The organism is Lysinibacillus antri, from assembly GCF_003977595.1.
In the GTDB taxonomy this organism is placed as follows: domain Bacteria; phylum Bacillota; class Bacilli; order Bacillales_A; family Planococcaceae; genus Ureibacillus; species Ureibacillus antri.
In genome coordinates this window covers 115344-173014 of record NZ_RYYR01000005.1, presented here as the reverse complement: position 1 = coordinate 173014, position 57671 = coordinate 115344, and the positions used below count along the sequence as shown (strand labels likewise).

The window sequence follows — 57671 nt, the reverse complement described above, 5'->3', positions numbered from 1 at the left end:
TACCAGGTTTATTAAAAGCAAGATTGCAAGTGCACGAGGTAATCGTAACAATCATGATGAACTATATTGCCTTACATGTTGCAAACGCTTTAATTGAAGTCATTTCTGGAGGCGCAGAGAGAACGCCAAAAATTCATGAATCTGCGTCCTTACGATCAGAATTCTTTGAGAGCATTACGGATTATTCTCGTATGCACTGGGGCTTCCTTATTGCTTTACTCGTAGTAATCCTTATGTGGTTTATTTTGGAAAAAACAACGCGTGGATATGAGTTAAAGGCAGTTGGATTCAACCAACATGCATCACAATATGCTGGGATGAATGTTAAGAAAAATATCGTTCTATCCATGATTATTTCTGGTGCATTTGCTGGTTTAGGTGGTGCAATGGAAGCACTTGGTACATTCGAAAATATGTCGAAGTTACATGGATTTACAGGTATTGGGTTTGACGGTATTGCGGTTGCCTTACTTGGTGCCAACCAACCATTTGGTGTACTATTAGGGGCAATTTTGTTTGGTTCTCTAAAAAATGGAGGACTGAATATGCCAAGTGAAGCGGGTGTTCCAGTAGAAGTTGTTTCGATTGTTATTGCATTAGTGATCTTCTTTGTAGCATCAGGCTATATCATACGAGTGGCGCTAGAACGGTTTAGTAAAAAGAAAAAGGAGGTAAAATAACATGAGCTTTTTAGAAGTGTTATACTTTATCATTCCTTCTGCTATTTTCTATGCAGCGCCATTAATTATGACAGCTATTGGTGGTGTATTTACTGAGAGATCAGGTGTAGTAAACATTGGACTAGAAGGAATCATGATTATTGGTGCAGCGAGTAGTATTATTTTTAACTTAACTTTTGCTGATCAGTTTGGAAATTTAACTCCTTGGTTAGGGTTACTTGTGGGGATGGTATTGGGGATTCTTTTATCGTCTATTTTGGCTGTTGCCGCGGTTTCTTTACGTGCCGATCAAACCGTTTCAGGTGTCGCACTAAATATGTTAGGATTAGCGGTTGCAGTATTTACGGTGAAAATGCTTTATGATAAAGGACAAACAGATTCAATCACTGAACGTTTTTCTCGATTTGATATTCCAATCTTAAGTGATATCCCAATTATAGGGAAGATGTTATTTGTTGATGTATATGCAACGTCTATATTAGCCATTGTGATTGCGTTTATTGCTTGGTTTATTATATATAAAACACCATTTGGGTTAAGAATTCGTGCAGTTGGGGAACACCCGATGGCAGCGGATACAATGGGTGTAAATGTAACGAAAATGCGTTATATTGCTGTAATGATTTCGGGTGCATTAGGTGGTATTGGTGGGGCTATTTATGCTCAAGCAATTTCCGGTAACTATAGTGCAACGACAATTAGTGGACAAGGCTTCATGGCGATTGCAGCAATGATTTTTGGTAAATGGCATCCCCTTGGTGCATTAGGTGCAGCACTGTTCTTTGGTTTTGCACAAGCACTAAGTGTAATCGGTTCTTCGATTCCATTTATTAAAGATATTCCATCTGTTTATTTATTCATCTTGCCATATGTATTAACGATTCTTGCGCTTGCAGGATTTATCGGTAAAGCAAATGCACCAAAAGCAAGTGGTGTACCTTATATTAAAGGAAAAAGATAAATATATAATGAAGGCGTCTTTCTTATGGAAAGGCGTCTTTTTTCTTGGTTTGGATGAATTAAACCGTCTATGAAGGGCAAAATGTATATCAAATCTTGATTTTCTGTGGATTAAAACAAAAAATTGGATTATTTTTGCATAATCACCAATTCTACATGTATAGTAGTGTTATCACTGTTTAAAGTTTTAAGTCAGGAGGAATTTTTTTGTTTTTAACGACAAAGCTTGCTGAAGGTGTAAATCTTCATATGCGACAAACAACACAATTCAAGACTGTGAATTTTTCAATAAAGTGGAGAAGTCCATTAACAACAGAAACCGCAGCCGAACGTGCCGTATTATCAAATGTGCTACAACATAGTAATGGTAAATATAAAAAATCTGCACAATTTCGAAGTTATCTAGATGACTTATTTGGCACTGTGTTATACTTTGATGCCTCAAAACGTGGCAATGAACATACAGTGTTATTAAATGTAGAAACTGTGAATGACCAATATTTAGCACAGAACAAAGTGTCAAGCGAAGTATTAGAATTATTAAACACAGTCATTTTTGAACCAAATTTTGAAAATGGACAATTTGTTCCCTCTATTGTAGAGCGTGAAAAAGAAATGGTGATCCAACGAATTCAATCGATTTTTGATGACAAAACTCGCTATGCACAAACGCGATTAACACAAATCATTCGTCCAAACCATCCGGCATCCATTTCAGCAAATGGAACAATTGATACAGTAAAACAAATTACACCGGAAAGCCTAACGAAAACCTACCATTCCATGATCAATGAGGATAAAATAGACATTTATGTTGTTGGTGACATTGACGTTGAAGCGGTGCAGAAGAAGTTAATTGAATATTTACCATTTACTGATCGTACACCAAAACCACTTGAAGTCAATAACGCAGATGTAAAACCAGAGAAAGAATATACAAAGGAACAACAAGATATGAAACAAGGGAAACTTCATATCGGTTTAAGTACGCCTGTCATGTTTGGAGATGAAGATTTCCCGAAAATGCAAATCTTTAATGGGATTTTTGGTGGATATGCTCATTCCAAGCTATTTATGAACGTTCGTGAAAAAGAAAGTTTAGCATACTATGCATCAAGTTCATATTCATCACATTATGGCTTAGTGTATGTCGTATCTGGGATTGAGCCAACCAAAGAGAAAAAAGCAACAGATGTTATTTTTGAACAACTAGAAGCAATGAAAAAAGGTGAGATTACGGACCTTGAACTTTCCCAAACAAAAGCGATGTTAATTAACCAGCTGAAAGAAGCGTTGGATTTAGCTCGTGGACAAATTGATATTTACGATCAATACAAAGATTTAGAGGAACAATTCTCCATCGATCTTTGGAAGGAACGTTGGGAAAATGTAACAAAAGAAGATGTGCAAAAAATGGCTTCACAGGTTGAATTGGAAGCGATTTATTTCTTATGTGGGAAGGAGGCGTAATCGACATGCAAACAATTGAATTTAAACAGCTAGACGAAACGTTATTTTATAAACAATTATCAAATGGGTTAGATGTCTACATTTTACCAAAAAAAGGGTTTTCAAAAACATTTGTTACCTTTACTACAAAATATGGGTCGATTGATCGTACGTTTGTTCCTATAGAGGGAAATGAAGAAATTACGGTTCCAGATGGCATTGCTCATTTCTTAGAGCACAAAATGTTCGAAAAAGAAGATGGGGACGTATTCCAACAATTTAGTCAATCTGGAGCTTCTGCCAATGCATTTACATCCTTTACGAGAACAGCCTATTTGTTTTCTGCAACGGATCATATTTATAAAAGTACTGAAACGCTATTAAATTTTGTACAAGAGCCGTATTTTACAGAAGAAACCGTAAACAAAGAAAAAGGTATTATTGGGCAAGAAATTACAATGTATGACGACCAACCCGATTGGCGTTTATACTTTGGTGCGATTGAAAATATGTATCATAAGCATCCAGTCAAAATCGATATTGCTGGTACAATTGAATCGATTGACAAAATTACTGCAGATCATTTATATACGTGCTATAACACATTTTATCATCCGTCGAATATGCTATTATTTGTTGTCGGGGCTATTGATCCAACCGAAATGATGGCCTTTATTGAAGAAAATCAAAATAAAAAACAGTTTGCTGATCCAGCACCAATTGATCGTATTTTTGAAGAGGAACCAACTGAGGTTGCTGTTAAAGAACGTGAATTAAAAATGGATGTTCAAAAACCAAAAGTATATGTTGGTTTAAAAGCAAAAGAAACGGATTTAAGTGGAGAAGAGATGTTGAAGCATGAACTTTCCGTACAAATTGGTTTAGAATGCTTATTTGGCCGTGCCTCTCAGTTTTATACAGAAGTTTATGAAAACGGCTTAATCGATGAATCTTTTGCTTATGATTTCTCGTTAGAAAAAGGGTATGGCTTTGCTTTAATTGGGGCAGATTCATCAAATCCAGGTGGGCTTGCAGACCGTATTAAAGAAGAGATTAATAACGCCGATTCACTTATCACGGAGAAAGCTGTTGAACGGATTAAACGTAAAAAAATTGGTTTCTTCTTACGAGCGTTAAATTCAATGGAGTTTATTGCAAATCAGTTTACACGTTATAAATTCAATGACATGAATTTATTTGATGCAGTTCCGGTTATTGAGAAGCTAACAGTGGATGATATACGTAAAGCCTTTACGACAATTCAAGGTGAATCGCAACAAACGGTATTTAAAATTTTGCCGACAAGTGAGAAAGCACAATAAATGAAAAAATATGCACTAGTAGTTGGAGCTTCCGGTGCGATTGGTAGTGCGATAGCTAAGCGACTGGCTAATGATGGTTGGTCGCTCTATTTGCATTTTCATCACAACCAAACGAAGGTCGAAAATCTGATAGAAGAGCTTACAGAAAAGTATTCATTACAAGAATTTTTGTCTGTTCGGGCTGATTTTTCCTCTAGTGAAGGAGCTGATTTGTTAAGTAAGCAAATTTACTCGATACAAGCGATTGTTTTTGCAGGTGGTCATGCATTCTATGGATTACTTGAAGATACCCCAGTAGAAGAAATGGATAAACTGTGGAGAGTACATGTTCAAAACCCGATGCGATTATTAGCTCTTTTGTCCAGTAAGCTACGAGCAAATGACATAAGTTACGTCCTATTCATAGGCTCAATTTGGGGCGAAACAGGTGCAGCCTTTGAAACGGTCTATAGTGCGGTAAAAGGTGCCCAGCATGCTTTCGTTAAATCCTATGCAAAAGAAGTCGCATATAATCATATATTAGTTAATGCCATTGCACCGGGTTTTATAGATACCAATATGAATCAACATTTAACGGATGAAGAACAACAACAGTTATATGAAGATATTCCATTAGGGAGACCAGGGAAAATAGAAGATGTAGCCAATTTAGTCTCTTTCTACTTTAGCGGCCAAGCCAATTATATTACGGGACAAATTATTCGAATTAATGGTGGATGGTACATATAATCTCGAAACCTGTACATAATAAATGTAAAGGAGGAGATTAAATATGTTATTAGAAAACTGGGAAAAATGGACATCATTCTTAGGTCAACAAGTGCAAGAAGCTAAGGAACACGGAATGAGCAAAAAAGTGATTGAAAAAACAGCTGTTCAAATCGGTGACTACTTAGCGAAAAATGTGGACCCAAAAAATGAGCAAGAACGTGTATTATCTGACCTTTGGGGTGTAGCAGACAGCGAAGAAAAACATGCACTTGCGAATTGTATTATTAAGCTTGTACAAAACAACCGAGTACAATAAGTAGATAGTTTATAGTGCAGTTTTATACGCATAAAGGCTCGTATAGCGTCTGCAGATATTTCGTTAACGAAAATGTCTAAGGACGCTTGTACGATAACCTGTAGCCGCATCTTCATTTAGCATGGGCTGATTGAAGAAAATATATCATAGAACACATCTCATTTTCGATCATTCATCAAACACTCTAATGAGGAGGCTTGTCCTCCTTTTTCTTCGATTATCTAAATTTTGTGGATGTTCTCCAAAATTCGACACGTTCCTTTTCCTTTTTCTCTTTTTTTTACCGATTTTCAAGGAAATATAATAAAATTTTATAAAATGGAAGAAAATCGCATGTTTCTAACTTTTCAATACATATAAAATCCGCTATGATGAAACTTATAATAGAAAATAATCGTTTCGTTATTGGGGGGACGGTTTCATGGGTGAATGGTATTTTGAATATGAAATTCAGGTAAATCGTCCAGGTTTATTAGGTGATATTGCCTCATTGCTTGGAATGTTACGCGTAAATATTGTATCAATTAATGGGGTAGATGAAAGTCGTAGGGGCATGCTATTAAAAGCAGAAAAGAGCGAATCAATTGAACGATTCATGAATATTGTTTCTACAATGGAAAATATCCACGTAACAAAATTTCGAGAACCAAAAGTACGTGATCGACTTGCAGTAAGACATGGTCATTATATTGAACGAGAAGCCGATGAAAAAAATACATTCCGTTTTTTACGTGATGAACTCGGTATTTTAGTTGATTTCATGGCAGAATTATTTAAAAAAGAAGGTCATAAATTAATTGGAATTCGTGGAATGCCTCGTGTTGGAAAGACAGAATCAGTTGTAGCAGCGAGTGTTTGTGCAAATAAGAAATGGATTTTCCTTTCTTCTACGATGATCAAGCAAACAGTACGAAATCAGTTAATAGGTGATGAATTTAATCATAATAACTTATTTATATTGGATGGTGCAGTAACTCGAAGAACAACAGACGAACGTCATCAACAGCTAGTTCGAGAAATAATGGGAATGCCTGCAACAAAAGTGATCGAACATCCGGATTTATTTGTACAACAAGGACAATATAAAATAGAAGATTTCGATTACATTATTGAGCTTCGGCATCATCCAGATGAAGTAATAACTTACGATATCATTGAAAAAAATGAGATGACACAAAATGACCATTTCGGTGGTTTTGGAGATTTCAATTTTTAGCGGATAGTATGAAATGCTCATCATATCCGCGTGAGGAATGACAGCGATTTTTGCTAAAGGGCAAATTTCATGTTTTCTTTGAACAGTGTCGAGCTACAGGGGCTAGCTCCTTTGGCTTTTCTTATGAATTATTTAGAAAAAAAGTAGGTGTTATTGTTGACAGAACTCGGTACTCGCCTTAAAGAAGCGAGGTTAACAAAAGGATATAGCCTGGATGACTTACAAGAAATAACGAAAATACAAAAACGTTATCTTGTAGGGATTGAAGAAGGGAATTACTCCATTATGCCTGGATCATTTTATGTGCGGGCATTTATTAAACAATACGCAGAGGCTGTTGGGCTTGATGCTGATGAAATTTTAGAGGAATTTAAGAAGGAATTACCAAATCAACCGACAGAAGAAGTGGCTCAATCCATTTCTCAAAGCCCAACACGTAGAAAACTAAATACAAGGTCTACAAATCGTCTTTTGGAAACAATGCCAAAAATTATTGTTGCTTTGTTTATTGTTGTAATTATTGCAGCAATTTGGTTTTTATTTCAACAGAAGGTCTCCGATGAACCAGATCAAGTGGAAGATGATGTCTCACAAGTTGAATATGAACAAACACCAGTGAAACCTGTAGAAAATGACGAAACAAAACCAGAAGATACAGATGCAGCTAATGAGGATGCAGCGGAAGAAACGCCAGAAGAAGACGTTGTGGAAGATGAGGAACCAGAAGTGACGCAAACCCTTTCAGCTGGTCAAGTACAAGGGGAAACAACAACGTACGAACTTTCTGGAGCCGAACAGCTTTCCATTCGTGTAGAAGTGACTGGACAAACATGGGTTGGGGTTCGTAATGCTACTGGTGATGAACAAGTACAAGATCGAGTATACAACGCAGGAGAAGTTGTAGAACATGATTCAACAGCAAATGGTTATGCGCGTATACGACTTGGAAATTCTAATAATGCAAAAGTGTTTGTCAATGGCGAACAAATTCAATATGCACAAACAATTACAACACAAAATATTATTATTACATTACAACAAGAACAATAGTCATCTAAAAAGATGGCTATTTTCTTTCAAATGAAAGGTGTTTAAACAATGAATATACCGAATAAGATTACAGTCTCAAGAATATGCTTAATACCATTATTTGTGATTGTAATACTATTTGACTTTGGTTGGGGAACTATGGAGTTATTTGGTGCCGATATGCCAGTCCAGCACTTTGTTGGGGCGTTGATTTTTATCATTGCCTCAACGACGGATTGGGTAGATGGCTACTATGCACGAAAATATAATCTAGTAACGACATTAGGGAAATTTCTCGATCCACTTGCAGACAAGCTATTAGTTAGTGCAGCTTTTATTATCTTAGTTGAACTAGGTTTGGCTCCATCATGGATCATTATTATCATTTTAAGCCGAGAATTTGCAGTTACAGGTCTTCGTGCGATTTTAGCCGGCGAAGGGGAAGTTGTTGCTGCTAGTCAATTAGGTAAAATTAAAACATGGGCTCAAATAGTAGCAATTGCTGCGTTACTGTTACACAATACGATCTTTACTTTAATAGGCATTCCTTTTGATATGATTGCACTTTATGTTGCATTAATCTTTACGATTTGGTCTGGTTGGGAGTATTTCTACTTAAACCGCCGTGTGTTTGTCAACTCAAAATAAGTGGGGGATCTTTATGAATGCAGAGATTATTGCGGTTGGCTCGGAATTATTACTTGGACAAATTACTAATACTAATGCGAAATTTATTTCCAACCAATTATCTGAGTTAGGAATTAATGTTTTTTATCATTCCGTTGTTGGTGATAATGCAGATCGGTTAAAAAAGGTTATTGAAATTGCTGAATCACGAGCAGATTTAATCATTTTCTCGGGGGGACTTGGCCCTACGAAGGACGATTTAACAAAAGAAACAATTGCTAAGCATTTAGGGATTTCTTTGACAATGGATTCGACAGCCATGCAATTTATAGAAGATTTTTTTGCAAAATATAATCGACCAATGACCGAGAATAACCGAAAGCAAGCACTTATTTTGGCTGGCAGTGATGTCCTAGCAAACCATCATGGAATGGCTCCAGGTATGCTTCTTGAGAAAAATAATCGTACATACATACTTTTACCTGGTCCTCCAAAAGAACTTGAACCAATGTTTCAGTTCGAAGCAAAACCAAAGCTTGCAACTCGCCTTAATCAAGGTGGTGTCATTCTCTCTCACGTATTACGCTTTTATGGTATTGGAGAGGCAGAACTCGAACATAAAATTCAAGATATACTAGATCAACAATCCAATCCAACTGTCGCACCTTTAGCATCTGATGGTGAAGTAACTTTAAGAATTACAGCGAAAGCCACTACGGAACAAGAAGCTCGAGCACTGATTCATGCAAAAGAACAGGAAATCCAATCGGTTGTTGGTGAATTTCATTATGGCAATAACGATGATTCATTAGCATCCAAAATTGTTGAAATGTTACTCCATCATAAATTAACCATTTCTGCTGCGGAAAGCTTAACGGCAGGTCTTTTCCAATCAGAACTTGCCGAAATTTCAGGGGTTAGTGGTACTTTAGTTGGTGGGGTTGTCACGTATACCGAAAATGCGAAGATTCAACAATTAGGTATTGAAAAGTCTTTACTTGATCAATATGGAATTGTCAGTAGTGAATGCGCGGCTGCAATGGCATTAAAAGTTCGTGAAAAGTTTGGGACGGATATTGGTGTTGGTTTAACCGGTGCAGCGGGTCCAGAACCTCATGACGGGCAACCAGCAGGAACGATTTGGATTGGTTTTAGCATAAAAGGGTATGAACCCATTACACGTAAGCTGCAATTATCTGGAATGCGCAATACGAACCGCATCAGAGCTGTTAAATTAGCATGTAGTTATTTAATGCGCTTATTGGTGGAAAAGGGTTATGAAAAAATAAACTAGTGAAAATAAAAATTTGGGCTTTCCGTAATGGCTCAAATTTTTATTTTGCCTTAAAAACGAAAATATGTTCGCTTTTTTCTTGAAACTTGTCTCAAAAAGAAGTATAGTAGAGACATAAAGAACATGACAAACTAACAGATACATTCTTTTAAATATAAGGAGGAAATATTTTGAGTGATCGTAAAGCGGCCTTAGATATGGCATTGAAACAGATTGAAAAACAATTCGGTAAAGGTTCTATTATGAAACTTGGTGAACAATCAGATCGCCAAATTTCAACGACATCAAGTGGTTCATTAGCATTGGATGCGGCATTAGGAGTGGGTGGGTACCCACGTGGACGTATCGTGGAAATTTATGGACCAGAGTCTTCAGGTAAAACAACAGTTGCTCTTCATGCAATTGCAGAAGTACAAGCAAAAGGCGGACAAGCTGCATTTATCGATGCAGAACATGCGCTAGATCCTGTATATGCTCAAAAATTAGGTGTTAATATTGACGAGCTATTACTATCTCAACCAGACACGGGTGAACAGGCATTAGAAATTGCTGAAGCATTAGTTCGTAGTGGTGCCATTGACATTATTGTTATTGACTCAGTTGCTGCTCTAGTACCAAAAGCAGAGATTGAAGGGGAGATGGGTGACTCTCACATGGGTCTACAAGCTCGCTTAATGTCTCAAGCTTTACGTAAATTATCAGGTATCATTAATAAATCCAACACATTAGCAATTTTCATTAACCAAGTGCGTGAGAAAATTGGTGTGATGTTCGGTAATCCTGAAACAACAACAGGTGGTCGTGCACTGAAATTCTACGCTTCCATTCGCTTAGAAGTTCGTCGTGCTGAAACAATTAAACAAGGTACTGAAATGGTAGGGAATAAAACGAAAATTAAAGTCGTTAAAAATAAAGTGGCACCTCCTTTCCGTACTGCGGAAATCGATATTATGTTCGGTGAAGGGATTTCTAAAGAAGGAGAAATTGTGGATCTAGGAGCAGAACTGGATATTATTCAAAAAAGTGGTTCTTGGTATGCTTATGGAGACGAACGTATTGGCCAAGGTCGTGAAAACGCAAAACAATTCTTAAAAGCAAATCCAGAAATTCGTGACACAATCGCACAAAAAATCCGTGAATCATACGGTATAGCAGCAGCATCTTATACAATTGGTGGTCACGATGAGGACGAAGAAATCGACGACGAATTATCATTATTATTAGAGGATGAAAAATAATTTTTCTAAGTTTGTTCTTAAGGTAACTTAAGAGCAAACTTTTTTATTTAGGGATTTTTAAAATAAAGTTAAAATGCAAGATGAAGAATACCATGGTGCACTCGATTTCGGTGGATAAAACACGTCAACTGGCAGAAAAATTGATACTAAAAATAGGACCTATATATGGTAAATTCAACTTTATTTGTAAAATTGTATACAACAAAGAGAATTTGTCTAACATAGTAATATGTTATGTTATCTTACAACATGGATAAAAAATTCAGCTAAAAATTTAATGAGAAATAGTATATTAATTCACTATACAGCTAGTGGGAATCCTTGACATACCTAGTATTGAAATATACAATTAAAATTGTATAATTTCTAAATTATGAAATGAAATAGGCAGTATGTTGAACAATGAGAAAATCAATATATGAGCCGACTGAAAATGAAACGAATATAGCAAGAGGAGGTGTTCGAATGATAGAAATCATTATCTCCGCTTTGCTTGGACTCATCGTCGGTGCCGCTGTTATCTATTTCTATATGAAAAAAGTGAACGAATCAAAAGTAAATGGTGCGAAACACGCTAGCGAACTTATTATAGATGAAGCTAAGCGAGAAGCGGAAGCGCTTAAGAAGGAAGCACTACTTGAAGCAAAAGATGAAACTCACAAAATTCGAACTGAAGCAGAAAAAGACATCCGTGAACGCCGGGCAGAGCTTCAGAAACAAGAAAACCGGTTATTGCAAAGAGAAGAAAATCTTGATCGCAAGGATGATGCTCTGAACAAGAGAGAATCAGGCTTAGAGCGAAAAGAAGAAGCTCTAACTGAAAGACAACAGCATATTGAACAGATGGAAAGTAAAGTGGAAGAGCTAGTACGCGAACAAACGTCAGAACTTGAACGTATCGCAGCCTTAACGCGTGAAGCAGCGAAAGATATCATTTTAAAGCAAGTTGAAAATGAACTTTCAACAGATATCGCAGTGATGACGAAAGAATCTGAAACACGTGCAAAAGAAGAGTCTGACAAAAAAGCTCGTGAAATATTATCACTTGCACTACAACGATTTGCAGCAGATCACGTTGCAGAAACGACGGTATCCGTTGTAAATTTACCGAATGACGAAATGAAGGGCCGTATTATCGGTCGTGAAGGTCGTAATATTCGAACACTGGAAACACTTACAGGTATTGACTTAATCATTGACGATACTCCAGAAGCTGTTATTTTATCAGGATTTGATCCAATCCGTCGCGAAACGGCACGTCTAGCACTTGAAAAACTAGTACAAGATGGTCGTATCCACCCAGCACGCATTGAAGAGATGGTTGAAAAATCTCGTCGCGAAATGGACGAGCAAATTCGTGAAACAGGTGAACAAACAACATTTGAAGTAGGCATTCATAACTTACACCCAGACTTAATGAAAATTTTAGGTCGTATGAAATACCGTACAAGTTATGGTCAAAATGTATTAAAGCATTCAATTGAAGTAGCTCATTTATCTGGCTTACTAGCAGCAGAGCTTGGGGAAGATGTAACATTAGCAAAACGTGCTGGATTGTTACATGATATCGGTAAGGCAATTGACCATGAAGTGGAAGGAAGTCACGTAGAAATTGGTGTAGAACTAGCGACGAAGTATAAAGAACACCCAGTCGTAATTAATAGTATTGCCTCTCACCATGGTGACACGGAACCAACTTCTGTGATCGCAGTAATTGTTGCAGCAGCCGATGCATTATCTGCAGCAAGACCAGGTGCTCGTAGTGAAACACTTGAAAACTACATCCGTCGCTTAGAAAAACTAGAAGAAATTTCAGAAAGTTATGATGGTGTAGAAAAATCATTCGCGATTCAAGCGGGTCGTGAAATTCGTATCATCGTACAACCAGAAAAAATAGATGATTTAGCTTCTCATCGTTTAGCTAGAGATATTCGTAAGCGAATTGAAGAAGAGCTTGATTATCCTGGACATATAAAAGTAACTGTCATTCGAGAAACTCGAGCAGTGGAATACGCAAAATAATCAAAAGTGTTCTCATTACTAATGATGAGGACACTTTTTTTAGATAACAGAATGTTCATTATATTTCTAACAATTTTAGTACTATTTATTCGCTTAAATGACTATGTATAAACAAACCGAGGTACGAGGAGTTGGCAAATGGTTGATATTCATAGTCACATACTATGGAATGTAGACGATGGACCTACCACCTTAAATGAAACGCTAGGTATGTTAGAACAAGCTGTAAAAGAGGGAGTTAAAGGAATTGTGGCGACTCCCCATTTTCAACATCCATTGTACTCTGTTCATAAGAGCGATGTTCAAGCGAGAATGGAGCTTCTACAAATCGAGTTGGATCAAAATCATATCCCATTAACCATCTTTCCAGGCCATGAAGTAAGATTATCCCACCAAATTGTCTCCCTTTATAAAGAACAACAAATTCATTCGCTTGCAAATTCAAAATATATATTAATCGAGTTACCTTCAAATACCGTGCCACTTTATACAACAATGGTCATCCATCAAATATGTGGGGAAGGACTTGTTCCCATCATTGCGCATCCAGAGAAAAATAAAGCGATTTTCGAAAAACCAGCATTATTAGAAAACCTGATCCGTCATGGGGCACTGGCACAAATAACGGCTGGAAGTATCGCAGGTCATTATGGAAGGAGTATACAAAAGTTTTCACTCGAATTAATCGAAGCAAATTTCATTCATGTATATGGCTCCGATGCGCACAATTTAAAAAATCGGCCCTTCTTATTTGAGAAAGGATTACACATTTTAGAGAAGAAAAAATTATTTGAACATGCAGCACAATTCCTCGCAAATAATGAATCCATTATTTCAAATCACCCAATTACAGCTCTTGAGCCTCAAAGCATTAAAAAAAGAAAATGGTGGTAGCCTCATGGAAAAATTATAAAATTGTTAATTTGAAACAAAATAAAGAAATAATGAAGCGATAGGTGATAAACGTGAGTCAGAAAAAAGGGTTAATCATGCGAGAAATACGAATGGACGAAATGGGGCAATCCATTGATTTACTAAATTATGTATTTCAAATGTCCATGTCCATTAAAAAAGATCGCCGTTTTGTTAGTGAAAAAAGTAGGCAATTTAATGTCGGCCATGCGTTAGGTTGGTTTGATGGCGATCATTTAGTATCACAAATTTTAAGTTTGCCATTTCAAGTAAATGTATTTGGTCAGGTTTATGAAATGGGCGGAATAACAGCCATTGGTACCTATCCAGAGTATTCCAAACAAGGTTTAATGGACCAATTAATAAAGGAAACCTTAACGACGATGCATAAAGAAGGGCGTTACATTTCATATTTATTCCCATTTTCTATTCCGTATTATCGTAAAAAGGGATGGGAAATTATGTGCGATATTGTGGAGTTTCAAGTAAAGGATACACAATTCCCTCATTACAAAGATTTACCTGGTAAAATTCGTCGAGTCGACACAAGGAGTAAAGATTTAATTAGTGTATACGAGCAGTACGCGTCAAGAACACATGGAGCCATGATTCGGAATATTATTGCTTGGAATGAAAAGTTTCATGAAGATTATTGGGAAGAAAAGTTTGTCGACACGGATGTACAGTTGCAAGCGGCTGTGTATTACGATGAAGACGATACACCTCAAGGATATATGTTTTACAGAATTATGGAAGAAAACTTTTATATAGATGAGATTGTTTATTTGCAAGAAGTAGCGCGGAAAGGGTTATGGAATTTCGTCTCCGCTCATAAGTCGATGGTGTACAATGCCTATGGGAAAACGGCAGGGAATGAACCAGTAGCCTTTTTATTGGAAGACAGTGAAATTATTCAAAAAGTTTCCCCTTATTTTATGGCACGCATAGTGGATGTTGAGCCGTTTCTCGCTCGGTTCCCTTTTGATGAACCGAACTTCCATATTCGTTTTAAAGTGACGGATCGCTTAGTTGAATGGAATAATGGCTTATTTGATATCACCTCAACCGATTGGAAAGTTAAGGTGAAAAAAGTTACAGAAGAAAATCTTAAACCTGATATTACGGTTGAAATGTCCATTCAAACTTTAACGACGATGATACTTGGCTACAAACGTCCGAAGTATTTAGAGAAAATTGAGCGTCTTAGAGGGAAAAGTGAAACCATTGCCATTTTAGAAGATTTAATTCCGCTCGGGATTCCTACCTTTATTGATTATTTTTAAACAGCGTATGAAGGTAATTAAAAAGGGAGACGTGAACACGTACTTTCTTTTTAATTACCTTCTTTTTTACTATGTAGACCGTGTTAAATATAACTTTATAATTAAATTTTATCTAATTGGAAGTAATATTTTTTAAAAGCAAAGCAATATACTGATATTGATTTTCTAAAAGGTTAGCTAAATTCACCTAAGGGAAACTGGTTTTAAGTATTAAAAAACTGTAATTTACTGTAATTGGACTTAGTTCTTTATTATACGAAGAATAATTATTTTTGTAATATAAATAAATAATTTCATACGTAATAAATTGTGTCTTTAGTTCTAATGCAGTCAAAGAATAATATATTAATTTTAAGTAAATATCAAACGAGATTGAATAAAATTCTCCCATTTCAATAAATTAACTTCCCAAAATACCAAACGTTTTTAATCTTCAATTTCTCTCCATCTCATTTTGCTTATCATTTTCAATAGATCACATTTAAATAAGCAATGCTTTGCAGTTTCTCTGAGTACATGTTTATAAGATAAGAGTCTGTGACTGGCGCAATACAATGGCATTCCCAGGTTAAGAAACATCCCAATTAAAGAGGTGATGGTTTGAGTCATAGGTTAAGATATTCCATTTTTTTTATTCTTGATTCAATCATTGTACTTAGCGCAATTTTTATAAGTCATGGTTTATTGAATCCGTTACATTTTAATGACTCATTAATCGTAATCAGTTCAGGTATTTTGTTAATTACCCATCATATCATGGCTCATTTTTGTCATTTATACAATCGAATTTGGAGTGTTGCATCGGTAAAGGAATTGCTTGTGATTGGCTATTCTATTACCATTTGTATTATTTTTACAAGTGCAATGCAATGGTTTATAAAAGGGGATATTTATTTTCGTGTAATGGTGATCACTTGGCTCCTACATATAGTCCTAATTGGAGGGTCTAGGTTTACATTACGGTTAATTCATGACTACCAATTTAGGATTAAACCACAACATGAGCTCAAAAAATTATTAATCGTTGGTGCGGGTGAGGCAGGAGCAATGCTTATTCGGAACATTAAAAGGTACCAAAGTAATGAATATTTAGTTGTAGGCGTAGTGGATGATAATCCGAAAAAGAAAAACTTGACGTTGATGGATGTTAAGGTTTGTGGAACGACGAAGGATATCCCGAGAATTGTTGAAGAGATGAAAGTAGATGAAATTATTTTAGCTATCCCCTCCCTTTCGAAATTGGACCTTCGTAAAATTTATGAACGGTGCTTAAATACAAATACCGTTATTAAAACGATGCCTAGAATTGAAGATATGATTATGGGGAAAGTTTCTGTAAATGATGTTCAAGAAGTAAAAATAGAGCAATTACTCGGTCGTGAAGAAGTCAAACTGGATATGGAAGCCATTTCAAATAAATTAGTAGACAAAGTCATACTCGTAACAGGTGCAGGGGGATCAATTGGTTCTGAAATTTGTAGACAATTAGTAAATTTCAAGCCAAAACAATTGATTCTATTAGGTCATGGCGAAAACTCAATCTATACAATTCATATGGAGTTATTGGAGAAACATAGTAATAAAAGGATTCATTTTGTCCCAATTATTGCAGACATTCAGGATAGGGATCGGATTTTTGAGATTATCGACCAATATAAACCTAATGTAATCTATCATGCAGCAGCACATAAACATGTCCCATTAATGGAGGTTAATCCAAGAGAAGCTGTGAAAAATAACATCTTTGGAACTAAAAATGTTGCAGAAGCCGCCCATCATTATGGTGTTTCCAACTTTGTCATGGTCTCAAGTGATAAGGCGGTCAATCCAACCAATGTAATGGGTTCAACAAAAAGGATTGCCGAAATGATTATACAAAACTTGGCTCTTCATAGTAATACTAACTTCGCCGCAGTTCGATTTGGCAATGTACTCGGATCGCGTGGAAGCGTCGTACCTCGATTTAAAGCGCAGATTGAGGCGGGGGGACCAGTCACCGTAACTCATCCTGAAATGACGCGATACTTTATGACGATTCCAGAAGCATCAAGACTTGTCATACAAGCAGGAGCACTTGCCAAGGGGGGAGAAGTATTTGTGCTCGATATGGGAGAGCCGATTAAGATTGTTGATTTAGCTAAGAACCTCATTTCACTTTCCGGATTTACAGAAGAGGAAATTGGCATTGAATTTTCTGGTATCCGTCCGGGCGAGAAAATGTACGAAGAATTACTAAACGAAGAAGAATTACAGGAACAACATATTTATCCAAAAATTCATGTCGGTAAAGCGAATGCAATGGACAAAAACCAATTATTTACTTTCCTTAAGGAACTAGAAGAATTTGAAGTGAATGAATTGAAGGCAAAAGTTATTGATGTTGCGAATGGAAATTGGGAAAGTAAAATTTGCAAATCTAGGACAATAGTATAAATTCACAAAGAAAGAGGAATGGAATTGTCATTCTCAAAAAAAAACTTGTTAAAAGCTGAATTAAATTCCCAGCCTACTAATAAAATCTATCTTTCATCACCACATATGAGTGAAGAAGGGTACGAATTGAATTATGTAAAAGAGGCTTTTCATACAAATTGGCTATCTCCATTGGGCCCAAATGTGGATGAATTTGAAAAAGCAGTAGCCTTAAAAATTGGCACAAAATCTGCTACAGCACTTTCTTCTGGCACTGCTAGTATTCATATGGCATTGAAAGCAGCAGGAGTTGAGAAGGGGGATATCGTTTTTTGCCCATCACTTACTTTCTCAGCAACAGCTAATCCAATCATCTACCAAAATGCGATTCCCGTTTTTATAGATAGTGATATGGAAACTTGGAATATGTGCCCACTTGCGCTAGAAGAAGCATTTAGAAAATACCCTAACGTAAAGGCCGTTTTAGTTGTACATCTTTACGGTTTATCAGCAAATCTAGATCGAATAATGGAAATCTGCGACAAATATAAAGTTTCACTGATAGAGGACGCTGCAGAAAGTCTGGGCACATTATACAAAGGAAAACATACAGGGACTTTTGGTGATTTTGGCATTTTCTCTTTTAATGGCAATAAAATTATTACTACTTCTGGTGGTGGTATGCTCGTTTCAAACAATGAAGAACGTATTACGAAAGTTAAATTTTGGTCAACACAATCCAAAGATCCAGCAAGGTTCTATCAGCATAGCGAGTTAGGGTTTAATTACCGAATGAGTAATGTCGTTGCTGGGATAGGTAGAGGGCAATTGAAAGTGTTAGATCAACGGGTACAACAAAAGAAATATATTTTTGGGTACTATACACGCGAACTAGCAGGACTTGATGGGATTGAATTTATGCCCATCAATGAATGGAATGAGCCGAATTATTGGTTAAGTTGTATCACTTTGAATGGCAAGGTAAAACCACTTGATTTAATCGAAGCTTTAGAAAAAGAAAATATTGAAGCAAGGCATGTGTGGAAGCCAATGCATCTGCAGCCATTCTATAAAAACTACGACTATGTAGGAAACAATGTATCTGAACGGTTGTTTAAGAAGGGGATATGCTTGCCTTCCGATACAAAAATGACAGATAAGGATCTAGGGAGAGTTGTAGATACGATTAAAAGGCTGTGGCGAAAGTGAATCAAACTAAAGGTAGAATTTATAGAAGATATATTAAGAGACCATTCGATTTTTTCTTAGCTTTAGTAGCCTTAATAATGTTTATTCCTCTCCTTTTAATCGTTTCGCTATTAGTAAGAATCAAATTGGGAAGTCCAGTAATATTTAAACAAAAAAGACCTGGGTTAAATGAAAAAATATTTACTTTGTATAAGTTTCGGACGATGACGGATGAGCGAGATGAGAATGGAAACTTGCTTTCAGAGGACTTAAGAATAACAAAGTTTGGTAGTTTCTTAAGATCTACCAGTCTAGATGAATTACCTGAGTTAATAAATATAGTTAAGGGAGATATGTCAATAATTGGACCAAGACCGTTATTAGTAAGGTATCTACCTCTCTATAATGATCAACAAAAACGACGTCATGAAGTGAGGCCAGGATTATCTGGCTTAGCTCAAATAAATGGGAGAAACTCTATTAGTTGGGAGGAAAAATTCGAACTTGATGTGAGGTATGTTGATAATATTTCTTTTATTAATGATTTAAAAATCCTGTTATTAACCATTAGAAAGGTTATTCTACGTGAGGGTATTAATCAATTAGATGATGTTCCTATGGAGGACTTCAAGGGAACAAATTTAGAAGGAAGAAAAGATTAATCTTACACCAATAAAATAAGAAAGGAATGGAATGGAAAATTAATGAAGAAAGTGTGTTTCTGGATTGTAAAAAGACACCTTATTTCTTAATTGAAGAGGAAGAACTATCAACGAATCTATCACAATTAAAAAGTGCGCTTGAAAAACATTGGGATAATTATATAATCGGTTATTCTTTTAAGACGAATTCATTACCTTGGCTATTAAAATATTTTAAGAAAAATGGTTTATATGCTGAAGTTGTTTCAGATGATGAGTATCAATTAGCTTTATTATTAGGTTATGAAAAAAGTAGGTTGATATATAATGGTCCACCAAAGTCGAAAGAAACGTTTTATGAGGCGATTCACAACCGCTGCATTGTTAATATTGAATCGCAACGAGAGTTAAATTGGTTAAAAGAATTGGATCAATTAGGTTACATTGATTCCGACGAATATGAAGTAGGAATTAGAGTGAATTTTGATCTAGAAAGATACTGTCCAAATGAATCATCCATGGGTGATGAAGGCGGAAGATTTGGATTCTGTTATGAAAATGGGGAATTAAAAAAAGCAATTGATTGCTTAAATTCCTTAAAAAAAGTTAAATTAACCGGCCTCCATTTACATTGTAGTTCAAAGACTAGAAGTTTAAATGTTTATCGTACTATTTCTAAAATTGCATGTGAAATTAAAAGAAAATATTCATTACAATTAAAATATATAGACGTTGGAGGCGGTTTTTATGGTGGATTAAAAAATAAACTGCAATTTAAAGATTATATGAAAATTATATCAGAAGAGTTAAATAAAGAATTTTGTATGAATGAAACTATATTAATAGTTGAACCTGGAACACCATTAGTCTCTTCCGCTATTAGTTTTGTTACAAAGGTAATTGATGTAAAAAAGACGCTCGAGAACTATTTTGTTACAACTGATGGAAGTAGAATTTATCTTGATCCGTTTAAAAGAAAGTCAAACTATCTTTTCCATATAAAATATCGAAATACGTTAAATGTAAAAGAAGTAAGCAAGCAAGTAATTTCAGGGTTTACGTGTATGGAGGATGATCGCTTATTTGTACTTCGTGATTCACCACAGTTAAAAGTAGGTGATTTAGTAATTTATCAAAAAGTGGGTGCTTATACGATGTGTTTATCTCCCTTGTTTATTAAATATTTTCCTACTGTTTATGTTAAGAAAAAGAATGAGATATTAGAGGTCCGAGAACGATGGACCGCATCCAATTTCATTGAATTAAATACGAAGTGAAAATGAGGTGTCCCAGATGAACATATTAATTCTTAGCTGTGGAACAAGGAACAAAATTGTTCAATATTTTAAAAAAGAATTAAATGGAGTCGGTTTAGTTTTAGCAACAGATTGTAGTAACCTTGCTCCAGCGCTTTATGAGGCAGATCATCACTTTATTGTTCCGAGAATAGATGATGCTAATTATTTAGACAATATTATTGCTATTTGCAAGGAATACAATGTAAAAGCTTTATTTTCCCTTATAGATACGGAACTAAGTTTAATAGCTGAGCATAAGGAACACTTTTTAAGTATTGGGACATTTCCAATCGTATCAGATTCAGATGTTACTGAAATGTGTTTTAATAAATTCAAAATGTATAGATTTCTTGTGGATAATGGCTTTCAAACAATAAAAAGTTATGTGGAAAAAGAATTATTTTATCAAGATATTGTAAACGGAAAAATAACATATCCCGTGTTTATAAAACCAGTCACAGGTAGTGCGAGTATCAATATTCACAGAGTTAATTCAAAAGAAGAAGTGGAATTACTATTTAATTACCATCAAAATTTAATGATTCAAGAATATATGGATGGCATCGAATTTGGAGCAGATGTCTATATAGATTTAATAAATGGAGAGCCAATTTCAATTTTTACAAAGGAAAAGATCGCTATGAGAGCTGGCGAAACAGACAAATCGGTATCGGTAAAGGACGAAAAATTATTTCAACTGATTACTGATTTTGTAAAAGTAGCCGGATTTAAAGGCATGATTGATATTGATATTTTTAAAATTGATGGGGAGTATTATATTTCCGAAGTCAATCCCCGTTTTGGAGGCGGCTATCCTCATGCTTATGAATCCGGAGTGAATTTTCCGAAGTTAATCATAGATAATTTAAAGGGAAAAGTAAATTCGAATAAAATTGGTCAATATGATGAAGGGATTTATATGATGAAATACAATGAAGTTTTAGTATCGAGAATATAAATAGTAGTAAGGTAATTTAGAGTTTATGGAGAAGAAGGGTTAAAAACTTGCTTTTAGAAATGGAGCAATGTAAAAAATGAAAATTTTATTTGTGACTACTATTTCTAATACAATTAATTCATTCCTAATTCCACATATTCAGTTACTATTAGAGCAAGGTCATCAAGTGGATTTAGCTTGTAATATAGTAAGTGAAATTAATCCATTATTAATAAAACTTGGTTGTAAAGTTAATCCTATAGCTTTTCAACGTTCGCCACTTTCAAAAGAAAATTATCGTGCATATAAGAATTTAAAAAAACTTATTAAACGTGAAGGATATCAAATTATACATACACACACTCCAGTTGCTTCAGTATGTGTAAGACTAGCATGTAGAAATTTAGAAAATATTAGGATTATTTATACTGCCCATGGTTTTCATTTTTATAATGGTGCCCCATATAGAAATTGGCTATTATATTATCCAATAGAGCGCTATCTTTCGAGGTTTACGGATGTTCTAATTACAATTAATAATGAAGATTTCAAAAGGGCAAAAAAAACCTTTAAATCTAAAAGAATAGAATATGTTCCAGGGATAGGTTTAGATTTAATGCAGTTTTCTAATATAAAAATTGATAAATTTCAAAAACGTAAAGATTTAGGTCTACCCGAGGATGCAATAGTCATCCTCTCAGTTGGAGAACTAAATATTAATAAAAATCACAGGACGGTAATTAACGCAATTTATAAACTAAAAAATCCTAAAATTTATTATGTAATTTGTGGAGATGGTGAACAAAAAAATAATTTACTTTCTTTATCGAAGGATCTTGGGTTACAAGACAATGTGAAGCTATTAGGGTACCGTAATGATATCCCTGAAATATTAACTATTGCTGATATTTTTGTATTTCCATCTTTAAGGGAAGGATTGCCCGTATCTTTAATGGAGGCTATGGCGGCTGGATTACCAATTGTTTGCTCCAATATTAGAGGGAATAAAGACCTAGTTAGCAGTTACAAAGGGGGTTTTTTAATAAATCCAACTAATACAGACGAGGTTGCAAAATATATTGATTTGTTAATTAAGGATAAAGAAAAGTTCCATGATTTATCTCCACAAAATAAGGAGATTATTAAAAAATTTGATCTTAGTACCGTCATTACTAGAATGCAAGAAATATATACAGCGGTCTTAAGAAATGATTAATAAAAAGTAAAAAAGGGGCTCCTCTCAATGCCGAAATTATCGGTAATTATGGGTGTATATAATGGTTCGAGAAAATTAAAAACTGCTATTGATTCAATACTTAACCAGTCGTTCAAAGATTTTGAGTTAATAATTTGTGATGATTGCTCAACTGACAATAGTATAGAAATCATAAAGAAAATAGCAGAGAATGATGATCGAATCAAATTAATGAAAAATCCGAAAAATTTAGGATTGGCTGCAACTTTAAATAACTGTTTAAAAGCAGCTAGTGGCGATTATATAGCTAGAATGGATGATGACGACATTTCACATCCAGAAAGATTTGAAAAACAAGTTTCTTTTTTAAATAAGTACCCAGAATATGCAATAGTAGGAACTAGTCGAAATTTTTATGATGATAATGGAATTTGGGGAAAAGAAATAAGTTCTGGGGAAAGAACAAAACTAGATATATACCTTGGAAATACTTTTGTCCATCCTTCAGTAATGATCCGAAAAGAAGCAATTGTTCAGGTTGGGGGATATACAATAGGAGCTAGAACTCAGAGAACAGAAGATTTTGATTTATGGTGCAAATTGTACGAAAAAGGCTACAAAGGAACGAATCTTAAAGAAGTATACCTTGACTATTACGAAGCAATGGAATCCTATCAAAAACGGAAATATAAATATAGAATTTGTGAGTATCAACTTAAAAAGTACTGGAGAAAGAGGTTAAATATACCAATTAAATATTCAATTTATGCATATAGACCATTAATAATTGGCTTATTACCTAAAATAATACTAAAAAAATACCACGATTTTAAATTTAAAATGTAGAAATGATATGTGAAGATAGTTTAAAAATTTAAAGGAGAGCTTAAATGCTTTATGTACTGATAGCTATCGTTACCTCATGTTTGACAGTACTGGCAGTAAAGTTTAAAGAAAAGCCACTTAAAATTTTTTTGGGTCTAACAGCAATAGTTATACCTTCATATATCGCTTCAATACGATATGCAACAGGAACGGATTATTTTAACTATTTAAGTTTATTCCATGATCGACATATAAAAGATGTTGAAATCTCGTTTATTTTTATTCGAGATATAGTCAATTTATTGAATTTAGATTTCAATGTATTTTTGTTTATTTATTCATTTATTACCAATGCCTTTGTATTTTTCATCATATTTCGTGAAAGAAAAAATATTAATGTTTTTATTGCTATGTTTGTATATATGCTCTTTTATTATACACTTTCTTATAATTTAATACGTCAATCAGCAGCAATGTCTATTATCCTCTTTTCCTATGTCTATTATTTTGAAAATAAAAAATTTAAATTTGGACTATTAAATTTAAGCGCATTTTTAATACACTATTCCTCAATAATAATTTGTTTAGTGTTAATGATTTTTAGCTCAGTTACTAAATTTAACAAAAAATTTAGATATATAATTTACTGTTTACTATTGATTTTTGTCATTAAACAGCAATATTTTTTAAGTCTAGTTAACTTAGATTTTGGTAAGTATAATTATGCTATAAATGAGTTTCAAAGTAATTATTCACTTTTCCCTCTCGTAATGTATCTACCCGTATTAATAACAGCCATTGTAGCTAATAAAATTCCGCATGATATAAAAGACCGAATGAGTAAGTATATCAATATATATTGCATTGGCTTCATACTTATTTTTTTAATGAACTTTGGTGGAAATAACGCATATCGTATTGCTTATTACTTTACAATAGTCGAAGTAATTCTTGTAGGGCTAGTTTGGAAAATTAATAAAAATAGCAGATTATATTATATTAATATTGTTTTAATTGTTTATTTATTATGGAAATTTTGGTATATCTTCATAAAATTAGGATCAACTGAAATCTATCCGTTTAAGTCAATCATGTAACTTAATCAATTTAAAACCGATCAAATAGAAACTAATTTGTAAGAATCCTTTTATAAAAGAGGGGTTTTTTATTAAAAAAATGTTGATTAGCTCCTACTCACTTCATTTAGGTGGAGTAGAAAGTAGTTTAATTGCATTGTTAAATCAATTAGCGAGTAATGAAGAGATAAAAATAGACCTACTTTTAGAAAAAAATGAAGGCGACTTACTTAAAGAAGTTCCAGAAAGTGTGAATGTCTTAGAAACCCCAGAGATTTTAAAAATATTTAGAATAGATAAAGCAGATGTTCCATTAGTCTTATTTAAGCTACTTTATAATTTTAAAATAATTGTAGTTTTTTGGTATCTATATTACGTGTTTATAGGAACTGTAAGGAGGAACATGGAAAAAAGTAGACAACGATTTTGGGTTAAATGCAATAAATATTTCAATTATACTAATGAATATGAATTTGTAATTTCCTTCCATTATACGGTTACCTCATATTTCGTTGTGGATAAAATAGAATCCAAAAATAAATTTGTATGGATTCATGGGGATTATCGAAATATGGATCGCGATAAGGAAATTGATCGTTTCTACTTAAATAAATTCGATAAAATAGTCACTGTCTCGCAAGAATGCGTTAACGGTTTACGGAGTGTATTTCCAGAATACAGTATTAAGATTATAGAGATTCCAAATTTACTACCTAAGAGGAAGATAATGGAGTTATCGAAGGAGCCTTTTGAGGTAGGAAAAATTGATGGTAAATTTAATATCGTTTCTGTAAGTAGAATTGATAAATATAAAGGATATGATATTGCGATTCCAGCTGTTTCGAAGTTATTAAACGAAAACCTTATCAACAAATGGTATATCGTGGGAGATGGAAATTACAAAAGGAAATTGAAAGTTCTAATAAAGAAGTTTGGACTAACCAATTATGTTGAATTAACAGGCAAATTGGATAATCCCTACAAAGTCATTGATACATGCGATATTTTTTTACATCCATCTCGATTTGAAGGGAAATCTGTGGCAGTAGAAGAAGCTAAATTATTAAAAAAACCTATTGTAATCACAAACTATTCTACTGTTAACGATCAAATACTTCATAACCATAATGGCTATATTGTAGAAATGGACAGTGAAAGTATTTATCGTGGGTTAAAAGAAGTGATGATCAATCAACCATTAAAACATACATTGTTAAAAAACTTGGAAATAGAATATTTAGAAGAAATAGATGTTTTATCTGAATTATTTAAGTGAAATTGATAAGTCAGTAATTGCTGCATATAAAATGTTAATTAATATGAATACTCAATATATCTCTCCTTACCAATCTTTCATGTATCTTTCCTTCACACTACTTCAAAATACACTAGAAATTCCCGAATTAAAAAAGATATGTAAATAAATTTGTTAAATAGCTAAGTAATGAGTGTTTTAAATAAAGAAAGGAATGGATGGATTAATGAAAATTAAAAAAGCAATCATTCCTGCTGCTGGATTAGGAACTCGTTTTCTTCCAGCTACAAAAGCTATGCCTAAGGAAATGTTACCAATTGTTGATAAGCCTACAATTGAATACATTGTTGAGGAAGCAATTGAATCTGGGATAGAAGATATTATTATTGTCACTGGGAAAGGAAAACGAGCTATTGAAGATCATTTTGATAGAAATTTAGAGTTAGAAAATAATTTAGTGGAAAAAGGTAAATTTGTGCTACTACAAAAAATTACGCAATCTTCAAATGTAGAAATTCACTACATAAGACAAAAAGAACCTAAGGGATTAGGGAATGCAATATGGTGTGCCAGAAAATTTATTGGCAATGAACCATTTGCAGTACTGTTAGGTGACGATATTATCCAAGCTGAAAAACCATGTTTAAAACAACTAATAGAACAATTTGCAATAGTCCGATCATCAATAGTAGGCGTACAAAAAGTTCCTATCGAAGAAACTGTGCGTTACGGTATTATTAGCCCTTTAAAAATGGAGGGAAGGTGCTTTCAAGTAAAGGCATTAATTGAAAAACCAAAAAAGGGAACAGCTCCATCTAACTTAGCTATAGTAGGTCGTTACATTCTTACACCTGAAATCTTTAGTTTAATAGAGAGTCAGGAAGAGGATATAAATGGTGAAATACAGCTTACTGATGCAATAGAAAAGCTGAATAAATACCAATCAGTCTATGGTTATGAATTTGACGGTAAACGTTTTGATATAGGGGAGAAGTTAGGATTTATCCAAGCGAATGTAGAAATTGCGTTAGCCGATCAGCAAATAGGAACAAGTGTAAGAGAAATGTTAAAGGAGCTTTTAAATCAAACTTTGTAAGGATGAATAATGTTGATTAGTTAATTAGTTAGGTTTGAAATTGACTAATAAGGGAGTCATTCATTTGATATTAGTAGTAGGTGGAGCAGGATATATTGGAAGTCATCTTGTGAAAGATCTAATAAAAAAAGAGCAAGTTATAGTGTTAGATAATCTTTCATCAGGCCATCAACAGGCAATTAATGATAATGCCATATTTGTTCATGGAGATTTAAAAAATGAGTTCGAATACGATTTTTTATTCGATAAATATCCTATTAAAGCTGTATTTCATTTTGCGGCCTGTAGTCTAGTTGGCGAATCTGTTATAAATCCGCAGAAATATTATGAGAACAATGTAGGATCCACATTAAAACTTCTTAATTTGATGATAAAACATAAAATTAAAAATATCATTTTTTCATCTACTGCAGCAACTTATGGTATTCCTAATTGTAAATTAATTGATGAGGCCGTACCTACAATACCTGTAAATCCTTATGGGAGATCAAAGCTAATGATTGAACAGATTCTAGCTGATTATGCAAAATCCTACGATATAAATTATTCTATCTTAAGGTATTTTAATGCAGCTGGTGCCGATGTATCAGGTGAAATTGGCGAAAGTCATAATCCCGAAACTCATCTTATCCCAATTGTATTACAGCACTTATATGGAATTAGAGAGAAAGTAAATATATTTGGAACAGATTATGATACACCTGATGGAACATGTATTCGAGACTATATACATGTAACAGACTTGGTAAACGCTCATATAACTGCACTAGAAGCATTACTTAAAGGAGAAATTAAAAACCAGATCTATAATTTAGGTAATGGTAAAGGTTATTCAGTTAAAGAAGTAATCCAAACCTGTGAAATGATTACAGACATAAAGTGTAAGATTAAAATTGGAGAAAGACGTATTGGTGATCCGCCAGTATTAGTTGCTTCTTCTAAAAAAATTGAAGAAGAGCTAGGTTGGAAAGCAGAAAGAAATTTAGAACAAATTATTAAAACTGCATGGAGATGGCAACAAAATCAAAGATACTAAAAATTAGTACAGAGGGATTTTAACTAAATAGTAAACGATCGATTGTACGAATAGTTTACTATTCTTATGGGGCTATCAGTAACAAGTTTATCGTAATATAACACTGTTATATTTGGAATGTATTATGTAAGGAGAGTTATATAGAATGGAAGACATCATGGTTAGTATCCATTGTGCAACGTATAATCATGAAAAGTATATAGCAGAAGCGATAGAAAGCTTTGTAATGCAGAAGGTGAATTTTAAATTTGAAATTTTAATACATGATGATGCCTCTACTGATAGAACTGCAGAAATAATAAGAAAGTATGAGAAAAAATATCCTGATTTAATAAAGCCAATATACCAAACCCAAAATCAACGGACACTTGGAAATTCAGTGAGTAAAATTAACTTTGGGAGGGCTAGAGGGAAATATATTGCGATTTGTGAAGGAGATGATTATTGGACAGATCCAAATAAATTGCAGAAACAAGTAGATTTTCTAGAAAGTCATTCTGAATGTAGTTTGTGTGTTCATGGAGCCTATATTGTGAATGCTTTTGATAAAAAAGTGCTCTCACAACTTCGACCGAGTAAGAGTAGTAAAATTTTTACAGTTGGTGAAGTGATAGAAGGAGGTGGAGAACTATTTTCCACCAATTCCATGGTTTATCCGTTGAAATATGCAAAAATAAGACCACATTTTTTTGATATAGCACCAGTTGGAGATTATCCGTTAGCAATTAATTTATCTTTGTTAGGTGCGGTTTATTACATCGATGAATTTATGTCTGCCTACAGAACGAATGTAAGTGGGTCATGGACAGTCGAAAACAGTTCATCTATCGAAAAAAAATTTAAACATATCCAACAAATAGCGACGATGTTAGATGAGGTTAATAGCTACACCAATGGAAAATATGAAACTTCAATTATCCGTAAAAAAAATAAAAATCAGTTTTTTATTTTATTAGAGCAGGAAAAATTCAAAGAAGCCAAATTAATAAAGTATGTAGATCATTCCTTAGCTTTGATTTATCGGAAAAGACTCATTTTATTTTTAAGAAGGAAATTTCCTATTGTGCTTAAATTCCTGAAAAATTTAAGAAGGAAGTGGGCGCAGTGGGTTCTGAGATAACGAAAATTAAAGTGATTACATCTCTAATATGGAAATTATTAGAGCGAATAGGTGTCCAAGGAATTCAATTCCTCGTGACGATTTTATTAGCCCGATTGATTTTACCCGAAGAATTTGGATTGTTTGTACTTGTATCAATCTTTATTATACTAGCAAACGTATTCATTCAAAGTGGGTTTAACATTGCATTAATCCAAAAAAAAAATGCAGATGAACTAGACTTTTCCTCTGTATTCTTCCTAAATATATTTGTAGCAAGTATCTGTTACATCATTTTCTATTTAACTTCCCCATACATTGCAACCTTTTTCGAACAACCTCAAGCAACAACCATTCTTAGAATTTTATCAATCACGTTATTTTTTGGTGCAATTAATTCAATTCAAAATGCCATCATTGCAAGAAATATGCAATTTAAAAAACTATTTATTAGTAGTATAAGTGCTGTAGTAATTTCTGGCATAGTAGGCCTTGCAATGGCTTATGCAAAATTGGGTATTTGGGCTTTAGTTGCGCAACAATTAACGCAACAACTAGTTGTAACAGTAAATTTGCTTATCACAGTGAATTGGCGACCAAAGTTTCTATTTTCTTTTAATAGAATTAAGAGCCTTTTTTCATTTGGTTGGAAATTACTAGTTTCTGCACTTATTGATACTTTAAATAACAATATACGTAATTTAATTATAGGAAAAATGTTTAGCCCTGCCTCCTTAGCTTTTTATAATCGGGGAGAACAATTCCCCAGCATTATTATAAGTAATATCAATAGCTCAATCCAATCTGTTTTGTTCCCGGTTTTAGCTACAGAGCAAGATGATCGAAAAAGAGTAAAAGAAATTGTAAGGCGATCAATTGTAACTAGTTCGTTTATTATTTTTCCAATGATGATTGGACTCGGTATAGTAGCTGAGCCAGTCGTCCAGATATTATTAACAGATACTTGGCTTCCAGCAGTTCCATTTTTACAGATATTTTGTGCTGTTTATGCACTTTGGCCAATTCAAACAACTAACTTACAAGCAATTAATGCTATTGGCAGAAGTGATATTTTTTTAAGGATAGAGGTAATAAAAAAAATTATTGGACTCTTAGTACTCGTAATTAGTATACCATTTGGAATTTATGGAATTGCTTTAGGTATTGTATGTAATGGAATAATTGCCACCTTTATTAATTCTTATCCCAATATAAAATTATTAAATTATAGCTTATTTGAACAACTTAGAGACGTTTTGCCATCATTTTTTATATCAGTAATAATGGGCATTGTTGTTTTTAGCATACAGTTTTTAAATTTAATGCCTTTAATATTGTTGTTAATTCAAATTCTTGTAGGAATCGTAGTTTATATATGTCTAGCTATCTTATTTAAATTAGAGTGTTTTTCATATTTACTTAGTGTCGTTAAAGAATTGTCAAAGAGAAAGAAACATGTCACTGTTTAAAGTATGAAATGTGAAAAACGTATGTTCCAAAAAATTTAAGTTGGGGTGTAATAATGAAGAAATTGCTAATGCTTGGTGGTGCACCATCTCAAATACCTGCTATTCAAACTGCAAAAAGATTAGGGTATTACGTTATTACTTGTGATTATTTAGAAAGTAATCCAGGTCATCAATTCTCAGACGAATACCATAATGTCAGTACAGTAGATAAAGAAGCGGTCTTAGAGCTAGCGAGATCTTTGCAAATAAATGGAATTGTTTGTTATGCAGCTGACTCTGGTGCACCAACTGTCGCCTATGTTGCTGAAAAATTAGGTTTACCTTCATTTCCATACTCTTCGGTAGAATTATTGTCAAATAAAGATCAGTTTCGCGCTTTTTTAGAAGAAAATCACTTTGATGTACCGAAAGCGAAAGGGTATTCAACTTTTGATGAAGCAGTAATCGATTTTGATACATTTATAATGCCTGTAATGGTTAAGCCCGTTGATTCTTCAGGTAGTAGAGGTGTTACTAAAATATTTTCAATAAATGAACTACAGGATGCTGTAACGGAGGCATTAAGTTTTTCAAGAACAAAAAGATTCGTTATTGAAGAGTTTATTGAAAAAACTGGGTATCAGATCGGATTAGATTGCTTTTCTGTAAATGGACAGCTAACATTTTGTGGTTTTGGCAATAATCATTTTGGTTCAGCGGTGAACCCATTTCTTCCAATCGTTGATAGTTGTCCAACATATTTCTCAACTCATATCCAAAATAAAGTAAGAAATGAGATTCAAAGATTTATCGATTTATTCAATTTAAGAACAGGACCTACAAATTTTGAAATTCAAATTGATCGTAATGAAAGAGTGTTTATATTAGATATGGGTGTAAGAAACTGTGGGGACTTCACAAAATTATTAAAATATGCAACGGGAGTAGACCTAATTGAATATACAATTAAGGCTGCTATGGGGGAAGACTGCAAAACATTAAGGGATATTGAACCAAAAGGATTTTGGGCAATATACTCAATATTTAATGAAGAAAATGGGATATTACAAAATATTCAAATAGATAGTATCTTTAAAAAAGAGAATGTTTTTGAGTATGTGGAATCTGTTTCTAAATTTGGGTTACCAATTAAAGCGAATGAAAATTTAGGTAATATGGTATTAACGTTTTCTTCAATGAAGGAAATGCTAGAAAAAATCAACAATATTAAAAATTTAGTGAAAGTAGTCATAAAGGAAACTAGTTATTTCGACTAATAAATTAATTAGGATTAAGAGGTGAATAATTGAAAAAGTTGTTAATGCTCGGTGGTGCTCATTTTCAAGTCCCGGCAATTAAAGCTGCAAAAGAAATGGGGCACTTCATCATTACTTGTGATAATTTAGAAGATAATCCAGGTCATAAATACTCAGACAAATACTATAACGTTAGTACAACAGATAAAGAAGCAGTTTTAGAATTGGCAAAGTCATTACAAATAGACGGTATAATGTGTTATGCAGCAGATTCTGGAGCACCTACAGTGGCGTATGTAGCAGAAAAATTAGGGCTCCCATCTCATCCTTATGAGTCAACTGAAATACTCGTTTATAAAGATAAGTTTAGAGAATTCCAAAGAAAAAAAGGATTTAATGTGCCAAAATCAAAAGTATATAATACATTTGAAGAAGCAAAAGCAGATTTTCATAATTTTACTATGCCTGTTATGATAAAGCCGGTAGATTCCTCAGGGAGTAAAGGTATATCAAAAGTTGACTCCATTGAATCTCTTGAAGAAAAAGTGGAAATTGCATTAAAATTTACAAAAGCAGGACGTTTTCTTATGGAAGAATATATAGAAAATTATGGTCCACATGTGGGTGGAGATGGCTTTTGTGTTAATGGTCAACTCGTATTTCGCTGCTTTTCTAATGAATATTTTTCAACAAATCATATAAATCCTTTTGTACCTATTATAACGACTTGGCCGTTAATTCTACCAGAACATATTCAAAATAAAATTCATGACGAGGTTCAAAAAGTTTTAACTTTACTTAATATGAAGACAGGCGCATTGAACTTTGATATTAGGGTAGACAGTAAGGAAAATGTATATTTAATAGAAATAGCACCACGTAATGGCGGGGCATGGAATCCCAATGCTATAACTTATGCAACTGGTGTTGATACGATTAAATATAGTATTAAGGCAGCTCTAGGAGAAAGATGTAATGAATTAGCCTTTTCAAATACTAGAGGATACTGGGCAACATATGTGATAAATAGTATGGTTAGTGGTGTTTTTAAAGGTATTGATATTCATGAAGCGTATAAGGAGAATATTGTTGAATATGAGTTAGTTGTAAAGCGTGGTGATCATATTTCACCTCTTTCAGGTGCACATGAGCAAGTAGGTTTAATGATACTAACGTTTTCTTCAATGGAAGAAATGATAGATAAAATGAATAATATTACAAATAACGTTAAAGTGATATTGGAAAATGAATATTAATTGTATTTTTTCTATAAGGAAGAATGGAGTGTTAAGTTGAACCAACCTATACAAGTGACACGTTCATCTATGCCTAGTTTAGAAGAATATATAGAGGAAATAAAAGACCTTTGGGAAAGTAAAGTACTGACAAATACAGCGAAAAAGCATAAACAATTAGAAACTGAGCTAGTTAAATATTTAAATAGTCAAAATATCACTTTATTCACAAACGGCCACCTTGCCCTCGAATATATAATAGAAGCACTTCAACTATCTGGTGAAGTTATTACAACACCTTTCACGTTTGCCTCAACAACTCATGCCATAGTTAGAAAAGGGTTGATTCCTGTTTTTTGCGATATAAATTTAAATAATTTCACCATTGAAACAACTCTAATCGAATCCTTAATTACAGAGCGTACTTCAGCAATCATTCCAGTTCATGTTTATGGAAATATTTGTGATGTAGAAGAGATTGAACGTATCGCCAAAAAATACAATCTAAAAGTAATTTATGATGCCGCGCATGCATTTGGTATTACGGTTAATGGTAAAGGAATTGCCAATTTTGGTGACGCTTCGATGTTTAGCTTTCATGCAACGAAAGTATTCAATACGATTGAAGGTGGTGCGGTTACTTTTAAAGATGCATCACTGAAAAAGACTATAGAGGCATACAAAAATTTTGGTCTAACAGGTCCAGAAAATGTGGAATATATCGGTGGAAATGCAAAAATGAATGAGTTTCAAGCAGCAATGGGACTATGTAACTTACGATATATTAATCAGGAAATTATGAAAAGGAAAAAAGTATTCGAACGATATATTGATCAACTAGAGGGATTGAGGGGGATTCATCTACCCAAGATTCAAAATGGTGTAGAAAGTAATTATGCTTATTTCCCGATTGTAATTGAAGGAAATACGAATAATCGAAATATTATTTATGAAGAGCTTAAAAAACAAAACATTTTTGCAAGAAAGTATTTTTATCCGTTAACCAATATGTTCGATTGCTACAAAGACCGTTTTGATTCAAACTTAACACCAGTTGCACAATATATTGCAGATCGAGTATTGACACTGCCTCTTTATGCGGATTTATCTTTTAATGATGTCGATCGAATTACAACTATTATTAAATCGAATAGTAGTGTTTTACAATAATGGAGAAGAGGGACTTGGTTGAAAGTTGCATTAATGCAACCGTATTTTTTTCCGTATATAGGGTACTATCAATTGATGAAATCTGTAGATGAATTTGTCATTTTCGATCAAGCTCAATATATTCGAAGAGGTTGGATAAATCGAAATCGTATTTTGAATAGCCATAAAGAGACGGTTTATATTACCGTTCCAGTTTGTAAAACATCTAGAGAAACTAAGATTAAAGATATTAAAATAAATAATGTGATAAATTGGGAAGAGAAACTATTTAATCAACTTTTGTATTATAAAAATGCACCGAACTATATAAAAGTCATTCAATTATTAGAGGATTGTTTTTTATATACGGATGATAGTCTAAGTTTATTTAATACTAATCTTCTAAAAAAAACGACATCTTTATTAGGGATTGAAACAAATATTACTATTTTATCAGAAAAATTCCCGAATATAACTTCTGCCGATACCGCAGATGAATGGGGAATTAAAGTTTCGAAGGCTTTAAATGGAACTACCTATATTAATGCTATTGGTGGTAGGAAATTTTATGATGTAAAGAAATATGGTAAAAATGGAATAAATATAAAATTTTTAAAACCCAATTTATTACCATATCAACAATTTAAAGACTTTATTCCGGGATTGTCTATTATTGATTTACTGATGTTTAATGATGTTTCAATCATCTCAGAGATGTTAAATAACTATGAGCTACTATCCTAATTTCCAAAAGAGTTCCTTACTGTATAGTCCTAAATTTTGAAGAGGTGAACCATTGAAAGGAATCATTTTAGCAGGTGGATTGGGTACTCGGCTGTATCCCGTAACAAAATCAATTTCAAAGCAGATTCTACCCGTTTACGATAAGCCAATGATTTATTATCCATTATCCGTTTTAATGTTAGCGGGCATACGGGAAATTTTGATTATTTCAACCCCTAGAGATATCGGAGTTTATGAAGAGTTACTTGGAGATGGAAGTAAATTAGGACTGGATTTTAAATATAAAGTACAAGAGAACCCTAATGGACTTGCGGAAGCTTTTATACTTGGAGCAGATTTTATTCAAGACTCCTCTGTTGCATTAGTTTTAGGTGATAATATATTTTATGGTTCAAATTTTAGTGAGGCACTAAATGAGGCATCGAATATAGAAATCGGCTGCCAAATATTTGGCTGTTATGTGAACGATCCACGCGCATATGGCGTAGTAGAAGTGGATGAAAATATGAATGCCATCTCAATAGAAGAAAAACCAGAATATCCAAAGTCATCGTATGCAATTCCGGGACTTTACTTCTTTGACAATCAAGTGGTCGAAATTGCTAAAAGCGTGAAACCTTCAAAACGCGGGGAGCTGGAAATTACATCGATTCTAGAAGAATATTTACATCGTGGTCAATTAAAAGTTGAGCTAACGGGTCGGGGGTTAGCGTGGCTTGATACGGGAACACATGAATCTTTACTTGAGGCATCGAATTTTGTGGAGGCCATTCAAAAACGACAAGGGTTATATATTGCGTGTATTGAGGAAATCGCTTTTCGTAAGGGGTATATTTCAAAAAAACAGCTTGAAGAACTGGCAGAGCCCTTGATGAAAACAGAGTATGGCAAATATTTAATCGATGTTTCTCGAACTGTAAACTATACAAATACCGGCAAGTGATACGTTAAGGAAAGAAGGAACACGTTGAAAAAGATACTTGTTACTGGTGGTGCAGGATTTATTGGGGGTAACTTTGTGCAATATATGGTGGAAAAATATCCACAGTATGAAATTTTTAATCTAGATGCACTAACCTATGCAGGCGATTTAACGAAACATTATGCAATTGAAAATAAGGAAAACTATCATTTTTTAAAAGCGGATATTACAAATCAAGAAACAATTAATTTCATATTTAAAAGAAAGCAATTCGATTATGTTGTGCATTTTGCAGCCGAAAGTCATGTGGACCGCTCCATTGCGAATCCACAAGTTTTTGTCACAACGAATGTCCTTGGCACGCAAAATTTAGTAGAAGCAGCGAAGCGAACAAACGTAAAAAAGTTTATCCATATCTCAACCGATGAAGTCTATGGCGAATTAGATTTCAATCCCACTACATTCTTTACAGAAAATACCCCACTACAACCTAATAGCCCATATAGTGCGAGTAAGGCTTCTTCCGATTTAATCGTTCGGGCTTACCACGAAACATACCAATTTCCAGCTATTATTACACGGTGCTCGAACAATTATGGGCCCTATCAATTTCCAGAAAAGCTAATTCCTTTAACTATTTCAAACATCTTAAAAAATAAAAAAATACCTGTCTATGGTAACGGTCAAAATGTACGAGATTGGTTACATGTTTATGATCATTGTGCAGCAATTGACCTTCTTTTACATGAAGGGAAAGCTGGAGAAATCTACAATATTGGTGGTCATAATGAGTGTACTAATTTGGAAGTGATCCAGAAGATCCTTCAATATTTCGGGAAATCTGAGGACTTGATTGAGTTTGTGCCAGATCGACTTGGTCATGATAAACGCTATGCCATTGATCCGAAGAAGATTGAGCAATTAGGATGGTGTCCGACGTTTACGTTTGATACAGGGCTTACCCAAACGATTCAATGGTATGTAGAAAATTGGGGCTGGTTGGAAGGCGTAGAATCTATAAAGAAATGAAAAATTTGCACGCATTTGATTGATGAGAATATCTGATTTACATTCTATTGAAACGAGGGTATACAATGGGGTCGAGATTACATCAATCGGTTTATTTAGCTGCGCCGTCAATCGATATTGATTGGTCTAAATATGCTACAAATGTATCAACCATACATCACCATTTAAAAAAAATTCAGGATCATTATGCAGGATGGATCAACTTTCCACCACAAAATTATGAAGACGTGCTAACTTCGATTCAACGTTTAGCTGAGGAAATTAAATCCAATGCGGAAGTATTAGTAGTCATTGGGGTTGGTGGATCGTTTTTAGGAGCCAAGGCGATACAAGAGGCATTATCTCCATACTTTGGCGTGTTAAAAAATGGTGTTCAAGTTGTGTATGCAGGTCAAAATTTAAGCGGTGCATACATTCAGCATTTACTCAATAGTATAGGGGATAAAGAGATTTATCTTAATATTATTTCAAAATCGGGTACTACGATGGAACCCTCGTTGGCTTTTCGAGTGTTTCGGCAATATATGGAACAGCGATATGGCAGTAAAAGTAAACAACGAATCATCGTAACAACAGATGGAAAAAAAGGGGTATTAAAAGAAATTGCAGAGTACGCTGGTTATCGCCAATTTGTTATACCTTCTAATATTGGCGGACGATATTCTGTATTTACTCCCGTAGGATTAATCCCGATTGCTGCTGCTGGAATTGATATCTTTCAATTTATTGAAGGGGCAAAAGATGCAGCGGTTTTATTAAATGTGGATAACATTGAACGAAATGATGCCTATCGATATGCGGTCATACGAAATGAATTATACAAACGAGGGTATTATGTTGAATTACTTGCGTCGTTTGAACCAAGTCTTGCTTTATTTCATGAATGGTGGAAGCAGTTATTTGGTGAAAGTGAAGGGAAAAATAAAAAAGGTATATTTCCGTCTGCTGTGACGTACTCCACGGATTTACATTCAATTGGTCAATACATTCAAGAGGGAAGTCCTATCTTATTTGAGACATTTCTACACTTTAAGGAAATCCAAGATGATTACCCCATCCCCTTCGATAGCCGGAATGATGATCTACTAAATGAGTTATCCACTTATAGTTTTAATGGAATAAATCGCATCGCAAAGGAAGGTAGTATATTGGCTCATGTAGAAGGTGGGGTTCCTGTGATTCAATTAGAGCTGAAAAAATTAGATGCACACCATATGGGCTATTTAATGTACTTCTTTATGAAGGCTTGTGTCATGAGTTCATTTTTATTAGATGTGAATCCTTTTAATCAGCCAGGTGTGGATATATATAAAAATAAAATGAATGCTTTGTTAAAAAGGAGATAATGAGAGAAATACATTCATAATACCAGTCATGAAGCAATAAATTTATGAGTATAGAGTAATAAAGTTAGGTGAAAATTCATGCTTCAGGGAGGCAAATACTGTGGAAGAATCAATCAGTTTACTAAATATCCTGAAAATAATACGAAAGTGGATGCTATTAATTATATCCCTTGTATTTGTTTGTTCTGGAATTTCTGCAATTATTAGTTATTATGTACTCCCTCCCATTTATGAAGCTGAAACGCAAATTTTAGTTAACCAAAAGACGAATGGCCAAGAATACGCCTGGTCTCAATTAGAAACCGATTTACAATTGATTGATACGTATAATGTCATTATTAAATCACCTGTTATTCTAAATAAAGTTATTAATAAATTAAATTTGAAGACTACACCTGAAAGTTTATCAGGACAAATTTATGTATTAAATGAAGATAACTCAAAGGTCGTCAATATCCGAGTAGAAGATGAGAGTCCTTTACAATCTGTTGAAATTGCAAATATGGTCGCTGAAGTGTTTAAAGAAGAGATCCCTACGCTCATGAATGTTGATAATATTAGTATTTTATCAGTTGCAAAATTAAGTGAGAATCCGAGTCCTGTTAAGCCGAATAAATTATTAAATGTCGCAATTGCAGCAGTTATTGGATTAATGCTTGGAATTGGGTTGGCATTTTTATTCGCATTTTTAGATACTACGATTAAAACTGAGCAAGATATAGAAGAAATTTTAGCCCTCCCTATTATGGGAATTGTAAGCTCGATTTCAGAGAAGGATTTAGAGGTGTCCTTGCCATCCCGAACAACGAGGGGGAATTAGATGCAATTGAACAAAAAGAAGAAACAACAACCTACATTAGCGAGAAAATTAATTGCAAGCTCAAATCCCAAATCAATTATTACGGAACAATTTCGTACCATTCGAACGAATATTCAATTTTCAATGCCCGATCAAGAAATTAAAACGATTTTAGTTACATCTTCTATTCCAGGAGAAGGGAAAACTACAAATGCTGCCAATTTAGGTGTCGTGTTTGCACAAGATGGAAAGCGAGTGCTAATTGTAGATGCAGATATGAGAAAGCCAACCATGCATCATACCTTTAATTTGTTTAACGTTGTAGGCTTATCGAATATTTTAACAAAGCAAGTCGACATTCAGAGTGCTATTCATCATACAGACATTGACAATATCGATATTATCGCAAGCGGTCCAATCCCACCAAATCCCTCTGAACTACTATCCTCCAAAAATTTAGATTCATTTATAAATGAAGTCATCCATGAATATGAAATAATTATTTTTGATGCACCACCATTATTATCTGTAACGGATGCTCAAATTTTATCGAATAAATGTGATGGAACGTTGTTAATTGTAAAAAGTGGCTATGTAGATAAAACAGATGTGATAAAAGCAAAGGCAAGTCTTGAAGCTGCGCATGCCAAAATATTAGGTGTGGTGTTGAATAATTATAAAATGCCGAAAACTAACAATTACTATTATTACTGATCACATTGTTAACGCATTTCCCCCGGCGGATTTGCGTTTTATTTTGCCCTTTTGTTCTATGGAATGGTAAAATTGTGAACGTTATATATAGAAAGTAGGTTGTAATTTATGAAAGTAATTTTTATTGGTGATATTGTAGGTTCAATTGGTCGAGAAGCCGTAGAAAAATATTTACCGCGCTTAAAGAAAAAATATGCCGCAGATGTTGTTATTGCGAATGGTGAAAACGCTGCGAGTGGTCGTGGCATTACGCAAAAAATTTATCAACAACTCATGCATGTCGGGGTTGATGTCATTACGATGGGGAACCATACATGGGATAATAAAGATATTTTTGATTTTATTGATGAAGTAGATTATTTAATCCGTCCTGCCAATTTTTCTAAGGAAGCACCAGGCAAGGGAATGGTACAAATTACGAAAAATGGCGTGACTTTGTCTGTCATTAATCTACATGGTCGTGTCTTTTTACCACCACATGAAGATCCGTTTGCAGTGGCAGATGAATTAGTTGCACAAGCACGCGAAACCTCTCCGCTAGTATTTGTCGATTTTCATGCGGAAGTGACAAGTGAAAAAATTGCCCTTGGGTGGCATTTAGATGGACGAGTGTCTGCACTAGTTGGTACGCATACACACGTTCAAACGGCCGATGCGCGAATTTATCCAAATGGGACAGCTTATATTACCGATGTAGGAATGACAGGTCCTTATGATGAAGTGCTTGGCATGACGAAGGAAAGTGTTATTTATAAATTCCAAACGAATATGCCTGCTCGTTTTGAAGTGCCAAAACAAGGTCGTGAAGTATTAAGTGGGTTCTTTGTGGAGATTGATGATAAAACGGGAAAAGCTATTCAATGTGAACGAATTTATATTAATGAGGATTATCCATTTAAAGGATAATTTCCTCAATTAAAGCGGGGAATTGTTCGATTATTAAAAACAATTAAAAAATAAATACTTTTAAGCTTCCAAATTCAAGGATTACAGATTCTATTTTCCACTTTAGCAACATAAAATGTGATACGGACATTAAGTTGACGTCCTTTGAATGACAATTGCTTCATTCAACATTTATTAAAGCAAATAGCTAATATGGGGAGGAATAAATGTGGATTCATTAAAAGTATCGTCTCGCTCAAATCCAAATTCTGTCGCAGGTGCACTTGTTGCGGTGATTAGGGAGCAAGGATATGCGGAAATGCAAGCTGTAGGTGCAGGTGCATTAAATCAAGCAGTAAAGGCAGTTGCGATTGCGCGTGGTTTTGTCGCTCCAAGTGGTACCGACTTAATTTGTGCACCGGCATTTGCTGACATTACAATTGCTGGGGAAGATCGCACGGCATTGAAGTTAGTTGTTGAAAAAAGAAATCGCTAAAACCGTTTGCAGTAGCTCTTACCAATGAACGTTCAATTGGTAGGGGCTTTTTTATATGAGATTTTTTAAGTTCGCACGTAAATCCACGAAAGTCGCACATAAATTCGGAAAAACCGCTCATATTTTTCCGAAATCCGCTCGTACCCCCCACTCTAAAAAAATACTTCATATCATAAAATATAAATTTTCGTCAATATAGTATGTCTTTAATTGAATGAAGTAATCTAAAAGAAATAATTCACTACAATTTTGTGAATTTCTGTTTTCCGTCAAAGGTCTGATTTTCACGAAAATGTTTTAATTTGAATAGTTAATGATATATGTTCGTGTTAAACTAATGAAGGAAAAATATATAAAAACAGTTATTCTTAAGGGAGATGTTAAAATGTTACATCAGCTTTCATGGAAAGTCGGTGGGCAACAAGGTGAAGGGATTGAGAGTACTGGAGAAATCTTCTCAATGGCTATGAATCGCTTAGGTTATCACCTATACGGTTACCGTCACTTCTCTTCACGTATTAAAGGTGGCCATACGAATAATAAAATTACTGTTAGACCAACTGAAGTAAGTTCGATTGCGGATGATTTAGATATTTTAGTGGCATTCGATCAAGAAACAATCGAAGTAAACTACAAAGAATTAACGGAAAAATCTATCATTTTAGCAGATGCAAAATTCGAACCAACATTACCAGAAGACTCAAGAGCACCATTATTCATTGTGCCATTTACAGAAATTGCAACAGAATTAGGCACGTCTTTAATGAAAAACATGGTCGCAATTGGTGCAACTTCAGCATTATTAAACCTAAACACGGAAGTTTTCCAAGGCGTTGTCGATGAAATTTTCGGACGCAAAGGGGTAGAAGTTGTTCAAAAGAATATGGAAGCCATTCAAAAAGGTTATGACGTGATGAGTGAACTGATTGGTGATCGTGTTGGAGAATGGGAACTAGTTCCGGCAGACGGAAAACGCCGTATGTTTATGATTGGAAATGATGCTGTTGCTTTTGGTGCACTTGCAGCTGGCGTTCGCTTTATGTCTGCTTACCCAATTACACCGGCTTCTGAAATTATGGAATATATGATCAAAAAACTACCGAAATTCGGTGGAGCCGTTATCCAAACAGAAGATGAAATTGCAGCAGCAACAATGGCTATCGGTGCGAACTACGGTGGGGTGCGCGCATTTACAGCATCAGCTGGCCCGGGTCTTTCTCTTATGATGGAAGCAATTGGTCTATCTGGTATGACAGAACAACCATTAGTAATCATTGATACGCAACGTGGTGGTCCATCAACAGGTCTTCCAACAAAGCAAGAGCAGTCCGATTTAATGGCGATGTTGTACGGTACACATGGTGAAATTCCAAAAGTAGTTATCGCACCATCCACATTAGAAGAAGCGTTCTTTGATACAATTCAAGCATTCAACATTGCAGAAGAGCTTCAATTGCCAGTAATCATTATTACAGATTTACAATTAGCACTTGGTAAACAAACAACGGATCCATTTGATTATAGTAAAGTGGAAATTCGTCGTGGAAAAATTGTTGCGGATGAAATTGAAGCAAACGACAACAAAGATTACTTTAAGCGCTATGAAAATACAGAAGATGGCGTATCTCCTCGTGTATTCCCAGGTACACCAAACGGCATTCACCATGTAACAGGTGTGGAACATGATGAAACAGGGAAACCGAACGAAGCACCAGGTAACCGTAATGCACAAATGGACAAGCGTTTCCGTAAATTGGACTATTTAAAATTTGATAATCCAGTTCATGTTAACGCACCACATGAAGAAGCGGATGTATTGATTGTTGGCTTTAACTCAACGCGCGGAGCTATTGAGGAAGTACAAGAAAGATTAAATGGAGAAGGTTTAAAAGTGAACCATGCCCATGTACGCTTAGTATTCCCATTCCCATCAGATGAGATGGCACCTCTAGTAGCGAATGCGAAAAAAGTCATCGTCGTGGAAAACAACAAAACTAGTCAACTTGCTAACATCATGAAAATGAATATTGGCGGTCACAATAAAATTTCAAGCATCACGAAATACGATGGTACACCATTCTTACCACGTGAGCTTTCAAATAAAGTAAAGGAGCTGCTTGACTAATGGCAACATTTAAAGATTTTCGTAACTCAGTGAAACCAAACTGGTGCCCTGGCTGCGGTGACTTCTCTGTTCAAGCAGCCATTCAACGTGCAGCAGCAAATGTCGGCATCGAACCTCATGAACTAGCAGTAGTTGCTGGGATCGGGTGTTCAGGTCGTATCGCCGGCTACATTAATTCATACGGATTCCACGGAATTCACGGCCGTGCATTACCACTAGCACAAGGCTTAAAAATGGCAAACCGTGACCTAAACGTAATCGCTTCAGGTGGTGACGGGGACGGGTTTGCAATCGGTATGGCGCATACGGTTCATGCGATCCGTCGTAATATTGATATTACGTATGTAGTTATGGATAACCAAATTTATGGTTTAACAAAAGGTCAAACATCTCCTCGTTCGGCAAAAGGTTTCATCACGAAATCAACACCAGAAGGAGCAATCGAGCCGTCATTAAAACCATTAGAAGTGGCCTTATCTTCAGGTGCCACATTTGTAGCGCAAGGATTTTCAACAGACATTAAAGAATTAACAGCTTTAATTGAAGCAGGCATTCAACATAAAGGTTTCTCTTTCATTAACGTATTCAGCCCATGTGTAACGTACAACAAAGTGAATACGTATGAATGGTTTAAAGAGCACTTAACAAAACTATCTGATATCGAAAATTATGATTCTACAAACAGAGAATTAGCGATGCAAACGGTGATGGAAAAAGAAGGCCTTGTAACGGGGATCATTTACCAAGATACAGAGACAAAATCGTATCAAGAAAAAGTTCCTGGTTATGCACAAGAACCACTTGCCGATTTAGAAATGAACTTAAATGAAAACCAATTTGATTTACTAGTGAAGGAATTTATGTAAGATTGGGGAGCTCCTATTTGGGGGGCTCTTTTTTTATACTTAAACTTAGAATATTTACAATAAATTTACATTCATTCCATAGGTACTTTATATTACTAAACTATGCTCAAACTACCATAGTTGTAGAGGGGTCGAGTAAATTGCGTTTAAAACGCTATATTAAGGTGAAAGACCGATTAGTAGTATTAATGATTGTATGCATCATATCAAATTGTATTTTTGCGATATTTAGTATGGATTATTTAAGGAAGATGGAGAAAAATACAGAAATTATGTATGAGGAGAAGTTACTTGCCTTAAATACAATTTCAACTATTGAAATGGCTATTTATCAAGAGGATTTAAATCAAGCAAGTGAACTTCAAAAAGCAATACCAAAATTTGATTCAAAAATGGAGTTTCATATAAAAGAACTAAATTCCACTTTAAACGATGGAAATCGCAATGAAACTTTGACTGCAATTGGAGAAATGAAGCAATATGTGGTAGAACGAGCAGATTATCAATTAGCTACATATCAAAAAGATGTTGAATTTGGCTATAAACTATTAACGGGTGTATCACTAGCGATTATATTAATTATTATTTATTTCAGCGTTGGTGCAACTCGTGCAGTAAATTTACCGACAAGACAATTAAAGAAATTGTTAAAAGAAGCCGAGCAAGGGGACTTTACGAAAACGGCTACCTATGATGCGAAAGATGAACTTGGAGAAGTCATGCTAAGTTATAATCAAATGGCGACAGAAGTGAAGGAACTGTTAAAGACTGTCCAACGTAGCGCGACCCAGGTAGATGAAGCGAATGATCAATTGCAACGGGCATCAGAAAAAACTACGGAAGCGTCTATACATATTTCTCGAGATGCAACAGATTTGGCTAAATCAACTATTCGGTCAACAGAGCAATTGAATATAAATACCAATTCACTTCAGGAAATTGCGGCGGGTGTTGAAAGTATTGCAGATCGTATTGAATACATTGAGGGCAGTATTCACCAAACTGTGAAAGAAGCAAATGAAGGGTCTCAATTTGTGACGTTAAATATGGAGCAAATGGAACGTATCGAACAATCTGTAAGACAAACGAACGAAATGATGCAAGTGCTAGGAAAACACTCTACTGAAATTGGACAAGTGATTCAATTAATTAATGAAATTGCCGAACAAACGAATCTTCTCGCATTAAATGCAGCCATAGAAGCAGCTCGCGCAGGAGAATACGGAAAAGGATTTAGTGTAGTGGCCGGTGAAGTACGGAAGCTTTCAGAGCAGTCCGTTCACTCAACACGAACAATTGAAGCCATCGTAAAACAAATTCAAAACGATACAAAAGAATCGATTCGCTTTATGGGTAGCGCGATTGAATGTGTACAAACAGGAATCGATACGACAAACCAAACAGCAATTAAATTTGAACAAATTGTATCGTCTGTCAATAAAGTGGGTCCACATATTGGAGAGGTATCTGCAACAATTTCCTCGATTACGGAAAATACAAAAGAAGTGGCCAATAATTCATTACAACTTAGTGAAGTGTCAAAACAAAATGCGCGCAGAATTGAACAAGTATCAAAATCAACAAACGACCAACTCGAAGCCACAAGAGACATGCATAGCCAAATTCAAAAAATCACTAAAAACATTAGATCGCTAACAAGTGCGATACGAAGGTTTACAGTGTAGAAATTTTGTCACACATTTAATTGGAAATCGTACATTTCAATAGGTAGACACCATTTTATCCCTTTTACATTTCATTACAATGAAAGTAGGAGGGATATTTTTGAGACTAATTGAAAGAAAACTTCCATCTAAAATACTAGTACTGGATGCATTAAATCGTAGAGCGCGCAATGAAACGGTTTCAAACTTACTTAAGCGCGCTGTTATTGGCTATGAGGGGGAATTGAAAGTTGATAGGGTTTGGGAGGAAATAGGGCTGTCCCATGAATCTTTGCTTTATCATAATTACGAAACGAACAAGCATCAAATTGATACACTATTTGTTTCTCGCCACTTTATTTTCGTTGTCGAAATCAAAACGGTGTCAGGTTATATATGGTATGAAAAAGAAAAACATCAATTTTTGAGGAAAAGGAAATCTGGAGAAATCGAAAGCTTCCAAAGCCCCATTGAACAGGTAAAACGAAATGCAGATATGATCGAGCGTGTCGTCGAGGGATTGGGTTTATCAATGCCAATTTATAAAGCAGTTGTCATAGCAGAACCCTCGACAGTGATTGGTAGAATTCCCGACGAAATTCCAATTTTCCATGCAATTGGTTTGCGTAGTGAAATTAAAAAGCTATTATTAAGGTATAGTACTAATTTACTTCCGACAGTTCACTTTGAGTTACTAGTCGATTGCTTAATGAAATTATATCAACCGAGTAAATATTGGCCGAGATTTGAGCTGCCCCCAATTCGAAAGGGTGCACTATGTACTTGTGGGCGAGTAATGACGTATAAAAGAGGCTTCATTTGCGTATGTGGCAACAAATCAAACGAAGCGTTACTGCAGGGATTACATGATTATCGAGTACTTATAAGTGAATGGATTACGAATCGAGAATTTAGAGATTTCTTTTTTATTGAAAGTGAAGATGCTGCAAATAAATTAATGAAAAGAATGCAGTTTACTCATAAAGGAAGTACTCGGGATAGGCGATATTTAATTCCGAAAGACATTTGGCGGGATTTATGAGAAAGTTGACGGGATTTTTCTATAATTCGGCGGGATTTTCACAAATTTTGGCGGAATCATACTCCAAATTGGCGGAATTACATCCAGTCATACAAAAAAAGCAGGTAAAAACATGAACAAAATAATCGATTTCCTATCTATCAAACAACAAAAACAAAACGAACAACTTAATAAACTATTCCAAAAAGCAAATTCGCTACAAAATCCCAAGCAAATTAACAAATTAGTAGAGGAAAAGTCGCTCGCTGTACAGGATCACAAACTTTTCCTGGCATTCCTCACATACTTAGAAGAGCAGCAAATCGATCCAAAAACAATTTTTCAACAGGTACTTACCCTTCCGAAGCACCAATTCGAACAGCAGTACCAGATGAATTGGCATTCGGTCGTGCAACTGTGTTTTACGTTTCTTGCAATATTAAAGGAAAATGACCTAGAAAGTTATGAGCAGTTCATCAAATTATCATAACTTTTATTGTTCATTCTACTAATTTTTCGTTATAATGTTAAAATGGGATTCGAATGTACGAAACCAATCTTGAAAGGAGTTTCTAGATTCAATGAATGAGGAACAACGACTAGCTAGTCAGCAAGTGAACCAACCAAAACCCGAAAAAGATTATAGCAGTTATTTTGAGCGAGTAGTGACGGCGGCTCCTTCTTTAAAAGATGCGAAAAAACGTGGGAAAGAAGAAGTGAAGTACCATAAAGATTTCGACATTGATGAAGAGTTTCTAGGAATGGGTGCGGGTCGTAAGTTTTATATTCGAACGTACGGATGCCAAATGAACGAACACGATTCAGAAGTAATGGCGGGGATCTTCACACAACTTGGCTATGAACCAACCCACCTAATCGAAGAAGCCGATGTTGTTCTATTAAATACATGTGCCATCCGTGAAAATGCAGAAAACAAAGTATTTGGTGAACTAGGATTCCTAGTAAAATATAAGCGTAAAAACCCTGAAATGTTAATCGGCGTTTGTGGCTGTATGTCGCAAGAAGAGTCGGTTGTAAATAAAATTTTAACAACATATCAACATGTAGACATGGTATTCGGTACTCACAATATTCACCGCTTACCGCACATTTTAAAAGAAGCCTACATGTCAAAAGAAATGGTCATCGAAGTTTGGTCAAAAGAAGGCGACGTGATTGAAAACCTTCCAAAACAACGAAATGGTGCCATTAAAGCGTGGGTAAATATTATGTACGGCTGCGATAAATTCTGTACATATTGTATCGTTCCATATACACGTGGAAAAGAGCGTAGTCGCCGTCCAGATGAAATCATTCAAGAAGTACGTGATCTAGCGGCACAAGGCTACCAAGAAATTATGCTTCTTGGCCAAAACGTTAACGCATACGGAAAAGATTTTACAGATATCGAATATCGTCTTGGTGATTTAATGGACGAGTTACGCAAAATCGATATTCCACGTATTCGTTTCACAACAAGTCATCCACGCGATTTTGATGATCACTTAATCGAAGTGTTAGCGAAAAAAGGGAACTTAGTTGAGCACATTCATTTACCAGTTCAATCCGGTTCAAATGAAATTTTAAAAATTATGGCACGTAAATATACACGTGAACTTTTCCTTGATTTAGTTCGCAAAATCAAAATAGCGATGCCAGATGTAGCTTTATCAACCGACATCATCGTTGGGTACCCAAATGAAACAGAAGAACAATTCCAAGAAACACTTGATTTATATCGAGAAGTTGGATTTGAAATGGCCTTTACGTACATTTACTCGCCACGTGAAGGAACTCCGGCTGCGAAAATGCAAGACAATGTTCCACAAGAAGTGAAAAAAGAGCGCCTTCAACGTTTAAATGCGGTCGTAGAAGAATTTTCATCTGCGGCATTGAAAAACTACGAAGGTCAAGTTGTGGAAGTGTTAGTTGAAGGAAGCAGTAAAAAACGTGATGATGTGTTAGCAGGTTATACACGTAAAAATAAATTAGTAAACTTTGCAGGACCTAAAGAATTAGTAGGGAAACTTGTGAAAGTAAAAATACTCGAGGCGAAATCTTACTCACTGCGCGGTGAATTTGTAGAAATCGTTAATCGACATGAGGTGGAAGTATAATGACAACAAAGCTTTATACAAAAGACGAAATCGTTGAAAAAGCAAAAGAAATTGCACATATGATTGCCAATACAGAAGAAGTTGAATTTTTCAAAAAAGCAGAAGCACAAATTAATGAAAATCAAACAGTGCGTGAAAAAATTGCCAGTTTAAAAACTTTACAAAAGCAAGTAGTGAACTTCCAACATCTTGGAAAAGAAAAAGCGGTAAAACTTGTGGAAGAAAAAATCGCAAAAATTGAAGAAGAAATCGATGCAGTTCCAATCGTGCAACAATTTAAAGAATCTCAATTTGAAGTGAACAACTTACTTCAATTAGTTTCAAATGCGATTGCCAATAACGTAACAAACGAAATTATTGAGTCCACTGGTGGCGACCTATTAAAAGGTGAAACAGGCTCTAAAGTAAGTAATAGTAAACCTGGAAGCTGCTCATAATTTAATTATTCAAAATGAACCTCCTACTCCATGTGCGTAGGGGGTTTTTCTTTCTTTTCTTTTAAGCACGATTGAATTTCTAGGAACACAATTTGCCCAACCTTAATACTATAAGTTGTCAGCACGAATGATTCGGTTAGTTTGCCAGCATTCATTCTATCGTTTTCAAGTATTCGCTATTTGAAAACACCACTACAAAATTCGCAAAAAAAATTCAAACTACAAGACATTTCACCAATTAGGCACTAGCCGCATACTATAGTTCGACTAGATGTATAAAGGAGGAAAAGCGTTGAAACGTTTGCGTCAAATTGTGACTAAAGCGGTTGTCGCTAAAGGTAAAAAAAGAACTGAGAGTAGTGAGATTCTGCGTCCTTCAAATGTTCCAACGAGCATTTTAGGTTGCTGGGTAATCAATCACCACTACAGTGCGAAAAAAGTTGGGAAGTATGTTGAGGTTTCTGGAAAATATGATGTAAACGTGTGGTACGCGTACAATAATCATTCAAGAACAGCTGTTCACACAGAGACAATTCATTATAAAGACCGCATCAAATTACACTATCGCGATGAAGACGTAATTGAAACAAATGATTGCCATGTACGTGTGTTACAACAACCAAACTGCGTAGAAGCGATTATTACGCAAAGTGGTGACAGCTTCAATATCGTTATTGAACGTGACTTCCTTGTTGAAGTGATTGGTGAAACAAAAGTGGTTGTATCTGTACACCCAATTGAGTATGAAGAAGAGTGGAGATTCGATGACGACAATGATGACGACGAAAGCTCCTCATCATCAAGCTCAAGTTCAAGCTCTAGCTCATCAAGTTCATCTTCAGACTTTGGATCCGACTTCCATAAAGGTAAGTTCGGCGGCGGTAAAATAAGCGACGAATCGTCATCATTTCATCGATAATCGTACTGGAGCGCCCTCTACTAAAAGTTAGTAGATCAGAGGCGCTCTTTTTTTATTTCACTTTTCTAATATGTGTGAATCTCTATTTAGCCATTAAAATTTGGTATAATGAAAAGATAAAGTAGTAGAGAGGAACACAAAAAATGACGACATACACACCAATGATGCAACAATATTTATCAATTAAATCAGAATATAAAGATGCCTTTCTTTTTTATCGATTGGGCGACTTTTATGAAATGTTTTTTGATGATGCCGTATCCGCTTCTCAAATTTTAGAAATCACCTTAACAAGTCGAGATGCAGGAACGAAAGACCGTATCCCGATGTGTGGTGTACCTCATCATTCAGCTAAAAATTATATCGAAACTCTTGTGTCAAAAGGGTACAAAGTCGCGATTTGTGAACAAACCGAAGATCCAAAGCAGTCCAAAGGGGTCGTCAAACGAGAAGTCGTTCAATTGATCACACCTGGGACGATTACAGAAGGAAAAACAATTGATGGAAAATCCAATCACTTTATCGCCTCGGCAGAACAATTATCGAATCAATCCATTGCCTTTGCTTATTTAGATGTTTCGACAGGAGAAGCCAATACCATCATTGTCGAAGGTGGTATTAAATCATTACTGCAGCAACTACTATCCTTAAATATTCGTGAGCTAGTCGTAACGGAGCCATTGCAGATGATGATTACAGAGCAAGCAAATAATTTAGGTGTTGTTTTGTCCCTTGAAAATGAAGAAATGTCCGAGGAAAAGTGCCGAAACTATATTGAAAACTTACCAAAAGAATTACAAGGCGTAGCAAAAAGCTTGTTGCAGTATGTGGAACGAACACAAATGCGCTCGCTTTCGCATATTCAACCCTTTACATATATCGAAACAAAGCAACTTTTACGCATCGACTCCAATTCAAAACGAAACCTGGAGCTACTACAATCGATTCGCGGCGGTGATCAAAAAGGGACGCTGCTTTGGTTACTAGATGAAACGGTGACGGCAATGGGAGGGCGTAAGCTAAAACAATGGCTCCATCAACCACTTGCAAATCGTACGAGTATTGAAGAACGCCTTGCGATTGTCACGGATTTACTGGATGAATTTTTTGTACGAGATGAATTAAAAGAATTACTTAAGCAAGTGTACGATTTAGAACGATTAGCTGGTCGAGTTGCGTTTGGAAACGTGGGAGGCCGTGATTTAGCTCAACTGCGTGAATCGCTTCGTCAAGTACCAGCCATTAAACAACAGCTTATTCAAAGTGGGCGAGAAACATTAATACAGCTTGGTGAAAACCTTGATGAATGCGCGGAAATTGTACAATTGTTAGCCCATGCCATTACGGATCACCCGCCTATTTCAATCAAGGAAGGGGACGTGATTCGAGACGGTTACAATGAAAAACTCGATGAATTACGTGATGCATCCCGAAACGGTAAGGACTGGATTGTGCAGCTTGAACAGAAAGAACGTGAGCTTACCGGCATTAAAAACTTAAAAATTGGCTACAATCGCGTATTTGGTTATTATATCGAAATAACAAAATCCCAAATTTCCAATGCAGATTTAACACGTTATGAGCGAAAACAAACATTAGCAAATGCAGAACGTTATATTACCGAGGAATTAAAAGAAAAAGAAGCGATTATTTTAAATGCAGAAGAGCAAAGTCTTGCGTTAGAATATGATCTGTTTGTTGAATTGCGCGAAACCTTAAAGGCATACATTCCACGCGTACAAGCATTAGCTTCAAAAATTAGTGAGCTAGATGTGTATATTAGCTTTGCTGTTGTATCCGAAAAGTATCGTTTTATTCAACCAACGTTCCACGAAGGTAGGTCACTGAAAATTGTGGGGGGCCGCCATCCTGTAGTGGAAAAAATGCTAAATAAACAAATGTACGTACCAAATGATTGTATCTTAACGGATGACAAAAATATGATGCTCATTACAGGTCCAAACATGTCCGGTAAAAGTACGTATATGCGACAAGTTGCGTTAATTGTCGTGCTCGCACAAATGGGCTGTTATGTACCGGCGGATGAAGCAGTCTTACCGATTATCGATCAAATTTTCACACGAATTGGTGCAGCGGATGATTTAGTGGCTGGTCAATCTACATTTATGGTCGAAATGCTTGAATCTCAACATGCCATTACAAATGCGACAGAAAACAGTTTATTGTTATTTGATGAAATTGGCCGTGGAACGTCTACTTACGATGGCATGGCGCTCGCTCAATCCATGATGGAATACATTCATCATAAAATTGGTGCCAATACATTATTTTCAACCCATTATCATGAACTAACAGCCCTTGAAGATCAGTTAGAGCGACTTCAAAACGTCCATGTTAGCGCAACGGAACAGGATGGCAAGGTGGTCTTCTTACATAAAGTACGTGCGGGGGCTGCTGATAAAAGCTATGGTGTCCATGTGGCAAAATTAGCAGAAATGCCAGATGCCATTATTGAACGCGCCCAAGTGTTATTGGAACAATTTGAATCGAATGAACCGATCCAACAAGTGCAAGAAGTAGTGGTACGTGAGGAGATCGAGCAGTTATCATTATTTGAGGGGGAAAGTGCCCTGTCTGAAGCGGAAAAAGACGTTTTAGAACGACTTGAGAAAATGAATATCATGGGAACGTCACCAATCCAAGCAATTAATGTGCTATATGAATTGCAACAGGCGTTGTTGAGTAAGAAATAGCGGATTGGCGGGATTTTCTGCAAAAATGGCGGGATTATAGTGGTTTTTGACGGGATTATTCAAAAAATTGGCGGGATTATCCCAAACTTTGGCGGAATCCCTCCAATCTACCACAATAAAAAGGAGGTACCTCAATTATGGGAAAAATTCAAATCATGGACGAATGGTTATCCAATAAAATAGCAGCTGGGGAAGTAGTGGAGCGACCATCATCCGTCGTGAAAGAACTTGTTGAAAATGCGATCGATGCAGGAAGTACATCCATCGAAGTTTTTCTCGAAGAAGCAGGGTTAACCTCCATCCAAGTAACAGATAATGGCGGTGGAATGGATGAGGAGGATGCCTTAAAATCATTCTCTCGCCATGCCACATCAAAACTTTCAAAAGAACAAGACCTTTTTCGAATCCGTACGTTAGGATTTCGTGGTGAAGCGTTAGCATCCATTGCCTCGGTGTCAAAAGTAAACTTGAAAACATCAGATGGTGAACATTCGGGCGTTGAAGTTGAACTTGACGGGGGCCATGTGGTGTCGATGAAGCCCACTGCATTTCGAAGAGGGACAGATATTACTGTATCGCAGCTGTTCTTTAATACACCGGCGAGATTAAAATATTTAAAAACCATTCAAACCGAACTGGGTCACTCCATTGATTATATGAATCGACTGGCTTTAGGCTATCCAGAAATTGCGTTTAAACTCGTACATAATGGAGGAACGCTTCTTCAAACGAACGGCAGGGGAAATGTCCAACAAGTCATTGCCGCAATTTATGGCGTGCAAAATGCAAAAAAGATGATTACCTTTAGTGGGGAGTCTCATGATTATAAAGTGCACGGCTTTGCAAGTTTGCCCGAAATAACACGCGCATCCAAAAACTATATGTCCATCTTTGTGAATGGTCGTTTTGTGAAACATTATTTAGTTCAAAAAGCCATTGTCCATGCGTATCATACGTATTTACCGATTGAACGTTACCCGATTGTCGTTATGTATATCGAAGGCGATCCTTATTTAACCGACGTTAATGTTCATCCCGCCAAACTGCAAATACGGTTAAGTAAGGAACAGGAGTTATTGCCGCTTATTGAGGAAGCAATCCGAAAAGCAATCCGTACCGCAATCCATGTCCCACTTGCTGAGAAAAAAGAAAAACCGGTGCGTGTCCCTAGTGAGCAAATTAATCTATGGAAGCCAGCACCTTCTTTTAATGAAACGAAAATGGATGCGATTGTTGAGAAATTAACCGCAAGCGAATCCATTATTAAAGAAACTTCTACTCCACTAATCGAAGAACCAACAGAAATCCCAATACAGTGGGAAGAACCTGAACCAATTGTACAAGAGGAAATACAAGAGAAAAAAGAGCCGTTCCCGCAGCTTGAAATCGTCGGGCAAATTCATGGAACGTATATCGTGGCGCAAATGGAAGACGGGTTTTATTTAATTGATCAACATGCAGCCCAAGAACGAATAAAATATGAATATTTCCGCGATAAAGTGGGCGAGGTCAATCCAAATGAACGTCAATCTTTACTATTACCTCTTACATTCCATTATTCAGCCGATGAAGCGTTTACGTTAAAAGAAAATCTACAGGCATTAGAAGAAGTTGGTGTCTATTTAGAAGACTTTGGTCAATCTACTTTTGTGGTACGTGAATATCCAACATGGTTCCCAAAAGGATTTGAGCAAGAAATTATTGAAGAGTTAATCGAGCAAGTATTAAAAACACGGAAAACCGATATTAAAAAATTACGTGAAGAAGCGGCCATCATGATGAGCTGTAAAAAGTCGATTAAAGCGAACTACTACTTAACAAAAGAGCAAATGGTTGTGCTTCTTGATGATTTACGAAAGGCAGACAATCCATTCACCTGCCCACACGGAAGACCGGTTATGATTCATTTTTCGTCCTATGAAGTGGAAAAAATGTTTAAGCGCGTCATGTAACACACAAGATGAGAGTGAGTGTTTTCAAGAAATATCGAAAACGGATTTACCTATACTTATAAAAAGGGGAAATTCACGATGTTTTCATATAAAGAACGTAAGACGATTAAACATACATTAAACCACTATCAATTTGATGTATTGGTGATTGGTGGCGGAATTACGGGTGCGGGAATTGCCCTCGATGCAGCTTCGAGGGGTCTTTCTGTCGCACTCATTGAAATGCAAGACTTTGCTGCGGGCACATCTAGCCGATCCACGAAACTCATTCATGGGGGCCTCCGCTATTTAAAACAGTTCGAAATTGGGCTTGTCGCAGAGGTAGGGCGCGAACGTGAAATTGTGTATGAAAATGCGGTTCATGTTACAAAACCGGAATGGATGCTCCTTCCGCTCTATAAAGAAGGAACATTAGGGAAATTGACTACGCGAGCAGCACTCACGTTGTATGATCAGCTTGCCCAAGTGCGAAAAGATGAACGAAGAAAAATGCTTTCCCGTAAAAAAACGCTTCAGAAAGTACCCATCTTAAAAGAAGACGGGTTAATAGGAGCGGGGTACTATGTGGAATATAAAACCGATGATGCGCGGTTAACGATTGAAGTGATTAAAAAAGCCGTTGAATATCAAGCAGTCTGTTTAAATTATGCGCGGGCAGTAAGTTTTGAATATAAAAAGAAAAAGATTGTTGCCGCAAATGTACGGGACGAATTGACGGGTGACATGTTTACCATCCATGCTCACCAAATCGTGAATGCAACAGGTCCTTGGGTAGACGATATACGAAAAATGGATAAATTGCATAATAAAAAGCGAATTCGTCATACAAAGGGTATTCATATCGTCATGGATCAAGCAACGTTCCCATTACAGCAAGCGGTTTATTTTGATACAGAAGATGGACGAATGGTTTTTGCAATTCCGCGCGATGGGAAAACATACGTGGGCACGACCGATACATTTTATGACGATGACCCAGTTCATCCAATTGCGACGGAAGAAGACATTCAATATTTACTAAATGCTATACACTATATCTTCCCGAAACTCAGCATTACTAAAGAAGATGTCGAATCCTCTTGGGCTGGAATTCGCCCGCTCATCTTTGAGGATGGAAAAAATCCTTCTGAAATATCCCGAAAAGATGAACTTTGGTATGCGTCAAGCGGATTATTGACTGTAGCTGGTGGAAAATTAACAGGGTATCGTCAAATGGCGGAAACTATCGTTAATCAGATTGTGAAAAAACATAAATTTAAACATGCCCAAAAATGCGGGACAAAAGAATTGGCCTTATCTGGTGCAAGGGGATTAAATTCGCACAACTTCAATGACTATGTTGCCAACAAAGCGAAAGTCGGGGAACAGTTTGGATTAACCTTTCATGAAGCAAAACGATTAGTGGAACGCTATGGGACGAATGTGGAGAAAGTTTTTTTATTCGCACAAAAAGGAATAGAAACAGGCACAACCCTTCCTATCCCACTTTATGCGGAGCTCCTATATGCAATTTACTATGAAATGGTCATGACTCCGTGTGATTTTCTCATCCGTAGAACAGGATATCTTTACTTCAACATCGAATTAGTAGAGAACTATAAAAATGCCATTATTGACGTCATGAGTGAATTATTCGGTTACTCGGACAGTGAAAAAATCTTCTACCAAATGCAATTAGAGCAATTCATAGACGAAGCAAAAAATAAACATTAGGGTGATTGGTTTGAAAAAACTAACGAAAGTACTACCAATGAGTGATGGACACCAAATTTTTGTTCGTATTTATGAACCCGATGCAAAACCAATCGGACATTTTCACATTTTGCATGGGATGGCAGAACACGGTGATCGCTATGATGCATTTGCCATCAACATGTGTGAGCAAGGCTACTTTGTGACAGCACACGATCATCGTGGCCATGGGAAAACCGTCGAACTAAACGGAAAACTAGGCTATTTCGCAGATGATAATGGCTTTGAACGGGTTGTCGATGATGTATCCGAGCTTATCCAGTTTTTCCGCTACGATTTTGATGAAACAAAAACCATTCTTTTTGGTCATAGTATGGGTTCCTTTATTGCTCGTCGTTATATTCAAACTTACAATGATATTGATAAAGTAATTTTATGTGGAACTGGTGCGACAACGTTTCTTCATCAGATTGGTAACGCACTGTCTCGAACGCTTTGTCTCGTGCAAGGAAAAACGGTCCCAAGTGCAATTATGAGCGAATTAAGCTTTGGCAGTTTTAATAAAGGCTTTCCCGATGTAAAAACCGCCTTTGATTGGCTATGTAGCAACGAAGAAGAAATCGAAGCCTATATAAAAGACCCTACTTGCGGTTTTGTTCCAACGAATCAATTTTTTGTTGATTTGACAGATGGCTTGTTATCAATTAATCGAAAAAACGAAATGGTCAACATTCGAAAGGATATCCCAGTACTTTTAATAAGCGGAAGTGAAGACCCTGTTGGCAATAAGGGCGCTGGCGTTTTTAAAGTGGCAAATGCATTAAAAAAAGTAGGGTTACAAGATGTGGTCGTGTATCTTTTTGAAGGAATGCGCCACGAAATATTGAAAGAAAAAAATAAAGAGCATGTGTTTCATGTGGTATCACGGTGGTTAGAAAATGACAGGAAAAGAAATTGAAGTAGTCGCCATTGTAGGTCCGACTGCTTCCGGCAAAACAGCATTAAGTATTAAACTCGCAAAACA

The 57671-nt window shown here is 35.4% G+C and carries 51 protein-coding genes (2 of these 51 cut by a window edge); all 51 read left to right on the top strand.

The window, feature by feature from the left end:
* Positions 1 to 680, top strand: the 3' portion of a protein-coding gene (locus EK386_RS05570; protein WP_126658045.1) for an ABC transporter permease. 370 nt of this gene lie to the left of the window's left edge; the window shows 680 of its 1050 coding nt (coding positions 371-1050); its start codon lies off the left edge, out of view; it ends in the stop codon at positions 678 to 680.
* A 1-nt stretch (position 681) separates the two neighbouring features.
* Positions 682 to 1641: an ABC transporter permease gene (locus tag EK386_RS05565; RefSeq protein ID WP_126658044.1), complete on the top strand. Its 960-nt coding sequence runs from the start codon at positions 682 to 684 to the stop codon at positions 1639 to 1641.
* A 206-nt stretch (positions 1642 to 1847) separates the two neighbouring features.
* On the top strand, positions 1848 to 3110 hold the full coding sequence (yfmF, locus tag EK386_RS05560; RefSeq protein ID WP_126658043.1) for an EF-P 5-aminopentanol modification-associated protein YfmF: 1263 nt from the start codon (positions 1848 to 1850) through the stop codon (positions 3108 to 3110).
* Positions 3111 to 3115: 5 nt separating this feature from the next.
* Entirely contained in the window at positions 3116 to 4411 is a 1296-nt protein-coding gene (gene yfmH / locus EK386_RS05555) for an EF-P 5-aminopentanol modification-associated protein YfmH (RefSeq protein WP_126658042.1), read from the top strand.
* The gene (gene ymfI / locus EK386_RS05550) at positions 4412 to 5140 is read left to right on the top strand and encodes an elongation factor P 5-aminopentanone reductase (protein ID WP_126658041.1); all 729 of its coding nucleotides are present in this window, start codon (positions 4412 to 4414) and stop codon (positions 5138 to 5140) included. It abuts the gene before it with no gap.
* A gap of 43 nt (positions 5141 to 5183) precedes the next feature.
* Positions 5184 to 5438, top strand: coding sequence for a DUF3243 domain-containing protein (locus EK386_RS05545; RefSeq protein WP_126658040.1), 255 nt, complete (start codon positions 5184 to 5186; stop codon positions 5436 to 5438).
* Positions 5439 to 5859: 421 nt separating this feature from the next.
* Positions 5860 to 6654, top strand: coding sequence for a DUF3388 domain-containing protein (locus EK386_RS05540; protein WP_126658039.1), 795 nt, complete (start codon positions 5860 to 5862; stop codon positions 6652 to 6654).
* A 156-nt stretch (positions 6655 to 6810) separates the two neighbouring features.
* Positions 6811 to 7704 (top strand): helix-turn-helix domain-containing protein, encoded by an 894-nt coding sequence (locus EK386_RS05535; RefSeq protein WP_126658038.1) that lies wholly within the window; start codon positions 6811 to 6813, stop codon positions 7702 to 7704.
* Positions 7705 to 7752: 48 nt separating this feature from the next.
* Positions 7753 to 8331 carry a CDP-diacylglycerol--glycerol-3-phosphate 3-phosphatidyltransferase gene (gene pgsA / locus EK386_RS05530; RefSeq protein ID WP_126658037.1) on the top strand — a complete coding sequence of 193 codons (579 nt, stop codon included), beginning with the start codon at positions 7753 to 7755 and terminating at the stop codon, positions 8329 to 8331.
* Positions 8332 to 8344: 13 nt separating this feature from the next.
* Complete coding sequence (locus tag EK386_RS05525) at positions 8345 to 9604, top strand: competence/damage-inducible protein A (protein WP_126658036.1); 1260 nt, start codon at positions 8345 to 8347, stop codon at positions 9602 to 9604.
* Positions 9605 to 9774: 170 nt separating this feature from the next.
* Positions 9775 to 10842: a recombinase RecA gene (gene recA / locus EK386_RS05520; RefSeq protein ID WP_126658035.1), complete on the top strand. Its 1068-nt coding sequence runs from the start codon at positions 9775 to 9777 to the stop codon at positions 10840 to 10842.
* Positions 10843 to 11307: 465 nt separating this feature from the next.
* Positions 11308 to 12864: a ribonuclease Y gene (gene rny, locus EK386_RS05515; RefSeq protein ID WP_126658034.1), complete on the top strand. Its 1557-nt coding sequence runs from the start codon at positions 11308 to 11310 to the stop codon at positions 12862 to 12864.
* Positions 12865 to 13002: 138 nt separating this feature from the next.
* Positions 13003 to 13758, top strand: coding sequence for a tyrosine-protein phosphatase (locus EK386_RS05510; protein WP_126658033.1), 756 nt, complete (start codon positions 13003 to 13005; stop codon positions 13756 to 13758).
* 71 nt (positions 13759 to 13829) lie between these two features.
* Entirely contained in the window at positions 13830 to 15059 is a 1230-nt protein-coding gene (locus EK386_RS05505; protein ID WP_126658032.1) for a GNAT family N-acetyltransferase, read from the top strand.
* Between the two features lie 600 nt (positions 15060 to 15659).
* Positions 15660 to 17492 (top strand): polysaccharide biosynthesis protein, encoded by a 1833-nt coding sequence (locus EK386_RS05500; protein WP_126658031.1) that lies wholly within the window; start codon positions 15660 to 15662, stop codon positions 17490 to 17492.
* A gap of 105 nt (positions 17493 to 17597) precedes the next feature.
* Positions 17598 to 18680 (top strand): DegT/DnrJ/EryC1/StrS family aminotransferase, encoded by a 1083-nt coding sequence (locus EK386_RS05495; RefSeq protein WP_246027588.1) that lies wholly within the window; start codon positions 17598 to 17600, stop codon positions 18678 to 18680.
* Positions 18677 to 19321, top strand: a complete 645-nt coding sequence (locus tag EK386_RS05490) for a sugar transferase (RefSeq protein ID WP_281274245.1) — start codon at positions 18677 to 18679, stop codon at positions 19319 to 19321. The genes EK386_RS05495 and EK386_RS05490 overlap by 4 nt, the downstream gene beginning before the upstream one ends.
* Before the next feature lie 26 nt (positions 19322 to 19347).
* Complete coding sequence (locus EK386_RS05485) at positions 19348 to 20577, top strand: type III PLP-dependent enzyme domain-containing protein (protein ID WP_126658029.1); 1230 nt, start codon at positions 19348 to 19350, stop codon at positions 20575 to 20577.
* 16 nt (positions 20578 to 20593) lie between these two features.
* Positions 20594 to 21556 carry an ATP-grasp domain-containing protein gene (locus tag EK386_RS05480; RefSeq protein ID WP_126658028.1) on the top strand — a complete coding sequence of 321 codons (963 nt, stop codon included), beginning with the start codon at positions 20594 to 20596 and terminating at the stop codon, positions 21554 to 21556.
* A gap of 76 nt (positions 21557 to 21632) precedes the next feature.
* Positions 21633 to 22751, top strand: a complete 1119-nt coding sequence (locus tag EK386_RS05475) for a glycosyltransferase family 4 protein (RefSeq protein ID WP_126658027.1) — start codon at positions 21633 to 21635, stop codon at positions 22749 to 22751.
* Between the two features lie 27 nt (positions 22752 to 22778).
* Entirely contained in the window at positions 22779 to 23576 is a 798-nt protein-coding gene (locus EK386_RS05470) for a glycosyltransferase family 2 protein (RefSeq protein WP_126658026.1), read from the top strand.
* Positions 23577 to 23620: 44 nt separating this feature from the next.
* A complete protein-coding gene (locus EK386_RS05465) occupies positions 23621 to 24652 on the top strand; it encodes an EpsG family protein (protein WP_126658025.1) in 1032 nt (343 codons plus the stop codon).
* A gap of 79 nt (positions 24653 to 24731) precedes the next feature.
* Positions 24732 to 25907: a glycosyltransferase gene (locus tag EK386_RS05460; RefSeq protein WP_126658024.1), complete on the top strand. Its 1176-nt coding sequence runs from the start codon at positions 24732 to 24734 to the stop codon at positions 25905 to 25907.
* Between the two features lie 205 nt (positions 25908 to 26112).
* Positions 26113 to 26982: a UTP--glucose-1-phosphate uridylyltransferase GalU gene (galU, locus tag EK386_RS05455; RefSeq protein WP_126658023.1), complete on the top strand. Its 870-nt coding sequence runs from the start codon at positions 26113 to 26115 to the stop codon at positions 26980 to 26982.
* A 64-nt stretch (positions 26983 to 27046) separates the two neighbouring features.
* Positions 27047 to 28018 (top strand): UDP-glucose 4-epimerase GalE, encoded by a 972-nt coding sequence (gene galE / locus EK386_RS05450; protein WP_126658022.1) that lies wholly within the window; start codon positions 27047 to 27049, stop codon positions 28016 to 28018.
* Between the two features lie 145 nt (positions 28019 to 28163).
* Positions 28164 to 29138: a glycosyltransferase gene (locus tag EK386_RS05445; RefSeq protein ID WP_126658021.1), complete on the top strand. Its 975-nt coding sequence runs from the start codon at positions 28164 to 28166 to the stop codon at positions 29136 to 29138.
* Positions 29123 to 30586 carry a lipopolysaccharide biosynthesis protein gene (locus EK386_RS05440; RefSeq protein ID WP_126658020.1) on the top strand — a complete coding sequence of 488 codons (1464 nt, stop codon included), beginning with the start codon at positions 29123 to 29125 and terminating at the stop codon, positions 30584 to 30586. Before EK386_RS05445 ends, EK386_RS05440 begins: the two co-directional genes overlap by 16 nt.
* Positions 30587 to 30639: 53 nt before the next feature.
* Entirely contained in the window at positions 30640 to 31842 is a 1203-nt protein-coding gene (locus tag EK386_RS05435; protein ID WP_218939063.1) for an ATP-grasp domain-containing protein, read from the top strand.
* A gap of 29 nt (positions 31843 to 31871) precedes the next feature.
* Complete coding sequence (locus tag EK386_RS05430; RefSeq protein WP_218939062.1) at positions 31872 to 33077, top strand: ATP-grasp domain-containing protein; 1206 nt, start codon at positions 31872 to 31874, stop codon at positions 33075 to 33077.
* A 36-nt stretch (positions 33078 to 33113) separates the two neighbouring features.
* Positions 33114 to 34226, top strand: coding sequence for a DegT/DnrJ/EryC1/StrS family aminotransferase (locus EK386_RS05425; protein ID WP_246027583.1), 1113 nt, complete (start codon positions 33114 to 33116; stop codon positions 34224 to 34226).
* An 18-nt stretch (positions 34227 to 34244) separates the two neighbouring features.
* Positions 34245 to 34949: a WbqC family protein gene (locus tag EK386_RS05420; RefSeq protein ID WP_126658018.1), complete on the top strand. Its 705-nt coding sequence runs from the start codon at positions 34245 to 34247 to the stop codon at positions 34947 to 34949.
* Positions 34950 to 35001: 52 nt separating this feature from the next.
* A complete protein-coding gene (rfbA, locus tag EK386_RS05415) occupies positions 35002 to 35892 on the top strand; it encodes a glucose-1-phosphate thymidylyltransferase RfbA (protein ID WP_126658017.1) in 891 nt (296 codons plus the stop codon).
* 24 nt (positions 35893 to 35916) lie between these two features.
* Positions 35917 to 36900 (top strand): dTDP-glucose 4,6-dehydratase, encoded by a 984-nt coding sequence (rfbB, locus tag EK386_RS05410; RefSeq protein ID WP_126658016.1) that lies wholly within the window; start codon positions 35917 to 35919, stop codon positions 36898 to 36900.
* 65 nt (positions 36901 to 36965) lie between these two features.
* Complete coding sequence (locus EK386_RS05405; protein ID WP_126658015.1) at positions 36966 to 38246, top strand: glucose-6-phosphate isomerase; 1281 nt, start codon at positions 36966 to 36968, stop codon at positions 38244 to 38246.
* Positions 38247 to 38346: 100 nt separating this feature from the next.
* Positions 38347 to 39066 (top strand): YveK family protein, encoded by a 720-nt coding sequence (locus EK386_RS05400; RefSeq protein WP_126658014.1) that lies wholly within the window; start codon positions 38347 to 38349, stop codon positions 39064 to 39066.
* Positions 39067 to 39759, top strand: coding sequence for a CpsD/CapB family tyrosine-protein kinase (locus EK386_RS05395; RefSeq protein WP_126658013.1), 693 nt, complete (start codon positions 39067 to 39069; stop codon positions 39757 to 39759).
* 108 nt (positions 39760 to 39867) lie between these two features.
* Positions 39868 to 40665: a TIGR00282 family metallophosphoesterase gene (locus EK386_RS05390; RefSeq protein ID WP_126658012.1), complete on the top strand. Its 798-nt coding sequence runs from the start codon at positions 39868 to 39870 to the stop codon at positions 40663 to 40665.
* A 208-nt stretch (positions 40666 to 40873) separates the two neighbouring features.
* Positions 40874 to 41140, top strand: a complete 267-nt coding sequence (locus EK386_RS05385; RefSeq protein ID WP_097072367.1) for a stage V sporulation protein S — start codon at positions 40874 to 40876, stop codon at positions 41138 to 41140.
* Positions 41141 to 41525: 385 nt separating this feature from the next.
* Entirely contained in the window at positions 41526 to 43265 is a 1740-nt protein-coding gene (locus tag EK386_RS05380; RefSeq protein ID WP_126658011.1) for a 2-oxoacid:acceptor oxidoreductase subunit alpha, read from the top strand.
* Positions 43265 to 44131, top strand: coding sequence for a 2-oxoacid:ferredoxin oxidoreductase subunit beta (locus EK386_RS05375; RefSeq protein WP_126658010.1), 867 nt, complete (start codon positions 43265 to 43267; stop codon positions 44129 to 44131). Before EK386_RS05380 ends, EK386_RS05375 begins: the two co-directional genes overlap by 1 nt.
* Positions 44132 to 44271: 140 nt before the next feature.
* Positions 44272 to 45816 (top strand): methyl-accepting chemotaxis protein, encoded by a 1545-nt coding sequence (locus EK386_RS05370; protein WP_126658009.1) that lies wholly within the window; start codon positions 44272 to 44274, stop codon positions 45814 to 45816.
* A gap of 100 nt (positions 45817 to 45916) precedes the next feature.
* A complete protein-coding gene (locus EK386_RS05365) occupies positions 45917 to 46837 on the top strand; it encodes a nuclease-related domain-containing protein (RefSeq protein ID WP_158674378.1) in 921 nt (306 codons plus the stop codon).
* 112 nt (positions 46838 to 46949) lie between these two features.
* Positions 46950 to 47306: a hypothetical protein gene (locus EK386_RS05360; RefSeq protein ID WP_126658007.1), complete on the top strand. Its 357-nt coding sequence runs from the start codon at positions 46950 to 46952 to the stop codon at positions 47304 to 47306.
* A 91-nt stretch (positions 47307 to 47397) separates the two neighbouring features.
* A complete protein-coding gene (miaB, locus tag EK386_RS05355) occupies positions 47398 to 48933 on the top strand; it encodes a tRNA (N6-isopentenyl adenosine(37)-C2)-methylthiotransferase MiaB (RefSeq protein WP_126658006.1) in 1536 nt (511 codons plus the stop codon).
* Entirely contained in the window at positions 48933 to 49370 is a 438-nt protein-coding gene (locus tag EK386_RS05350; RefSeq protein ID WP_126658005.1) for a YlbF/YmcA family competence regulator, read from the top strand. The genes miaB and EK386_RS05350 overlap by 1 nt, the downstream gene beginning before the upstream one ends.
* 292 nt (positions 49371 to 49662) lie before the next feature.
* Complete coding sequence (gene cotE / locus EK386_RS05345) at positions 49663 to 50289, top strand: outer spore coat protein CotE (RefSeq protein WP_126658004.1); 627 nt, start codon at positions 49663 to 49665, stop codon at positions 50287 to 50289.
* Between the two features lie 143 nt (positions 50290 to 50432).
* Positions 50433 to 53003, top strand: a complete 2571-nt coding sequence (gene mutS / locus EK386_RS05340) for a DNA mismatch repair protein MutS (RefSeq protein ID WP_126658003.1) — start codon at positions 50433 to 50435, stop codon at positions 53001 to 53003.
* Positions 53004 to 53140: 137 nt separating this feature from the next.
* Positions 53141 to 54955, top strand: a complete 1815-nt coding sequence (mutL, locus tag EK386_RS05335) for a DNA mismatch repair endonuclease MutL (RefSeq protein ID WP_126658002.1) — start codon at positions 53141 to 53143, stop codon at positions 54953 to 54955.
* Between the two features lie 78 nt (positions 54956 to 55033).
* Entirely contained in the window at positions 55034 to 56668 is a 1635-nt protein-coding gene (locus EK386_RS05330) for a glycerol-3-phosphate dehydrogenase/oxidase (RefSeq protein ID WP_126658001.1), read from the top strand.
* 10 nt (positions 56669 to 56678) lie between these two features.
* Positions 56679 to 57605, top strand: coding sequence for an alpha/beta fold hydrolase (locus tag EK386_RS05325; RefSeq protein ID WP_126658000.1), 927 nt, complete (start codon positions 56679 to 56681; stop codon positions 57603 to 57605).
* On the top strand, positions 57586 to 57671 hold the 5' portion of the coding sequence (gene miaA, locus EK386_RS05320) for a tRNA (adenosine(37)-N6)-dimethylallyltransferase MiaA (RefSeq protein WP_126657999.1). 835 nt of this gene lie beyond the right edge of the window; only the first 86 of its 921 coding nucleotides appear in the window; the start codon lies at positions 57586 to 57588; its stop codon lies off the right edge, out of view. The genes EK386_RS05325 and miaA overlap by 20 nt, the downstream gene beginning before the upstream one ends.

Excerpts from the sequence above, each read along its gene's own strand:
- ymfI (WP_126658041.1), top strand. The coding sequence starts at position 4,412 with ATGAAAAAATATGCACTAGTAGTTGGAGCTTCCGGTGCGATTGGTAGT.
- EK386_RS05405 (WP_126658015.1), top strand. The coding sequence starts at position 36,966 with ATGGGGTCGAGATTACATCAATCGGTTTATTTAGCTGCGCCGTCAATC.
- EK386_RS05540 (WP_126658039.1), top strand. The coding sequence starts at position 5,860 with ATGGGTGAATGGTATTTTGAATATGAAATTCAGGTAAATCGTCCAGGT.
- EK386_RS05495 (WP_246027588.1), top strand. The coding sequence starts at position 17,598 with ATGAGTGAAGAAGGGTACGAATTGAATTATGTAAAAGAGGCTTTTCAT.
- EK386_RS05375 (WP_126658010.1), top strand. The coding sequence starts at position 43,265 with ATGGCAACATTTAAAGATTTTCGTAACTCAGTGAAACCAAACTGGTGC.
- galU (WP_126658023.1), top strand. The coding sequence starts at position 26,113 with ATGAAAATTAAAAAAGCAATCATTCCTGCTGCTGGATTAGGAACTCGT.
- EK386_RS05475 (WP_126658027.1), top strand. The coding sequence starts at position 21,633 with ATGAAAATTTTATTTGTGACTACTATTTCTAATACAATTAATTCATTC.
- EK386_RS05360 (WP_126658007.1), top strand. The coding sequence starts at position 46,950 with ATGAACAAAATAATCGATTTCCTATCTATCAAACAACAAAAACAAAAC.
- EK386_RS05445 (WP_126658021.1), top strand. The coding sequence starts at position 28,164 with ATGGAAGACATCATGGTTAGTATCCATTGTGCAACGTATAATCATGAA.
- mutL (WP_126658002.1), top strand. The coding sequence starts at position 53,141 with ATGGGAAAAATTCAAATCATGGACGAATGGTTATCCAATAAAATAGCA.
- EK386_RS05330 (WP_126658001.1), top strand. The coding sequence starts at position 55,034 with ATGTTTTCATATAAAGAACGTAAGACGATTAAACATACATTAAACCAC.
- EK386_RS05510 (WP_126658033.1), top strand. The coding sequence starts at position 13,003 with ATGGTTGATATTCATAGTCACATACTATGGAATGTAGACGATGGACCT.
- rny (WP_126658034.1), top strand. The coding sequence starts at position 11,308 with ATGATAGAAATCATTATCTCCGCTTTGCTTGGACTCATCGTCGGTGCC.
- EK386_RS05485 (WP_126658029.1), top strand. The coding sequence starts at position 19,348 with ATGGAATGGAAAATTAATGAAGAAAGTGTGTTTCTGGATTGTAAAAAG.
- pgsA (WP_126658037.1), top strand. The coding sequence starts at position 7,753 with ATGAATATACCGAATAAGATTACAGTCTCAAGAATATGCTTAATACCA.
- EK386_RS05470 (WP_126658026.1), top strand. The coding sequence starts at position 22,779 with ATGCCGAAATTATCGGTAATTATGGGTGTATATAATGGTTCGAGAAAA.
- EK386_RS05435 (WP_218939063.1), top strand. The coding sequence starts at position 30,640 with ATGAAGAAATTGCTAATGCTTGGTGGTGCACCATCTCAAATACCTGCT.
- EK386_RS05565 (WP_126658044.1), top strand. The coding sequence starts at position 682 with ATGAGCTTTTTAGAAGTGTTATACTTTATCATTCCTTCTGCTATTTTC.
- EK386_RS05525 (WP_126658036.1), top strand. The coding sequence starts at position 8,345 with ATGAATGCAGAGATTATTGCGGTTGGCTCGGAATTATTACTTGGACAA.
- yfmH (WP_126658042.1), top strand. The coding sequence starts at position 3,116 with ATGCAAACAATTGAATTTAAACAGCTAGACGAAACGTTATTTTATAAA.
- EK386_RS05380 (WP_126658011.1), top strand. The coding sequence starts at position 41,526 with ATGTTACATCAGCTTTCATGGAAAGTCGGTGGGCAACAAGGTGAAGGG.
- EK386_RS05395 (WP_126658013.1), top strand. The coding sequence starts at position 39,067 with ATGCAATTGAACAAAAAGAAGAAACAACAACCTACATTAGCGAGAAAA.
- EK386_RS05460 (WP_126658024.1), top strand. The coding sequence starts at position 24,732 with ATGTTGATTAGCTCCTACTCACTTCATTTAGGTGGAGTAGAAAGTAGT.
- EK386_RS05465 (WP_126658025.1), top strand. The coding sequence starts at position 23,621 with ATGCTTTATGTACTGATAGCTATCGTTACCTCATGTTTGACAGTACTG.
- EK386_RS05390 (WP_126658012.1), top strand. The coding sequence starts at position 39,868 with ATGAAAGTAATTTTTATTGGTGATATTGTAGGTTCAATTGGTCGAGAA.
- miaB (WP_126658006.1), top strand. The coding sequence starts at position 47,398 with ATGAATGAGGAACAACGACTAGCTAGTCAGCAAGTGAACCAACCAAAA.
- EK386_RS05480 (WP_126658028.1), top strand. The coding sequence starts at position 20,594 with ATGAACATATTAATTCTTAGCTGTGGAACAAGGAACAAAATTGTTCAA.
- EK386_RS05545 (WP_126658040.1), top strand. The coding sequence starts at position 5,184 with ATGTTATTAGAAAACTGGGAAAAATGGACATCATTCTTAGGTCAACAA.
- EK386_RS05350 (WP_126658005.1), top strand. The coding sequence starts at position 48,933 with ATGACAACAAAGCTTTATACAAAAGACGAAATCGTTGAAAAAGCAAAA.
- mutS (WP_126658003.1), top strand. The coding sequence starts at position 50,433 with ATGACGACATACACACCAATGATGCAACAATATTTATCAATTAAATCA.